Below are 57,671 nucleotides of genomic sequence, written 5' to 3' on the forward strand. Positions count from 1 at the left end.
TGCCGGGCGGCGCGATGGCGATCACCAGTGAGGTGGAGATGGGCTCGGGTCTGTCGTCCTCGGCGGCGCTGGAATGCGCGGTGCTGGGCGCGATCGCTTCGGCGGCGGGTCTGCGCATCGAGCCCCTCGAGCGGGCCCGGCTGTCTCAGCGCGCCGAAAATGACTACGTCGGCGCCCCCACCGGTTTGCTCGATCAGCTGGCCTCGCTGTGCGGTGCGCCGGCGGCGGCGCTGCTGGTCGACTTCCGCGACCTCACCGTCGCACCCGTGGCCTTCGACCCCGACGCGGCGGGTGTCGCGCTGCTGGTGATCGACTCGCGGGCCCGGCACCGGCATGCCGGCGGAGACTACGCGGCGCGGCGCGCGTCGTGCCAGCGCGCGGCCGCCGACCTCGGGGTGCCGACGCTGCGCGACGCCCAGGAACGCGGGCCTGCGACGGTGGCCGCGGTAGCCGACCCGATCGACGCGCGCCGTGCCCGGCATGTGCTGACCGAGAACCTTCGGGTGCTCGATTGCGTTGCCGCGCTTGGCGAGTCCGACTTCGCCGAGGCGGGTCGGATATTCACCGCGTCGCACGTGTCCATGCGCGACGATTTCGGGATCACCACCGGCCACATCGACCTGATCGCCGACTCCGCAGTGCGCGCGGGCGCCCTGGGGGCGCGGATGACCGGTGGCGGATTCGGCGGGTGTGTGATCGCGTTGGTGCCGACCGGGCTGGTGCAAGCGGTTTCCGACGCGGTGCGACGGGACGTGCGTGCCGCGGGGTTCGGTGAGCCGGTGATCGCCCGTACCCGCGCGGCCGCGGGCGCCGGGCCCGGTTAGGTGAGTGCCGCCGGCTTGCCGAAACGGCCACGCGACACCGCCGCCGTGGGGTAAGGAACAGCTATGCGGTCACGAAGCGCCTTCACCGCGCTGGTGGTGGTGACGGCGGTGTTCCTGACGTTCGTCGCAGCGGCACCGCCCACCGCCTACGAGGGCGAGCCCAAGCTCGTCACCAATCCCGCCGACTACGTCGACACCCTGATCGGCACGGGCACCGGTGGCGAGACAGTCGGCGAGATCAACAACTTCCCCGGCCCGGCGGTGCCGTTCGGCATGGTGCAGTACTCACCGGACACCGTCGGCAACTACGCCGGCTACAACTACGACAACCCGCGTTCCACCGGGTTCAGCATGACCCACGCCTCGGTCGGCTGCGCCGCCTTCGGCGACATCTCGATGCTGCCGACCACCACCGCGCTCGGCTCGCAGCCGTGGAACGCCTGGGAGACGATCGCCCACGACGACACCGAGGTGGGCGAGCCGGGCTATTACCGGGTGCGGTTCCCCGACACCGGGGTGAGCGCCGAACTGACCGCCACCACCCGCACCGGTGTGGCCCGGGTCCACTACCCCGACGACGGCCGGCCCGCCTTGTTCCACGTGCGCTCCGGTGCGTCGCTGGCCGGCAACTCCCGCGCGACCATCCAGATCGGCGAGGACAACACCACGATCACGGGCTGGGCGACCAGCGGCGGATTCTGCGGCAAACCCAACACCTACACGGTGTATTTCGCGATGAAATTCAACCGGCCCTTCACCTCCCACGGCACCTGGGACGGCTACTGGATCTATGCCGGCGCCCGCGACGCGGCCTCGCCCTACAGCGGGGGATACGTGGAGTTCCCGTCCGGCTCCCAGGTCGAGGTGCGCACCGCGATCTCCTACGTCAGCATCGACGGCGCCCGGGCGAATCTGGACGCCGAGAACGTGGACGGCTTCGACGGCACCCGCGCCGCCGCCTCGGCGCAATGGAATGCCACCCTGTCCCGAATCGCGGTGGCCGGCAGGGACACCGGAACACTGAAGACCTTCTACGCCGCGCTCTACCATTCGCTGCTGCATCCCAACACCTTCAACGACGCCGACGGACGCTACCTGGGCTTCGACGGCGCCATCCATACCGTGCCCGACGGGCACACCCAGTACGCGAACTTCTCCGACTGGGACACCTACCGCTGCCTGGCGGCCCTGCAGGCGCTGCTTTTCCCGCAGCAGGCCGGCGACATGGCCCAATCGCTGGTCAACGACGCCACCCAGAGCGGCGCGCTGCCCCGCTGGGCGCTGGCCAATTCCGCGACCGGGGAGATGACCGGGGACAGTGTCGTGCCGCTCATCGCGAACTTCTACGCCTACGGCGGTGCGAACTTCGACCGACGAACGGCGTTGCGCTACATGGTCGAGGCGGCGACCACCGGGGGAGTCGGGCTCAACGGCTACGTGGAACGGCCGGGCATCGCCACCTACCAGGCATTGCGCTACGCGCCGTTCAGCCTGGAATTCCGCACCGGGGGCCGCATCGCCGACGCCTCGATCACGCTGGAATGGTCGATCGACGACTTCGCCATCTCCCGATTCGCGGGCGCGCTCGGAGACACCGCAACCGCGGCCGAATTCGGACGCCGGGCGCAGTACTGGCAGAACCTGTTCAATCCCAGCACCCGCTACATCTCGCCCCGCAGCACGATGGGATTCTTCGGCTCCGGACCGGGATTCATCGACTCCGAGGGCTTCGGCCAGGACGGGTACGACGAGGGCAACGCCGAACAGTATGTCTGGTCGGTGCCACACAACATCGCCGGGCTGGTGACCGCCCTGGGTGGGCGGAACCGGGTGGCCGGCCGGCTCGACCGGTTCACCACGAAGCTCAACGAGGGTCCCAACGAGCCGTATCTGTGGGCCGGTAACGAGCCGAGCTTCGGCGTTCCGTGGCTGTACAACTACGTTGGCCAGCCGTGGAAGACCCAGCTCACGGTCGACCGGGTGCGTGGGCTGTACGGGCCGACGCCCGACGGTGAGCCGGGCAACGACGATCTCGGCGCGCTGTCCAGCTGGTACGTGTGGGCCGCACTCGGACTGTATCCGGGCATCCCGGCGGTGCCGGTCCTCAGCGTGTCAGCGCCGCTGTTCGACCGGGCCGTGATCGGGCTACCCGGAGGCAGGTCCATTCGGATGAGCGCCCCGGGCGCCTCCGGGCCCGGCCACCTGAGGTATGTCAGCGGCCTGAGGGTGGACGGCCGGCCCACCGAGCACACCTTTCTTCCGGAATCGATCGTCCGCACCGGTGGTGAGCTGAGTTTCTCGCTCGCCAAATATCCCGACAGGCACTGGGGCACCACCGAATCCAGCGCCGGACCGTCATTCGGAACGGGCGCTTCGGCGGTGACCGTCAACATCCCGCGGCCGGTTGTCAGGATCGCCCCCGGCGGGACAGGCACGGTGAAAGTCGACCTGCAGCGCATGACCGACGGCCCCGGCGACTACACCGTCACCGGGGTCTCGCCCGAGCCGGGGATCGCACCGTCACGGTCGTTCGGGGAGTTCGGCCAAGACGGTGCGGCCACCGCCGGCGTCGCGATCACCCTGACACCGTCGGTGCCCGAGGACTACTACCCGGTCTTTCTCACCACCACGGTCGGGCGCAGCGTCCGCAAATCGGTGGTGCTGGTGGTGGCGAGCGCCGCCGAATAGCTATGCGGCCCATCGGGAACCGGGCGTCAGATCAGTTGGTGTTTCGTCAGCCAGCGCATCACCGGCCAGCCGGCGAACACCGGCAGCCAGCAGGTGAGCACCCGATACAGCAGCACCGACGGCACGCCGATGGCCGCGGGCACACCGAATGCGGCCAGCCCACCGATCAGGGCGGCCTCGACGGCCCCGACGCCGCCGGGTGTGGGGGCGGCGGAGGCCAGCGTTCCACCGACCATCGTCACCACGGTGACACTGACAAGGGACGCGCCGCCGCCGAAGGCTTCGATGCTGGTCCACAGCGCCAATGCGGCCCCCAGTGTCGTTCCGGCACAGCCGAGTACGATCAAACTCAGCCGTTTGGGTTCGCGGGCGACTTCGATGAGGTCGCCGCTCAGCTCCTGCAACTTCGGGCGCACGTCGGTGGCCAGCCAGCGCCGCAGCGTCGGCACGAACAGGAACGTGCCCGCGATGCCCAGCGCCACGCCTGCGATCAGGTACAGCACGGTGGCGGTCGGGACGAAGTGGGAAAGGTCCGTCGACGCGCCGGCCAGGGTGCTGAACAAGATCAGCAGCACCAGGTGCATGATCACCTGCACCGATTGTTGCAGCGCCACGGCCGTGGTGGCTCGCACCGCCGACAGCCCTGCGCCCTTCTGCAAGTACCGTGTGCTCAGCGCCAGTCCGCCGACGCCGGCGGGCGTGGTGGTCGCGGCGAACGTGTTGGCCACCTGCGCGATCGAGAGCCTCCAGAAGTTCACCGATTCGTCGGCGCTGGCCCACAACGCGGCCGCCGCACCCACGTAGGTCGCCGCCGATATCAGCAGCCCCAGCAGGGCCCACCACCAGTTCGCGGTCCACAGCTCGGAGAAAAACGTCGGCACGGTGCTGATGAAGGGATAGGCGACATAGACGAGCGCGCCGAACAGAACCAGCTGGATCAGCTGGCCGCGGGTGAACCGGGTGATGGTTTCCGGTTGGATCTGGTCGGCGCCCGTTTGCCGCTTCACCTCGCTGCGGGCGCCGGAGATGAGGGCGCCGGAGTTCGGCAGCGACTTCCGGAGCCTTGTGGGCACAGCGATTTTCGTGAGCCGGCGCGAGGCAGTCAGGACGGCGTCCCTGCCGAACGCGTGGATCGCCGCGCCGACCGCGGGCCCCGCGCCGTACAGTCCCGTCGTCGTCACGAGCAGTTGGGCGAGGTCGGACTGGAACTGGGCGTCGGTGGCACCGAATTCGGCGACGCCGAAGCCGCCGAACAGCACCGCGCCGTCGTCGGCGGTGATCTCGTGGCCACGCAGGTCCCCGTGGGATATCTGGTGGTCGTGCAGCGTGCGCAGCGCCTCCCACACCCGGGCGACGGGGACCTCGTGGGCATACTCGTCGAGCGGCCCGCCGCGAACCGGAGTGTGGGCGTGCAGCATCCATCCCCGCGCCAACGGCGTCACGGCGATCGTGGAGGTGTTGGCGAGCCCCGCATCGCCGATGGCGATGGCCATCAGCGCGCGATGCTCCACGGCGCGGCGCATCGAGGCCACCAGGGGGGCGGTCTCGTCGTCGCGCAGGCGCACCTTTCGCCAGATCTGGCGTAGTGCCCCCCCGCTGCGTTGATGGGGCCCGTACAACTCCATCACCGCCGAGGCTGCCACCGCCGAGTCGGGATCGGACGACGCGGCCCGCAGCACCAGCGGCCCCGCGCCGGCCGGCCGGACCACGGTCAGCTGCGACACGAAGAACCCGCGGCCGGCCATCGCCCGGACTGCGCCGTCCAGCGGCACCTCGAGGGCCGGCGTGCCGACAACCAGGACCACCAGCGCACCGACCAGCCATCCCACTGCCAGCCCCAGCAGTGAGCGGGCCGGCACGATGGCACTGATGACCAGGTGGATCGGCACGAAGGCGAGCAGCAGCGCCCACCACCAGTGCCGCCAGCGCGCCGGCAGCCAGGGGCCCGACACGGTAAGGACGGCCGCCAGCATCGCGATCCACCGGGGGTCGTCGAGGAACTGGGCGGGCACCGTGGTGAGCCGGTCGGACAACTCGAAGTGCCAGCGGGGTGCCGCGATGTGGTTGCTGGTGATCGTCAACAGGACGATGGAGGCCATCCCGGCGCCCGCATAGGCGCCCAGCAGCTTCCACTGGCGCGAGACGATCAGGCCCATCAGGATCACGAACGGCAGCGCCACGATCGCCAACCCGTACACCAGGTAAACCGCGTCGGACTGCGCGGGTGACAACACGCCGACGATCTGCGAGACAGATCTCTCCAGCGAGACCCAGTCGGGCCGGGTGATCAGCGAACTGGTGATCACGGTGGCAAGGAACGCCGCGGCCAGAACCAGTCGCAGGATATCGTTGGTACGCCGGATCAGCGGTTGCAGCAAGCTGCCGGAAACGCCGATGTCGCACCCGTCGACTCGCATGCTCCCAGTGTCCCCTGAGGTCCTTCGGATCGGCGCCGCACGCGCGGCGGCCCGGCGTCACCCTAACCCGCGCCGCACAACGGCCGGCCGGGTAAGGACGCACCAGTGGTCTGGCCAGTTGACGTCTGTACAATGGGAAGCCACACTTGCCGCTCCGCGGGAACCGGGTCTTGATCGGATTCTCGTTGCCCGGCAAACGGATCGGGACGCAAAGCCGCGTGGCGGTCCGCACCGACACCTTTCTCGGACGCAAGAACATGCAGATCCAACCACGCGGCTCAGAACCGTTGCAGCCCAACGGCATCCTTCCATCGGGGCAGACCACCACGCCCTACCAGGCGCCGCCGGCGCTGGGGGGCACTCCGGATCACCCGGGGTCCGCCGTCGGGCCGGGATCGCCTTGCTCGTACGCGCCGCCGGCCGATGCGTTGCCGCGGCCCTGGAACCCGCTGCCCTGCATGGTGTCCGACCAAGACCCCCTCGGTACCGACGCGGGCGGCTTCCCCACGCCGCCCGACATCCAGGCGTCGCCGCCCCATCCGGGTGGGACGCCGCCCACACCGGGGATACCGAGTGCGGCGCGGCCCGGCGACACGCCGCCGGACGTCCCGGGCAGCGGCGTTCCCCTGGCGGCGCACGCGCCGCCGGGCGCACGGAGGGACCCGTTGACAGGCGGTGACAACCCATGAGCACTCGCCCGGGCCACGGCATCGATCCTGAACCCCAGTCTGGTGGCGTCGCGCACCATCCAGCTCTCACCGCCCTACACCGGCGGGCCGGTGCTCGAGGACGGAGCGGTGTCCCGATCGAGCGCACCCAGGTGCCCGTCGAGTGGGATCAGCTGCGCGATTCCCTCAACGGGATCCTGCGTCAACTCAGCCCGACGGCGCGGCAGCCGAAAGGTCCGTTCGGTGAGGTCGTCGACAAGGCGGCTGACAATCTGGCCGGAAAAGGCAAGCAGGTCAACGACACCCTGAACAACCTGTCGCAGGCGCTGACCGCGCTGAACGAGGGCCGGGGCGACTTCGTCGCGATCACGCGAAGCCTGGCGCAGTTCGTCAGCGCGCTGCACCAGAACGACCGACAGTTCGTCGCACTCAACGCCGACCTCGCCGAGTTCACCGGCTGGTTCACCAAATCCGACCGTGACGTGGCCGACACCGTCGGACACATCGACGACGTTTCGGCAGCCGCGCGGAAATTTCTGAGCGACAACAGATCCGTGCTGAGCCACGATGTCGGCAACCTCGCCGACGTGACGACCGCGATCCTCGGCCTCCGAGCCGCGCGACGGCCTTGAAACCGCGCTGCATGTGCTGCCCACCTTCGCGGGCAACTTCAACAACCTCTGCCACCAGCTGAGCAGCTCGCTGGTGGGCCTGTTCGCTTTTCCGAACTTCGCCAACCCACTGCAGTTCGTCTGCAGTGCCATCCAGGCGGGCCGCCGGCTGGGCTGCCAGGACTCGGCCGAGCTGTGCGCGCAGTATCTGGCCCCGGTGCTGGACGCCGTCAAGTTCAACTACTTTCCCGCCGGCGCGAACCTCTTCAACTCGCCGGCCACCTTGCCCAAGAAGGTGGCGTATTCCGAGGAGCGGCTGCGCCCCCGCCGGGCGAATGTGGTTCGCGGAGGGCGTAATTACCCGTGCGCGGACGTGCCCGGCAAGCGCGTCGCGACCCCACGACAGTGCCGCAGCTCCACACCCTACGCGCCGATGGGTACCAATCCGTGGTACGGAGATCCCGATCAGATCCTCACCTGCCCCGCGCCGGGCGCGCGTTGCGACCAGCCGGTGAAGCCGGGCAGGATGATTCCGGCTCCGTCGGTCGACAACGGCCTCAACCCGCTGCCCTCGGACCGGCTGCCCGGCACGCCCCCGCCACTCAGCGATACGCCGCAGCGGCCGGGGTTGGGGACCGTCGAGTGCAACGGCCAACAGCCCAACCCGTGTGTCTACACTCCCACCGCGGTCCCGCCCGCGTTGTACGACGTGCGCAGCGGCAAGGCCGTCGGTCCTGACGGTGTGGTTTATTCCGTGGACAACTCGAGTCATGTCGGGGATGACGGGTGGAAGGAAATGCTCGGGCGCACGTTCTGAGCGCGATCAGCGGTCGTCGTCCACCGCGGTGATGATGTCCCGAAACTTTTCCGGGTGTCTCAAAAACGGGGTGATGATGTCGACCGGCAGCGGGAAGACCACTGTCGAGTTCTGATCTGCGCCCAGCTCGAGAAGTGTCTGCAGATAGCGCAATTGCAGTGAAGCCGGGTTTTTCGACAAGGTCTCGGCGGCTGCCCGCAGCTCCTCGGACGCTTGGAGTTCGCCGTGGGCGTTGATGACTTTGGCTCGGCGTTCCCGTTCGGCTTCGGCCTCGCGGGCCATCGCGCGCTGCATCGACTCGGGTATCTCGACGTCTTTGATCTCGACCACGCGCACCTGGATACCCCATGGCTCGGTTTGCTTTTCGATGATCGTGCGCAGGTCACTGTTGAGGTCTTCGCGGTGGGCCAGCAACGTGTCCAGGTCAGCGCGCCCCAGCAGCGAACGCAGCGTCGTCTGAGCGATCTGGGAAGTCGCGACCGCATAATTCTCCACCTCCAGGATCGCTTTGAGCGGATCCATCACCTGGAACATGACGACCGCGTTGACCCGGGCCGGCACGTTGTCGCGGGTGATCACCTCCTGCGGCGGGATGGTCAGTGTCACAAGGCGTTGATCGACCCGTATCATCTTGTCCAGTAATGGAATCAGGACGCACAGGCCTGGAAGATACAGCGGGCGCACGTGACCCATGCGGAACACCACTCCGCGTTCGTATTCGCGCAGCACGGCCAGCGACAGCAGCGCAAGTCCAGCCAACACGACGATACCGGCGGCGAGCAGACCGATCACCAGTCCGGTCACGATGTTTTGTCCTCCTTGTCTTCCCAACCGCCCCAACGGGTCGAATATCGGTCGACGGCGGCGGCCACCTGATCCTCCATTGCCGTGCGGTGCGGCAGGTGGTCGGGCGCGTTGGAAGGGGTGTTCCACAGGTGACGGGCCAGCGGCAGCCCCAGCAGCACCACGATCAGCACGGTGCCCACCAAGACCAGCGCGTCACTGACCGAATGGCTGGCGATCAAGGTCGCCAGCGGCAGCACCACTCCGAACGCGGCCACACAGCACGCGATCCCCCGGTGGAATCGCCCCGCATCCGAATGTGGCCACGGGTCGATCTCGCGGCTGATCTCGCGGCCGTGATCCGATGTCGTGCAGCGGGACTTGACGGGGCAGCTGTTGCATACTATCGGCTGCGCCCGATACCGCATGACCCTGTGGTGCGGATCGAACGAGCTCGGCCACAGCCAGTGGTCCTGGGGGCATACCCAGGCGTCGTGGTCGGGCCGATAGGCGAATCGTCCCGTGCGCCAGCGGGCCGCGCGCTCCGAGGCCCGCCGCGCCATCGCGTCGAAACTCCACCCGATGGCCACCAGAGCCAGTGAATACCCGGCGATCAGCCATACCGAGGTAGCCGGCTGAGCCACCGATCAATCCTTCACGGGCACGATGTCGCTGGTCTGCGACTCGGTGTAGAGCGGGTGATCGGGCAGCTCCTGAACCGTCGAACCGGAGCGGAAGTTGCGCAGCGCAGTCCAGGCTATCCAGACAAATGGCAACACACCGCCGAGGATGAAGATCAGATCACCGGGCATTCGGAGCCATTCGATCACCGCGTTGCCGGGCCTGGTGATGTAACCCAGCGACCGCGCCTCGAAGTAGCCGTCGCTGACCGAGTGGTAGAGCTGCAGCACACCCAGCGGCAACAGGGTGACGAACACCATCCAGGCCAAGCCGATGTTGAGGCACCAGAACGAAAGTCGCGCCCATTTCTCCGGCCATTTGTCGGCCGGGATCACGTAGCGGAATGCGAACATCGCCAGGCCGACGGCCAGCATGCCGTACACGCCCATCATCGCGCCGTGCGCGTGGTTGGCCGTCAGCGCGGTGCCGATCTCGTAGTAGGACACGATCGGCAGGTTGATCAGGAATCCGAAGATGCCCGCGCCCAGGAAGTTCCAGAAACCGACGGCAACGAGGAACATGACCGCCCAGCGATGTGGGAAGGGTGCGGCGTCGCCGGATTGCTGGCGCGCGCCCAGCTGCAAGAAAGCCCAGGCCTCCACGGTCAGGAAGGTCAACGGGATGACCTCGGCGGCGGAGAAGAACGCTCCCAGCGCCATGTGTTCCACCGGGGTGCCCGAGAAGTACAGGTGGTGCATGGTGCCGATGACGCCGCCGGCGGAATACAGGATCACATCGAGGAAGATCACGCCCAGCGCTATCCGTTCGCGCACCACACCCAGCAGCACGAACATGTAGGCCACCATCACGGTGGTGAACAGTTCGAGGAAGTCCTCGACCCACAGGTGCACCACCCAGAACCGCCAGAATTCGGCGACGGTGTAGTGGGTGTCGCTGCCGGCCAGTAGCCCGACGGTGTAGAAGGCCGGGATCGCCAGGCCGGAGAAGAAGAGCAGCCACGGCATGTTCATCTTCGGCTCGCCTTTGAGCCTGGCGCGCATTCCGCGCCAGATGATGGCGATCCACACGAACATGCCGACGATCAGCAGGATCTGCCAGAGCCGCGGCAGGTCGAGATACTCCCACTGCTGGGAGAACAGCGAGCCGTGCGGGATCACTCCGTAGATGGACAGTGCCTCACAGATCAGGGAGCCGAACACCACCAGTGCCACCGCGCCCAGCAGCACGTAGGCCAGAACACCTTGGCGGCGCGGCTCGCGGCGGGCGATGAAGGGCACCAGGAAGATGCCGCCCGCCAGAAACGCCGCCGCGGTCCAGAACAGCGACAACTGCACATGCCAGGTGCGGGCCAGGTTGTAGGGCAGCACCCGGGCCAGATCCAGGCCGAAGAACGTCGACAAGTCCGCCCGGTAGTGCTCGGCGGCCGCTCCCAGCAATGTCTGCGCCAAGAACAGCACCGACACGATCGCGAAGAACCAGATGGTGGCCCGCTGCGCCGGCGTCAGGCTCACCTCGCCGGGTTGCCGGAACGACAGCGTGGACGCCTCGGCGCTGTGCCAGCCCACTTTTTGGCTCCAGCGCCCGTAGACCGCGAACATGATCCCGATGCCGCCCAGCAACGCGATCAGTGACAGCACCGACCACACGATCACCGGTGCCGTCGGACCGTTGTCCACGCGCGGCTCGGCCGGCCAGTTGTTGGTGTAGCTGTACTTGTGGCCCGGGCGCTCGGCCGCGGCTGCCCACGCCGTCCACGCGAAAAACGCTGTCAGGTCGCGGATCTGCGCCTTGTCGGTGATCATCTGCGGCAATAGTCCGTATTTGGTGGACTTCTCCCCGAAATAGGCTGCGTAATAGTTTCGGATGTGGCCGAATGCGGCCGCCTGTCGGGCGGTCAACACCAGTGTCTTGGTGGCCGGGTTGTAGCGGTTGGTCCGGAATTCGGTGACCACCCGGTCCCGGGGATCTTTCGCTCCCCGCGCGCGCAGTTGATCAGCGACGTCGTCGGTGGCCCGCCGAAGGTATTCGGCGGTGTAATCGGGTCCGAGGTAGGCGCCGTGGCCGAGCACCGACCCGTACTCCATCAGTCCGCGGGCCTGGTAGATCTCCTGGCCCCGGGTGATGTCGGCACCGGTGAACAACAGTTGGCCAGATTCGCTGACGACCTTGTCCGGCAGCGGCATGGACGCCGAGTAGGTGCGGTAGGCCAGAATGCCCATCACCAGAAAGCCGAAGATCATGACCAGGGCGACGCCCTGAATCCATCCTCTCCCGACCAACGGCTGCGGCGATGACTGATCGGTCGGTGATGACGGTGTCGACTGTGCTGCCATGGCGATGACTTCTTTCGCGAGGGGTGGTCTATCGGCAGGTATGCGGAACGCGACGACGCCACAATACGCGGCGTCGCATCTAATGAGAACCACCAGTGGCTGTCCGGGCGTCGATATCGCTGCCTCAACAGGGTTTCAGGCCGTGGTGACAAACGTTTCGGCATAGATCTGTCCGCGCGGCACACCGGCCGCGGTGAGCACGGCGTAGGCGGCCTCGATCATGGGCGGCGGTCCGCACACGTAGACGTCGGGACTTTCGCCGAGCATTTGCACCTCGGCCGCAGCGAGATCGACAGGATTGCCGGTGGTGCCCGGCCATCGGGGATCTGGGTGCCAGACCACGGTGTCGGCCCGAAAGCCGGGCATCGCGTCGGCGAGTTCGCGGAGTTCGTCTTGGGCGAAGACTTCGGTGTGGTGGGTCAGACCGAAGAACAGACGGGTGTGCTGGGGGTCGCCCCACTCGGCCATTCGGCGCAGCATCGACAGTATCGGCGATATTCCGGTGCCTCCGGCGAGGAACCAGCGGGGCCGAAGTCCGTTCTCGGTCAGCGTGAATGACCCTTGCGGACCGGAGACGGTGAGCACATCGCCCACTGCTGCTTTCTGCGTGAGATAGGTCGACATCAGCCCGCCGGGCAACAGCCGAATATAGAAGTCCAGCTCGCCGTCCCAGTTGGCGACGTTGGCCGGCGAGTAGGCGCGCCGGGCGTCGCAGCCCGGGACGGTGAGTCGCACGAACTGGCCTGAGTCGAAATCCGCCGACGATGAACCGTCGGGTCCGGCCGACAGCACGACTTTCACGTGCATCACGGCGTTGCCGACCCGTTCCAGGCCGGTGATCCGGGCCTCATGCTGTGTCGGCGGTGCGAGCACGATCTCGTCCCGGTCGTAGGGCAGATCGATCCTGCAGTCGCCACGGGGGAAGCTGCGGCACAACAGGATCCCGTTCTCGCTCTCGGGGACTTCGAGGACACCCGGGTCGTGTGTACCCATGTCCACCTGCCCGTCGGCGAGCACGGCCGAACATGCCCCACACCCGCCGGTGCGGCAGGTTGACTTCAATACCAGCCCCGCTGCCTCGGCGGCGGTGAGAACCGTGGTCTGCGAATCGCAGCGAAAAGGCGACTCTTCACCATCTGTGGTCACCAAAACAACTTTGTGGCCGGACAATCCGGTGTCAACCGTCGTGGCCATGACGTCGGTCATCACGCACCTGCCATCGCCTCGGCCAGATCCCGGGCGGGATCGCCGATGGGTTTGAGCGCGAACTGCTCGACGAGGATATCGACCACGGCGGGGCTCAGGAATGCCGGAAGTGTCGGCCCCAGACGGATGTTGCGGATTCCCAGCGACAGCAGGGTCAGCAACACCGCGGCGGCCTTCTGCTCGAACCAGGAGACGAACAGGCTCAGCGGCAGGTCGTTGACCTCGCAGTCGAAAGCGTTCGCCAATGCCAGCGCGATCTGCACAGCCGAGTAGCTGTCATTGCACTGTCCGAGATCGAGCAGCCGGGGAATACCGGCGACGTCACCGAACTCATGGGTGTTGAAACGGTACTTGGTGCAACCCAGGGTCAGCAGGACCGTGCCCTCGGGTGCTTGGTCGGCGACCTCGGTATAGTAATCGCGTCCCGGTGCGGCGCCGTCACATCCGCCGATCAGCAGGAAGCGTTTGATCGCACCGTCTTTGACGGCTCCGATTACGGTATCGACGACCGACAGGACCGCATCGCGCGCAAACCCGGTCGTGACGGTTTCCGACGGAACCTCAGTGGTGAATCCGGGCAGGGACTGTGCGGCCTTGATGACCGGGGACAGATCGGCGGTGTCGAGGTGGCGGATACCCGGCCATCCCACCGGCCCGGTGGTGAAGATCCGGTTGCGGTAGGACGGACGGGGTTCGATCAGGCAATTGGAGGTCATCACGATCGGCCCGGGAAAAGCGGTGAAGTCCCGCTGTTGATCCTGCCAGGCACCGCCGTAATTGCCGGCGAGATGGCTGTAGGCGTGCAGTCTGGGATAGCCGTGCGCGGGCAGCATTTCGCCATGGGTGTAGACGTTGATCCCGGTTCCCTCGGTGGCCTCCAGGATCTTCTGCAGGTCGTGCAGATCATGACCGGACACCAGGATGGCCTTGCCGGGCGCCGGGGTGATCCGCACTGGCGTGGGCACAGGGTTGCCGAAGCTGCCGGTATTGGCCGCATCGAGCATCTCCATCACCTGCAGGTTCACCGAACCCAGCTCCAGCGCGCGGGTGAGCAGGGCGTCGGGATCGGTGGGTGCGCCGGCCAGAAACGCCAGCGCGGATTCGATTCCCGCGTCGGTCGCGTCGTTCCGATATCCGAGAGCATGAGCGTGGTGCGCGTACGCGCAAACCCCTTTGAGGCCATACAAATTGAGATTTCGCAGGCCGACCACATCGGGACCGAGGGTGGACAGGTCGGCGTCCACACCAACGGCGGGCGCCTGGTCGATCACCTCCGAAAGCGTTGTCGCCGGTACGAACTGCGCAGGGCCGGAAAGAGGTTCAGGTTCCACGCCGGCAGCACGGGCAGCGTTTTGGTACGCCAGCTTCGCCTGGTCGCGCATGTCGGCCGCCGCGGCGATCAGTCCCATCAACCGGGTGGGGTTGAAGTTGACGTTCGTGAGCGTGGTGAACAGGTCGAAACTGGCGTGCGCGGCGAACCGCGGGTCAGCCGCTCCGAGCAGTCGGGCATGGTACGCATACTGCCCGATACCGAGATTGACGTGGACCAGCACGTCCTGCAGGGCCGCGGTGGTGGCGTCCTTGCCGCAGTTTCCCTTCGTGCTCGCGCATCCGAAGGCCAGCAGACCGGGGCGGCTGGATGAGTCGGTGCGGTCGGTTTGTTCGCACTGGTAGCAGAACATCGGGTCTCCTCCGACGGTGGTGAGCAACTGACGCGCTCACGCTACAAACCGGCGGAAGCAATGCGTTTGACCTAGATCAAGTCAGCGCGGTGGTGGTGGTCACAAAACCGAGAGACTGCATGCATACGCATCCAACGCGGGGAGGTCCGGAATCTGTATGACCGCCCCGTGCGGGCGGATCAGTCCGCGGTCGGTGAGGGCGCGCACGGCACGGGAGAAGGTCTCGGGCGTCATACCGAGCCGTGAGGCGAGAACCTGTTTGATGGCGGGCAGCTCGACGCTGGCCGACCGTGCGCCAGGGCTGGCGTCACCTGCGGTACCAGCGGCGGCACCCGGGTCATCGGTTCTCGCCCCCGCCGCTCCGAGAATGTAGGCCACGATCCGCTGCGTCGCCGATTGCAGAGACAGCATGGCGATATCTTGGATCGTGCTTTGCAGCCGGCGCGCCATCGAGGCCAGCATGATGCGCGCCATCGCGGGGTCGTCGTCGAGGACCCGGTCGACAGCGGCAGCCGGGACGAACACCAGCTGCGCGTCGGCCAGCGCGGTGGCGTCCACCGGGTAGGGCTTGTGGATGAACATGACGGCATGGCCGAAAGCGCTGCCCGGGCGCAGGATTTCCACGACTTTCACCATGCCTGCTGAATTGGACACCGACAGCTGCATGAGGCCCTCGCGCACCAGGTAGAAGCCCGTGGATGGTGTTCCTTTACGGAACAGCACCTGGCCGGAGGCCAGGAAGATCGCGCGGCTCTGCGCAGCCAGGAAGTCCACGTGGGCGGTGTCCAGCCCGTCGAACATCGGGGCAGCCCCGATAGCTCGCCGCAACTCGGCACTCATCTGACCTTGCCCTCGGATACGCCTCATGTGGCCGGTGCGCTGCCCGGCCCGGTGGTGAGCGTAGTACTCGACCACGATTCCTGTCAGCAAGCACCGTGGTCATCCGGACCGGGGCTGCGGTCTGCATGCGTCAGCCCGCCCCCCGTCTCCCAATCCGATTCCGGGACGCTGCCGCCTTCGCCCAGGTGGCGTTGACTGCGCCAATGCCGGACGCCACGGCGCGCGGCGAACACGCCGACGATCGCGGTGACACACCACACCGCTATCGCCGCGTACGCCAACGGCGACGACAGGTTGCCGATCGAGGCCCCCAGCACCGTGTAGACGAATGCCCGGGGCAGCGAACCGATGAGCGCGCCGATGCCCAGCTGCCACAACGGAACTCCGAACGCCCCGAACACATAGGAGGCGAGTGCGTCGGAGAGGCCGGGGATGAAGCGCCCTCCCATGACCGCCCACAGCCCTCGGTGTTCGATCAGTGCGTCGAGCCGGTCGGCGCGCACCGGCCCCAGCAGCGCCCGCGCACTGCTGCGGCCGGCGCGGCGGCCGACGAAGCCGGCGACGATCGCGGTGCCCACCGTGGCCCCCAGCGTCACGCAAACACCCAGAACCGGCCCGAACACCAGGCCGCTGCCCGCGGCGAGCATCGGGCCCGGCACGAACACCGCGCCGAGCACCGCCGAGACGACCACGTAGGCCAGCGGCGCGGCCGGCCCCGTCGCGGCGACCGCGTGGCGCACCTGCGCCACGTCGATGACCCGCGCGACGCTCACCAGAAAGAACAATGCCAGCACAAAGCCCGCGAACGCGACGAGCCGCGTGATGTGGCGCCGCCGGGGCGGCGCCGCGGCGCCGCCCTCATCAACCATGTCGCCCATGCTGTCCGCGATTCTCACACGTCGGGGCCGCGATGCCGAAGGTTCAGGCCCGCAGTCGTTGCCGCAGTCCGGTCGCCCGCACCGCCCGGCGACCGATCGCGGCACGCACCGACGCCTGCGAGCCCACCACCCGGACCTTGGTCTTGGCGCGTGTCACCGCCGTGTAGAACAACTCCCTGGTCAGCAGCCGCGAATCCTGCGGGGGCAGCAGCACCGTCACCTCGTCGGCCTGGCTGCCCTGGCTTTTGTGGATGGTCATGGCGTGCATGGTCTCGACGTCGTCACCGAGGCGGCCGGTGGCCAAGCTCAGGGAACCGGTCGCGCCGGCGATCACGGCACGCAGGCCGTCCGGGCCGGCCACGGTGACACCGGTGTCGCCGTTGTAGATGCGCAGGCCGTAGTCGTTGGCCGTCACCAGCAGCGGCCGTCCCGCATACCACTGCGACCAGGGCGGCTGACCCGTCTCCTCGCAGATCCAGCTGTGCACCGTCGCGTTCCAGTGCGCCACCCCGAAGGGGCCGCGCCGGTGCGCGCACAGCAACCGGTGCTCGTCGAGCCGTGCCAGCGCGACGTCGTCGGCTCCGAGCAGGGCGGCTTCGCGCAATCGCAGCGCATGCGGCACGAGCACGGCACGCAGCCGCTGCGAGGGGTCCGCGCCGTCCCCGGACTCGAGGAACTCGATGTCCGAGGCACCCGAACGCAGCACCGACAGCGCCCGGTCGGCGTCCCCGACGCGCACCGCGTCGGCCAGCGCGCCGATCGACCCGCCGAAGCGGTGCGAGGTGTGCAGCGCCGCGACACGGACGTCGTCGCGCGCGGACAGGCCGTCCACCAGGTCGGCCAGCACCGCGCCGGCCTCCACCGCCGCCAGCTGGTCGGCGTCGCCGACCAGCACCAGCCGCGCGTCCGGGCGAACCGCCTCCAGCAGCCGGGCCATCAGCGTCAGGGAGACCATCGACATCTCGTCGACGACGATCAGCTCGTGCGGCAGCCGGTTGGCGCGGTCGTGCCGGAACCGGGTCGAGCTGTCAGGCCGCGAACCGAGCAGCCGGTGCAGCGTCACCGCGCACAGGTCGGCCAGCCGCGCGCGGTCGGCGGCGCCGAGCCCGGCCAACTGGTCGGCCACCGCCTCCTGCAGCCGGGCGGCGGCCTTGCCGGTCGGCGCGGCCAGCGCGATACGGGGCCGCGGCCCGCCGGCGAGCTCGGCCCGTTCGGCGGCCAGGGCCAGCAGGCGCGCGATCGTGGTCGTCTTGCCGGTGCCGGGGCCGCCGGTGAGCACCGTGACCGGTTGGGACAGCGCGATCTCGGCGGCCTGGCGCTGTTCGGGGTACTCGGCGGGGAACAGCCGATCGGGGGCGGGCACAGCGCGCGCCGGCGCCCTGGCCAGCAGCGCGAGCAGGTCGTCGCGCACGTGCGTCTCCTCGCGCCAGTACCGGTCGAGGTAGAGCAGCCGGTCCTCATGCAGGCGCAGGACCGGCGGATCACCGAGCAGCGGGCTGCCCCGTACCGCCGACAGCCATGCCGCGGGCTCGGGCCACGGCAGCCCGTCAAAGCCCACCGCCTCGGCGGCCGTCGGCAGGTCCAGGCACACCGACCCGGCCCGCAGCGCGCGCACGGCCAGCGCCACCGCCAATGCCACCCGCTCGTCGGGCTCCCTGCCCAAAGCGCAAAGCCGTTGCGCCACATGGATATCGGAGAACTCTAGGACGCCGGCCTCGTTGAAGGCCCGCAGCGCGCCGGTGATGCCGATGGCGACCTCGACCCCGGCCTCGGCCCCGACCTCGGCCTCGGCCTCGGGGAGCGTCACGACCCCCGCCTCCCCTGGTCGAGCAGATCCGACAGCGCCACCACCAGCGCGGCGGGCGCGCGCCAGCTGAAGACGCCGCACGGGTGCCCGTCGACTACCGGGGTGCCCACCCCGCACATACCCCGCACGAACAGGTACAGCACCCCGCCCAGGTGGGTCTGCGGGTCGTAGCCGGACACGCGCCACCGCAGGAACCGGTGCGCTACGACGACATACAGCAGCGCCTGCAGCGGGTAGTCCGAATGCAGCATCGCCTCGGCCAACCGCGCGAAGCTGTAGTCGGCGGCGGTGTCGCCCAGCTTGTTGGTCTTGTAGTCGACCACCAGGTAGCCGTGCCCGGGCAGCCGCAGCATCACGTCGATCGAGCCCGCCAGGTACCCGCGCAGCGGTTGCGCCCCCCACCCCGGCGACATCAGTCGCTCGGCATACGGCGCCAGCGGGTCGGCGGCATCCAGGTGCGCGCCCAGCAGCTCACCCACGTCGCTCAGGCACACCTCGGGTACGGCGCCACGCAGGTCTCCCCCGGCCAGCGGGATCTCGAAGTCCAGCTCGCGCAGGCGGTCCCGGACACCGATGTGTCGCAACGTCGCGCCCGGGGCCAGCGGTCCCAGCGGGGTGTCGTGCATCGCCACCAGCGCGGCACCCAGCTCGGCGGCATCGGCGTCGACGGGCCACCATGGCGCCTGCCGCCGTACCTGCTCGGTCAACTCGGCGGCCAGGTCGTCCGCCGACGGATCGGCCGTCTCCAGCGCCGCGTGCACCAGCGAGCCGAACGCCGGACCGCCCGGCATCGCCGCCAGCGGCGAGGGGAGGTCCGCGGAACCGACGGTGCCGGGTTCGGTCGAGACGACCGCCTCCACTTCGTCGTCGCGCGCGCCGACCTCGGGTTCGCTTGCCACGCCGTAGGCCTGCGCCGCATGCACCAGCCCCGAGTACGACGTGCGTCGCCACCCGGTGTCGATAGTGCGGTGAAAGTGCCGAACCGCCAAGTCGCCTGCAGCGCCGGGCTTTCGGGCCGCCGCAGCGGGGACGATCACGGACTGCTCGACCGACGGGCCCCCCGCGGCCTCCCACCGCTTGAAGACCGCCCAGGCGTCCTCGTCGTCGACCCGTGGTGCGCACTGGTCGGGCACGGTCGCGTCGCCCGCGGCACGGCCGCGAAGCAGCCGCGAGAGCCCGCCGTTGACCTCGTCGCGGCTCGGCGCCCACCACGCCACCACCTGCGAGCACGCCCGGGTCAGCGCGACGTAGGTGAGCCGGATGGTGTCGCGCGCCTCCTCGGCGCGGTGCAACTCCTCGACCGCGTGGCGGTGCGGGCCGCGGCTCTTGCCGCCGACGTACAGGCAGCGGGTGTCGGCCTCGTCGTGATAGCGCAGGATGTCGCCGTTACCGACGTAGCGGTTGAACGTGAAGGGCAGGTACACGATCGGGAACTGCAGCCCCTTGGCCACGAACACCGTCATGATCTGCACGGCCGCGGCGTCGCTGTCGAGGCGGCGGTTGCGTTCGGTGACGCCCCGGCGAGCGTCGCATTGACGGCGCAGCCAGTCCCGAAGCGCCGGTAGGCCCAGGCCGTTCCGGTGCGCCGTTTCGTGCAGCAACTGCGCGATGTGCGCCAGATCGGTCATGTGCCGTTCACCGCCGCGTTCGCGCAGCACGCGACGGCCCATGCCGCCCAGCTGGGCCGCCTCCAACACCGCCGCCACCCCGCGCCGGCGGGCATGGTCGGCCCATTCGCGCAGCGTGCCGGCCACCCGATCGGTGAGTTTGTCCCCTTCGGTGGCAAGGATTTCGGCGGTTGCGCCGAAGAACATGGTGCAGGCGGCGGCGCGGACCAGCCCGCTGCGCTGCGGCGCGTCGAAGGCCTCCAGCAGGCACAGCCAGTCCCCGGCGGCCCGGGACATGAAGACATCGGTGTCGCCGGTGTAGACGGCCGGCACCCCCGCTTGGGCCAGCGCATCCCGGCACGCGCGCGCGTCGTCGTGGCGCTCGACGATCACCGCGATGTCACCCGCCCCGACGGGCCTGCCCGCATAGGTGGCGCCGCCGGCCAGCAGGGCCGCGATGTCGGCGGCCAGGTCTTGCGGAATGTGCCCGCGCAGCGTGTCGATCGGGATGGCGGTGCTGCCGGTGTAACCCAGTGACCGGCGTTTGACGACGCGCAGTCGAAACGGCGCGTTGTGCGGCGCGCCGGCCAGCCGGTGCCCGTCGTGGTGGGCGTGGATGTCGCGTACGACGATGTCCGGGTGACCCAGCGTCGCGCCACGCAGCACGGTGTGCAGGCTGTCGACGAGGGCCTTGTCGCTGCGCCAGTTGACGTCCAGGGTGAAGCGGGCCCCGGCGCTGCGGGCGGCCCTGAGGTAGGTGTAGATGTCGCCGCCGCGGAAACCGTAGATGGCTTGCTTGGGGTCGCCGATCAGGATCAGTGTCGAGTGCCCGCTGAACGCGCACTCGAGTACCCGCCACTGGATGGGGTCGGTGTCCTGGAACTCGTCGACCAGTACGATGCGCCAGCGCTGCCGCATCCGGTCGCGGGCCGGGGAGTCTTGGGCGTCAAGGGCTTTCGCGAGCCGGGTGAGCAGGTCGTCGTAGCTGAGGATGCCCAGCCGGCGCTTGCGGTGTTCGAGCTCGACCGTGACGGCCCCGGCGAAGCGCACCCGGGCCTCGGCGGCGCTGCCCGGCTCGGGATCGAGCGGGCGCAGCTGCGCGCACGGGTCGCCCACCACGGTGCGGGCCAGGTTCAGTGCGTCGGGGTAGGTGAGCACCGGCTCGTCGGCGCAGCGGCCGAACTCCGCGAGGTACAGGTCGTCGACGATCTCGCCGACGAGGTCGTCGAGGCTCTCCTGCAACCGGACGCCGACGGCGGTATCGCCGGCCACGCCAAGCGATTTCAGCACCGAGCCGCAGAACTCGTGGGTCGTGGCGATGGTGGCCGCGTCGAAGTTCGCCAGCGCGTCGCGCAGCCGCGCCCGCCGCAGGGCCCGCTCGTCGGCGTCGGCGCACAGCAGGTGGCCGACCAGATCGCTGCCGGGCGGCACCCGCCCCTCCAGCGCGTCGATCGCCTGCACGATCTGGTCGCGCACCCGTTCGCGCAGTTCCCGGCTGGCGTTGCGGTTGAAGGTGATCAGCAGCATCTCGTCGAGCGTCGCGCCGTTCTCGGCGAGGTAGCGGGTCACCAGACCGGCGAGCGCGAACGTCTTGCCGGTGCCGGCGCTGGCCTCCAGCACAGTGGTGGAGGCATCCCGCGGCAGCGGGCCCATCAGGTCGAAGCGGTCCATCACAGGTCCCTCTCGCCGTCCAGCACGGGCAGCCACACCCGCGCCGCCAGCGCGCCCAGCCGGGTGTTCTCCCCGTGGGCCTCCTCGCCCGCGCGGGGCGGGCCCAGCAACACCGACAGCGGGGCGCCCTTGCCCCACACCCGCGCGTGGGCCCGCTCGGCATCGTCGCCGGGGGCAAGCCTGTCGCCCTGCCACTTCTCTCGCGCGGCGCGAGCCGGATCCTGGCCGTCGCGGCGTGCTTGCGCCCACGCGTAGGACGTCTTCAACGGCAGCGGCAGCGGCTCCCGCCGGCCCGTGTCGTAGAGCGCCACCAAGTCGCCCAGCACCGCCACCGGGTCCGGCGGCGCCACGAACAACCGTTGCGCGATGGTGTTTTTGGTCTTGCCGCGCCCGATGCGCACGGCGGTCCACTCACGGTCGGGCTGCTGCGCCGCCAGCGCGACCAGTGCGATCCACGACGCCAGTACGTGCTTGGGCGCCAGCCTGGAGTAGGTCACCGACACCGGGCGCGCGCCGAAAACCGTTGTGACCGTTCCGGTGAGCCGGCGACCATTGCCCAGGGCGACGTCGACGTCGTGCGCCGCGGCGTCGCTGTCGCGGTGCCGCAAAGCCGCCACCGCCAGCTCGCGCGCGCGATCGCGGATCTCGGTGGCCGTGCGCATGCCGAGCCGGCCCGGCGGCAGCGTCCCGCGGCGCCACTCGGCGTGGGCGGCGTCATCCGGATGCATGCCGGCCAGCATGTCGTGCAGCATGCGCTCGCCGACCTTCCACTCCTGCAGCGCGCCGATCGCCACCGGCATCGCATCCTCGACGGTGTCGACGTCCCACGGCAGCGTCCAGTCCAGCGCGCGGAAGAATCCCTTGACCGGATCTTTGAAGAATTCCAGCAGGTCGGCTACTGAAACATCGGCGGCGGGCACCGCCGGCAGTGGCGTGCTGAGGAACGCAGCCGGCTCGCGACGCGTCCCGGTCGCGGCTTCGGCCGCTGCCAGTGCGGCGGGGTCGAACGTGAACGGCCGGCCGGGTACCAGGCCGCCCACCCTCACGTTGCGGACGTCGAAAGGTTGCAGCGGATGGCGGATCACCACCTGCTCGCGCACCGGCGCCGGTGTCGTCCGGTCCAGCGCGTCGAGCATCTCGGCCAGCGGCACCGCCGGCGGACACGGATGTCCGGCGTGCTCGTCGGCGCCGGTGTAGGTGACCACCAGGGTTTCGGCGGCCGCACCGATGGCGTCGAGCAGCAACTGACGGTCCTCCGAACCGATGTCGCGCTCGCCGGTGCGCGGGTCGCGGCCCAGCGCGTCGTCGCCGTCGGTGATGTCGTGCCGGGGGAACACCTTGTCGTCGAGCCCGACCAGGCACACCACCCGGTGCGGGACCGAGCGCATCGGCACCAGGGTGCACACGGTCAGCGTGCCGGTGCGGAAATTGGCCCGGGTGGGCCGCCCGGCCAGGTGCTGCTCGAGCAGGGCGCGGGCGTCGGCCAGCGCCAGCGGTGTCGAGCCGCGGGCACCGGCCTGCCTGAGCACCTCGGAGAACTCGCGCTGCAGCTGAGCCTCCTGCCAGGTGTCGTCGGGGCGGGTCAGCAGTGCGACCCCCTCGATCAGCGCGTCCAGCCAGCTGGTCAACGGTTGGGTGCCGCTGAGGTTGTCGGTGACGTGGTGCAGCCGTGCGACGAATTCGGCCAGCCGCCCGGCCAGTTCGACCTTGTTGCTGCCGACGTCGTCGAGCGGCAGCGCGGTGTCCAGCCACGCCCGCGAGTCGTCGGACATCGCCACCCCGGTCAGGATGCGGTCCAACCCGAAACGCCAGGTGTTGTGCACGACGTGGCCGAGCCCGTACGGCCGGCGGTGCTGCGGGTCGAATCCCCAGCGGATGTTGGATTCGCGCACCCAGTCGGTGATCGCGTCGAGGTCGTCGTCGGTGAGGTCGAACCGCGCGCGCACCGGTGCGGCCTGCGCGAGGTTGAGCACCTGGCCGGCGGTGGCCCGGGTGCCGGCGAGGGCCAGCAGTTCGGCGGCGACGCCCAGCAGCGGGTTGGTCTGGGTCAGCGCGCGGTCGGCCAGCCTGACCCGCAGCTGATGCGACGGGTGGCCCTCGCCCGCCGCCGTCTCGCCGAGCCCGAAGGCGGCGACGAACAACGGCGCGTAGTTCTCGATGTCCGGGCACATCACCACGATGTCGCGGGGCTGCAGGGTCGGATCGTCCTGCAGCAGGCCCAGCAGGACTTCGCGCAGCACGTCGACCTGACGGGCCGGGCCGTGACAGGCATGCACCTGCACCGAGCGGTCGCCGGGCCGGGCCGACCGGCCGGCGGGACGCGGCGCGTTGGCCTCGATGTCGGATTGCAGCCAACCCAGCAGCGTGTCGGGTTTGGCCGCAGCGTGGAGAAATTCGTCGGTGGCCGGGCCGCTGGGCAGGCAGCGTTGGAGTTCGCGCAGGTCGCGTCCCAACGTCTCCAGCAGCGGGTGGTGCGCCGCGCCGCGGCTGTCGTCGTCGCACCGGGGCACGATGCCGTGCCGCCCTCCCAGTGCCCGCCACAGCGCGTCGCTGGGATGCGGCAGCCACAGGTGCAGATCGTGATGGGTGGACAGCGCCTCGAGCAGTTCGATGTCGGTGCACGCCAGCCGGGTGTGCCCGAACAGCGACAACCGCGCCGGCAGGTCAACCGGTCCCTCGCGCAGCCGGGCGACCGTCTTGTCGTGCCGGATGTGCGGAGGATCGGCCGACACGACGTCCACCAGCGCCCGCCACAGGTGCGGCTGCCAGGACAGGTCGGGGTCCACGCCGGCGGGGCCGCCGTCCAGCCACCCGGCCAGCAACTGGGGACGTTGCCGGGCGTAGGAGGCGAACAGGCCGGCCAGCCGGCGCGCCACCGCGTAGCGGCGGGCCCGGCGCAGCTCGGCCTCCAGTTCGTCGGTGTCGAAGTGGCCGAGATGTGTTGCCAGCGGGCGGCACCACGGTTGGTCCAGCGAACAGTCGATCACCTGCAGCAGCGGCCATGCCATGGCGTCGGGCGACCAGGGGTCGTCGTCGGCGGAGCCGGCGTTCCCGGAAATCGCCGAGATCAGCGCCCCGGGGTTTCTGAACGTGACCCCGGCGCACACCCCGTCGTCGTGGCCGGGCCGGCGCCCGAGCGCGTGCGACAGCCGCTGGCTCAGCCAGCGCTCCACGCCGCGCGCCGCTACCAGCACCAGCTCCTGGGCGAACGGGTCCGGCAACGGGTCGGCCAGCAGGGCCGCGAGCCCGTCGGCCAGCAGGTCGGTGCGCCCGGCGCGGTGCAGGTGAAGCGCCATCGAACTGCACAGTAGCTGGCGGGACCGACAGGGCGCGGCCGTTGTCCCGCCCTGCTGCCCCATCTGCAGCGCCGGGAGAGGCTGACAAGAGCATGAAGCCTTTCGGCGCCTCGTCGAGTCGTAGGATCGTCTCCTGTGACCGAACACCGGGGTGACTACGGCATCGACGGTTCGTTTCACATCGTCTCGGCGCGCGGCCAGGCGGTGGGTATCGCCGCCCAGGTCGCGGCGCTGACGTTGTGGTCCCGGCTCAGCTGGACTCGGGGCAAGCGGACGACGGCGGCGCTGGCCGGGGCGTCGGCCGGGGCAATCGTCGCAAGTTCGGCCCTCTATCTGCATGCGACGCGGGCCGGCAAGTTCGAAGTGTGGAACCGCCTGCTCGACGACCTGCGGCTGCGTGGCGACGAAACGGTCCTCGACCTCGGCTGTGGTCGCGGCGCGGTGTTGCTGTCCGCAGCCAAGCGGCTGCCGCGGGGACGGGCGATCGGCGTCGACCTGTGGCATGCCGACCAGACCGACAACTCATCGCGGGCCACGCTGGCCAACGCGGAACGGGAAGGCGTCGCCGACCGCGTCGAGGTGCGCACCGCCGACATCACCGCGCTACCGCTGGCGGACGCCAGCGTCGACGTCGTCGTCAGCAGCCTGGCCATCCACAACATCGCCGGACACGACGGCCGCCGGCGCGCACTCACCGAAGCCGTCCGGGTGCTGCGGCCGGGGGGGCGGCTCGTCATCGCCGACCTGTGGGAAACCCGCCGGCACGCTTCGCACCTGCGGGATCTGGGCTGGCAGGACGTGCGCCGCCGCGAACTCGGGTGGCGTATGTGGTACGGCGGTCCCTGGTCGGCCACGCGTGTGGTCACCGCGACCAAGCCGGCGTGACGCGGGCATGCTGGGGCCATGAACCGACACGAACTCACCGAACAGATCGTCCTGGCCCGGCTGGCGCGGGGGCTGAGCTGGCAGCAGCTGGCCGACGCCATCGGCAGGCCGGTGGTGTGGACCACCTCCGCGTTGCTCGGCCAGCATCCGATCCCCGCCGAACTCGGCGCGGTCCTGGCCGAGATGCTCGGTCTGGACGCGTCGGCGGTGCCGGTGCTGGCCGCGCCGCCGATGCGCGGCGGGCCGGCGAGCGCGGTGCCGACCGATCCCACGATCTACCGCTTCTACGAGGCGCTTCAGGTGTACGGAGGCGCCCTCAAGGAACTGATCCACGAGCAGTTCGGCGACGGCATCATGAGCGCGATCAACTTCAGCGTCGACATCCACCGCAAGCCGCACCCGTCCGGCGACCGCGTCGTCGTGACGTTCGACGGTAAATTCCTTCCGTACGAATGGATTTCAGCCCAAGGCAACTGAAGTACGGAGGAGGTGGTTGGGGCGGTTGCCCGCCCGGCCGCCCTTGTCGCTGCGGCCGCCGCCTACAGCCCGAACTCGGCTTCGATCCCGTCGATCCCGGCGCGAATCGCCGTGAGCGCGTCGGCGCGGGCGCGCAACTTGGTCGCGGCGTGGGCGTGCTGGTGCAGGCCGGTGAATTCCCGAGCGGCTTCCTCGGCGCGGTTGAGCACCATCTCCGGCAGCACGATCTCGTCGACGAAACCCGCGGCGACGGCGGTCTCCCCGAAGAACGTCTTGGCCAGCCCGGTGGCCTGCTGGTAGGCCGCAGGCGTCAGCCGCAGCTTCATGATCTCCAGGGCGGCGTACGGGATGGTCATGCCGATCGCGACTTCGTTGGCCTGGATGTTGCAGGCGTGGGCGGCCACCCGGTGGTCGCCGGAGGTCAGCAGGAACGCCCCCATCGCGATGGCGGGGCCGGTGCAGGCCATCACGACCGGCTTCGGGTGGGACAGCAGCCGGTACGCCAGTTCGAACCCGCCCCGCAGCATGTCGATCGCCGGCCGCACCTCGCCGGAGGTCAGGATCTTCAGGTCGAACCCGCCACTGAACACCCGCTCGTTGCCGGCGATCACCACCGCACCGGCGTTCTCCTGCTCGGCCCGGTCGATCGCCTCGGCGAGCGCCTGCTGCATCGTCGGGCCCAGCGCGTTGACTTTGCCGTCGTCCATCCGGATGACGGCGACGGAATCCTTGAGGCTGTAGACGACCGGGCCGCTCATGGGTGCTCCTTCGATACGGACAGCGACGTCGATTCAATCAGATCGAGGCCGGGGCTCATGTCCGGCCGGGTGTCGGATGTCGCTCAGCCACCCATCACCATGCGCCACTGCTCCAGATCGGAGGCCCGGTACACGTAGTTGGAGCGCTTGACCTCCGACAGCGATGCGCTCGGATCGGCGGAGTACCAGTGCCCGGGGAACACCGTCGGATCTCCGGGCAGCGTGGCGAGCCGCTGCAGGCTGCGGTACATCTGGTCGGAGTCCCCACCCGGGAAGTCCGTTCGCCCGCACCCCTCCAGGAACAAGGTGTCGCCGGCGACCAGGCGGCCGTCGAGCAGGAAGCACTGGCTGCCAGGCGTGTGTCCCGGGGTGTGCAGCAACTCGATCTCGATATCCCCGACGGCGACCTTGTCGTGGTTCTCGTGGGTGGTCAACTCGCTCATGCCGATCCCGGTGACGCGGGAAACCCAGGGTGCCTCATGGGTGTTCACGTGCACCGGCACGGCTGTCCGATCCAGCAGTTCGGCCAGTCCCTTCAGTTCGAAGCCCATCATCTCCCCGCCCACGTGGTCGGGGTGATGGTGGGTGACCAGGACCCCGGACAGATGCATGCCGTCGGCTTCCAGGGCGTCGGCCAGGTCGCCGGCGGCGTAGGCCGGGTCGACCACCACGCAATCACCGGTTTCGCGGTCGCCGATCAGATAGGCGAAATTGCGCATTTGCGTCGCGACCACATCCCCGGCGGCGAAATCGCGACCGGCGAGCAGCTGGCGGAAGTAAAGACGCTGTTGAGGCACCCCCTAAGACTAGGGCTCGCGCGCGCAGCGCTGGTATCGGTTGAGATGCTGCCCGCTGGGTATCGTTAGCGCATGCACAAGAAGGTGGAGATCGTGATCGACACCGATCTGGTCGACGAGGCGATTCGTCGGTACGGCCTGGCTGACGCGCGAGAAGCCGTCCACCTCGCGCTGCGGACCCTGCTCAGCGAGGGTGCCGGCGGGGAGCGAGGCCGACCCGACGACGGGTACGACGAGTTCAGTGACCTCAGCGCATGGCAACCCCGCCGCAACGAGGATCGGGGGTGATCCTGGCGGCGGGCCGGTCCTTGCCTCATCGGCAGGATCTCGCGGCGCGGCAGTGGATCGCACACGTGGTTTGGTGAGGTCGCGAGCCGGGTTGTACCCTCTTTTAGGCCCGCGACACCACCGGTCGAATCGGGCGAACGGCCCCCTTAGCTCAGTCGGCAGAGCGTTTCCATGGTAAGGAAAAGGTCAACGGTTCGATTCCGTTAGGGGGCTCGGCGGACGCCGGGCAGGCTGGCGGCGTGCAGAGGCGATGTAGCTCAGTCGGTTAGAGCGAACGACTCATAATCGTTAGGTCGCCGGTTCGAGTCCGGCCATCGCTACAGAACACCAAGTGTGAGAGAGAATGAGACATGGCTTCCAGCACCGATGTACGGCCCAAGATCACCATGGCGTGTGAGGTGTGCAAGCACCGCAACTACATCACCAAGAAGAACCGGCGTAATGATCCCGACAGGTTGGATCTGAAGAAGTTCTGTCCGAATTGCGGCAAGCACCAGGCGCACCGCGAGACGCGCTAGTCCTGACGGCGCGAGTGGTTGTCCAGATGACCAGGTAGGTTTTACAGCCGTGTCTTTGATGGCCATCGTCGGGATGCACTATCGCTATCCCGACCATTACGAGGTGGAACGCGAGAAAATTCGCGAGTACGCGATCGCCGTGCACAACGATGACGCATCGTTCTTCGAGGAAAAAGCCGCAGCCGAGCTCGGGTATTCCGGCCTGACAGCGCCGCTGTCGTTCATCAGCGTGTTCGGCTATCGGGCGCAGTCGGCATTCTTCGACCATGCCAACATCGCGGTCACCGACCAGCAGATCGTGCAGGTCGACCAGGTTCTCACATTCGTCAAGCCGATCGTGGTGGGCGACCGGCTCTATTGCGACGTCTACGTGGATTCGGTGCGCGAGGCCCACGGCACTCAGATCATCGTGACCAGGAACGTCATCACCGACGACCACGGCGATATGGTCCAGGAGACTTACACGACCCTGGCGGGCCGTGCCAACGAAAACGGAGAAGAGGGATTTTCTGATGCCACTGCGTGAGTTCAGCACGGTAAAGGTGGGCGATCAGCTTCCTGCGAAGACCTACCCGCTGACGCGCCAGGACCTGGTGAACTATGCGGGGGTCTCCGGTGACTTGAACCCGATCCACTGGGACGACGAAATCGCCAAGGTCGTGGGGCTGGACACCGTCATCGCGCACGGAATGCTGACCATGGGCATCGGCGGGGGTTACGTCACCTCCTGGGTCGGCGACCCCGGCGCGGTCACCGAGTACAACGTGCGGTTCACCGCCGTCGTGCCGGTACCCAACGACGGCAAGGGCGCCGAACTCGTGTTCAGTGGGAAGGTCAAGTCGGTCGACCCCGAGACCAAGTCGGTGACCATCGCCCTCACGGCCACCGCCGGGGGCAAGAAGATCTTCGGTCGGGCCACCGCGTCGGCCACACTGGCGTAGCTGATGGCACTCAAGGTCGACATCCGCGGCATGGTGTGGCGCTACCCGGACCACTTCATCGTGGGCCGCGAACAGGTCCGCAGCTTCGCGCGCGCGGTCAAGTGCACCGATCCGGCCAGTTTCCACGAGGATGAGGCGGCCAGGCTGGGCTACGACAACATCCTGGCACCGCTGACGTTCCTGTCGATCGTCGGCAAGCTCGTCCAGGACGACTTCTTCCGGAACGTCGACGTGGGCATGGCAACCATGCAGATCGTCCAGGTGGATCAGAGGTTCGTCTACCTCAAGCCGGTGCGTGTCGGGGACAAGCTCTTCGCCAGGATGGACATCCATTCGGTGGACGAGCGCTTCGGCGCCGACATCGTCGTCACGAAGAACACCTGCACCAACGAGGATGGCGAGGTGGTCCTGGAGGCCTACACCACCCTCATGGGGCACGAGGGCGACAATTCGATCCAGCTGAGATGGGACGCCGAATCCGGACAGATCGTCAGAACTGCGTGATTAGTAACTGACTCCTACGCCGATGTACACTCGGACCTCGGGGTTTTCCCAGCATCAGCGCGCCTCCCAGGAATTGGACGAGCGGAAGCGCGCGCCGTGCAAGCCCCGACAGACAGGGTTGGACGGGGCCGAAGGTGGATCTGTCCTGCCAACCGCGAAGGGGCGTAGCTCAACTGGCAGAGCAGCGGTCTCCAAAACCGCAGGTTGCAGGTTCAAGTCCTGTCGCCCCTGCTGACGGCGAACGTCCGGCGACGAGGCAGGCCGGGACGGCCTGAGGAGGACCCGGACCGTAGGTAGGGTGCCATGGTGGACACTGGAAGTGTGCACCATCACAACGAGACGGCCCGCGGATCAGCTATCGGACAAAGGAGCATGCGGTGAGCGACGAGAAGGACGTTGCCGACGACGCCGCACGCGACGGCGGCGAAACCGGGGGGAGCGGCAGCCGGACGGCGGTGGCCACCCAGCCCGCGGCGCGCCCGCCACGGCCGACAGGTAAGCGGTCCCGGCGGCGGACGGAAGACGCGGGCGACACGGGAGCCCCTGCCCACGACGAGTCGCCGACCGAGCCCAAGCCGGGCAAGGACAAGGGCAAGGACAAGGGCAAGAAGAGCCCCAGGGACAAGGCCGGCAAAGCGCGGAAGGCGACGAAAGCCGGCATTTCTGCCAACCCTTTCGTGTTCGTCTACAACTACCTCAAGCAGGTCGTTGCGGAGATGCGGAAGGTGATCTGGCCGAACCGCAAGCAGATGCTGACCTATACCTCGGTGGTGCTGGCGTTTCTCGCTTTCATGGTGGCGCTGGTAGGGCTCGCGGACTTCGGCCTGACCAAGCTCGTGCTGCTGGTGTTCGGCTGAACTTTCGAGACTGACAGGAAGGACTGAAAACCGTGAGTAGCTTCGACGGTGACACGTCCGCGGGTGAAGCGGTCGACGTGGAAGAGCGCGAAGAGAGCGCCGAGGTTCCCCAGGCTCTGGAGGCCGCTGAATCCACCGACCCCTCCGACGCCCCCGAGGCCGCCGCGTCCGAGGCTGAGCCGGAGCCGGCCGAGGAGGTCGACCCTGCCGCCGCGCTCAAGGCCGAGCTGCGTAGCAAGCCCGGTGAGTGGTACGTCATCCACTCCTATGCCGGATACGAGAACAAGGTCAAGGCCAACCTGGAAACCCGGGTGCAGAACCTTGACATCGGCGACTACATCTTCCAGGTGGAGGTTCCCACCGAAGAGGTCACCGAGATCAAGAACGGCCAGCGCAAGCAGGTCAATCGCAAGGTGCTGCCCGGCTACATCCTGGTGCGCATGGATCTGACCGACGATTCGTGGGCCGCGGTGCGCAACACCCCGGGGGTGACGGGATTCGTCGGCGCCACGTCGCGGCCCTCGGCTCTCACCCTCGACGACGTCGTCAAGTTCCTGTTGCCGCGCGGGGCAGCGAAAAAACCCGCCAAGGGTGCGGGCAGCGCTGCCGCCGTTGCCGAGACAGGTGGTCTGGAACGTCCGGCCATCGAGGTCGACTACGAGGTGGGCGAATCGGTGACCGTCATGGACGGTCCGTTTGCCACGTTGCCGGCCACGATCAACGAGGTCAACGCCGAACAACACAAACTCAAGGTGCTGGTGTCGATATTCGGCCGTGAAACGCCGGTGGAATTGACGTTCGGCCAAGTCTCCAAGATCTAGCCGGCGCACCGGCTGCACAAACCCAGGAAGGAACACCCATATCCCATGGCCCCGAAGAAGAGAGTCGCCGGGCTGATCAAGCTGCAGATCCAGGCCGGGCAGGCCAACCCGGCCCCGCCGGTAGGGCCGGCGCTCGGCCAGCACGGCGTCAACATCATGGAGTTCTGCAAGGCCTACAACGCGGCCACGGAGAATCAGCGTGGGCAGGTCATCCCGGTGGAGATCACCGTCTACGAGGACCGTAGCTTCACCTTCGCGCTCAAGACGCCGCCCGCCGCCAAGCTGCTGCTCAAGGCCGCCGGTGTGGGCAAGGGCTCGGCGGAGCCGCACAAGACCAAGGTCGCCAAGGTCAGTTGGGACCAGGTCCGCGAGATCGCCGAGACCAAGAAGTCCGACCTCAACGCCAACGACATCGATGCCGCCGCCAAGATCATCGCCGGGACGGCCCGGTCGATGGGCATCACCGTCGAATAACCGTCACGACCGCGTGGGAGGGCCAGCTTCGGCCCGCTTGAAAACCACAACCAACCACGAGATTGGATATCTGATGAGCAAGAACAGCAAGGCATATCGCGCCGCTGCGGAGAAGGTGCACCGCGACCACCTGTACAGCCCGCTGGAGGCGGCCCAACTCGCCAAGGAGACGTCCTCGCGCAAGCAGGACGCGACCGTCGAGGTCGCGATCCGGCTCGGGGTCGATCCCCGCAAGGCCGACCAGATGGTCCGCGGGACAGTCAACCTGCCGCACGGCACCGGAAAGACCGCCCGGGTCGTGGTGTTCGCGGTCGGTGAAAAAGCCGAACAGGCGCAGGCCGCCGGGGCCGACGTCGTCGGCAGCGACGACCTGATCGAGAAGATCCAGGGCGGCTGGCTGGAGTTCGACGCCGCGATCGCGACTCCAGACCAGATGGCCAAGGTCGGCCGCATCGCCCGGGTGCTGGGTCCGCGCGGCCTGATGCCGAACCCCAAGACGGGCACCGTCACCCCGGACGTCGCCAAGGCGGTGGCCGACATCAAGGGCGGCAAGATCAACTTCCGCGTGGACAAGCAGGCCAATCTGCACTTCGTGATCGGCAAGGCGTCGTTCGACGAGAAGAGTCTCGCCGAGAACTACGGCGCGGCGCTCGACGAGGTACTGCGGCTCAAGCCGTCCGCATCGAAAGGCCGGTATCTGAAGAAGATCACCGTCTCGACGACGACCGGCCCGGGCATCCCCGTCGACCCGTCGATCACCCGTAACTTCGCCGAGGCGTAAGCCATTCTCGCGAGCAGACGCAGAATCGCACGGATATCGCTGCGGCGATGCGATTCTGTGTCTGCTCGGCGAACTCGCCGCTGACCGCCATGCCTAAGCGGTGGCGCCCGGCTTGAGATAGGTCACCAGGCTGCAGTCCAGCATCTCGTCGTTGAAGTAGTGCTCGCAGCCGCGCAGGTACTTGATGTAGCGGTCATAGACCTCTTCGGAGGTGACTTCGATGGCCTTGTCCCGGTTGGACTCGAGCGTGTCGCCCCAGATGCGCAGCGTCTTGACGTAGTGCGGGCGTAGTGAAAGCGGTTCGGGTACAACGAAACCCGCCTTTTCGCCGTGCTCGACCATCATCTCGGTGGACGGCAGCCGGCCGCCGGGGAAGATCTCGGTGACAATGAACTTGATGAACCGCATCGTCTCGAATGTCAGCCTTTTGCCGCGGGCCGCCATGTCATAGGGGTGGTAGCTGACACTGCTCTGGACGGTCATCCGGCCGTCGTCAGGCATGATGTCGAAGCACCGCTTGAAGAAGTCGTCGTAGTTCTCGTGCCCGAAGTGCTCGAATGCCTCGATCGACACGATCCGGTCCACCGGCTCGGTGAAGTCCTCCCAGCCGTGCAGCCGCACCTGGCGGGAGCGGTTGGTGTCCATCGCGCCGACCGCTTCTTCGCAGCGGGCGTACTGGTTCTTCGACAGCGTCAGTCCGATCACGTTGACGTCGTATCGCTCGACGGCGCGCTTCATCGTGGCGCCCCACCCGCAGCCGATGTCGAGCAGCGTCATGCCCGGCTTGAGGTCCAACTTGTCCAGGTTCAGGTCGATCTTGGCGTACTGGGCCTCTTCCAGGCTCATGTCGTCGCGCTCGAAATACGCGCAACTGTACGTCCGGGTCGCATCCTGGAACAGCGCGAAGAATTCGTCGGAGACGTCGTAGTGGGCCTGGATATCTGCGAAGCGCGTACGCGCCTTCGTCGGGCTCGTCGGGTGCTCAGCCATCGTGATTTTGTTCTCCTGGGTGATGTTCGATGCAACCATACCGACCGGGCCGTGGGCCTCCGAAACACGCTGGTCGGCGTGAAACCTTGAACCGGGTGAACCCCGCCGTCTCCATGGTCGGCGGGACGCCAGGCTCCGGGATCTGCGTGAGATGCGAGTCAAGATTGGAGTCAAAATTGCACCGCTCGAGCGTGGTCACCGGCCCACTCTCCAACATCATGGCCTCCCGACCGGACCGGCATTTTTACGCGATGCCCTGGCGGGCACCCTACTCGCAGTCGGGTGCCGGTCATGCATCCACAACGCGCCTGCGCCGGATTTCTCTCTTTCGGTTCAGCGGATCGTGTAATCGCTGAGCGGGAAGCGCGAAGCCTCCCGCGTCGCGTTGAGCACCGACGTGGGCCTCAGCAGCGACGCCCTGCCGTTGGGGTCGAAGTAGTAGGAGCGCGCGTTGGCGCAGTCGCCCGCGTGGAAGACGGTCTTGTCGAGGAGGCCGGTCATCCGGTCCATGAACCGCGCCAGCGCTTCTTCGGTCACCTCGAACTCGGTGGCGTCCCGGCGCCGGAGCTCACCGAAAAGTCGGTCCATGTGTCGCATCTGGTATTCGACGGTGTTGAAGAACGACAGGCTGGAAAACGCGAACGGACTGGCCAGGCTCAACAGGTTGGGGAAATAGGGGATGGACACGCCCTGGTAGGACTGAAACCCGGCGTCGCGCCACCATTTTCCAAGGTTGCGCTCTTTTCTCCCGATCACCTCGAACGCCGGGAAATTGGCGTCCCAGAGGTCGAAACCGGTGGCCAGCACCAACGTGTCGATGACGGTCTTGTGCCCGTCGGCGGTGACGATACCGTCGGGCTCGATGCGCTCGATGCGGTTGGTCTCCAGGTGCACGTGCGGCTTGGCGAAGGTGCGGTAATAGCTGTTCGACCAGGTGGGGCGTTTGCAGCCGAAGTCGTAATCGGGCGTCAGCTTGCGGCGCAACTGCTTGTCGCGGATCGCGATGAAGCGGTTGATCTTGGAGAGATCCGAGGCGGCGATGCTCAGCCGCCGCAAACCGCGGTAGTGCAGCGCGCCGTCGAGTATCACGTCGAAAACGGTGTCGGTCACCTGCCGGAGGACTCGCTGCACAAGCGGTATCCGGGCGAACACCCGTTGCAACCAGGGCGGGATCGCGAAGTCGATCTTGGGCACCACGTGGGTCGCGGTGCGCTGGTAGACAGTGAGCTCGGAGACCCGCTCGGCCAGTTCGGGAATCAATTGCACGGCGGTCGCCCCGGTTCCGATCATCGCGACGCGCCGCTCCCCGAAGTCGTGGCTGTGATCCCACGCCGTGGTGTGAACGATCTTCCCGGCGAAGCTTTCGATACCGGGAATCTGCGGTGTGTGCGGCTGGGACAGGAAGCCGGTCGCGGTGATCAGAAAGCGTGTCGTCAGGGTTTCGCCGCCGGTAAGCGTCACCCGCCACACGTGAGCGTCTTCGTCCCAGCGTGCACTTTCGACCGTCGTGTCGAACCGCATGTGGCGGCGCACGTCGTATTTGTCGGCGACGTCGTGGGCATAGTGCCTCAGCTCGTCACCGGGAGGGAACAGGCGAGACCAGTACGGGTTGGGCTCGAACCAGTACGAGTAGGTGGTGCCCGGAACATCGACGGCAAGCCCCGGATATCGGTTGACGTACCAGGTGCCGCCGAGGTCGTCTTCGCGGTCGAGAATGGCGATGTTGTCGTATCCGAGCCGTTTGAGCTGGATCGCGGCGCCGATGCCGCCGAAACCGGCGCCAACGATGACGACGTCGAAAAGGTGGTCCATGCTGCGAGGCCGTTCTTTCGTGAAAATCAATTCGTGACGCTTCGGCCCAAATCCGGGCGCGGGTATTCGCTACGCGGCAAAAGTGTATCGGCAAACCCGCCGCTCGCCGCGCAGGTGACGGGCGGCATGAGGTTGAGGTGCGTCACTGTTCGGGGTGTCGGGCGGCCGATCGGGCGGTGACGCACGTGCTGCCTATTTCGTCAGCGTGTACTGCGCGACGTTGGAGATGCCCTTGCGGAACAGGCCCGCGCAGCCGGTGAGATAGCGCATGAAGCGGTCGTAGACCTCTTCGGATTGGATGGCGATGGCGCGGTCGCGGTTGGCCTCGAGGTTGGCCGCCCACATGTCGAGGGTCCGAGTGTAATGGGGCTGCAGGTATTGGACCTGCTCGAGGGAGAACCCGCTGTGGTGTGCGTTGTCGACGATGTCGGCTTCGCCGCACATCTGGCCACCGGGAAAGATCTCCTTGCCGAGGAAGTGGAAGAAACGCAGATCCGTCATCGTGATCGGGATGCCGCGATCCTTCCATTCCGACTGCGGGTAGGTGAAGAGGCTGTGCATCAGCATCCGGCTGTCGTCGGGGAGCGTCTTGTAGGCCCAGTCCCAGAACACGGGCCAGCGCTCTTTCGTGAACGCGTCGAACGCCTCGAAGCTGATGATCCGATCCACGGGTTCGTCGAACTCCTCCCAACCCTGCAGCCGGGCCTCGGCCCGCCGGGTCGTCGGGATGGCGTCGAGCCTGGCTTTGGTGCGCGCGTAGTGGTTTCGGCTGAGCGTGATCCCGATGACGTCGACGTCGTATTTCTCGAGGGCTCGGACCACGGCCCCGCCCCAGCCGCATCCGACGTCGAGCAGCGTCATCCCCGGTTCGAGCTTCAGCTTGTCCAGCCCCAGGTCCAGCTTCGCGAGCTGCGCCTCTTCCAGCGTCATGTCGTCGCGCTCGAAGTAGGCGCAGGTATAGACCATGTTGGGGTCGAGGAACAACGCGAAGAAGTCGTCGGAGATGTCGTACGTCGCTTGCGACTCTTCATAATGAGGTTTCAGGTCGCTCATTGTGATCAAGCATCCTTCCAACGCAGCGTTCGTGGCCCTTTCAGCGTTCCCCACGAAAATCGCTTTCAATCCGCAAAAGCCCGATCGACCGTCCTCAGTGGGTCTCGGCGAAATTGCTCGTCAGCACGTCGATCAGCTGATCCCACAATTGGTGAGGCAGGTCGTGGCCCATACCGTCGAACAAGAATAGTCGAGCGCCACGCACGGCGCGCGCAACGGCGCGACCGCCGGAGGGGCGCATCAGTGTGTCGGCCCGGCCGTGGATCACCACGGTCGGGGCGGCGATGCGCCGGTTGTACCGCGAGAGGCTGCCGGTTCCCAGGATCGCGCTGAAGTGCCGGGCGAACCCTTGCGGGTGGTAGTTGCGGTCGTAGCCCTCGGCGGCCTCGGCGCGGACCTGCTCCTCGGCCGCGCGGTAGCGCGGGCTGCCGATGATGTTGGTGACGCGCACGGCGTTGTCGATGATCACCTCGCGCGGCGAGCCCGGCGGCGGTCCCTTGAGGAGCGCGAGCAACGCGCGCGGGGCCGGCGGCGGCAGGAACGGGCGGTTGTTGCTGGAGAACAGGATTCCCAGCGTCCTGGTCCGTCCGGGGTACCGCCCCGCGAAGACCTGGGCGATCATGCCGCCCATCGACGCGCCCACGACGTGGGCGTGCTCGATGCCGAGGTGATCGAGCACCGCGGCGGCGTCGCCGGCCATGTCCTCCAGCGTGTAGGCCGCGTCGCTGCCCAGGCCGCACCAGAATCGCGCCAACCGGACCGGAAGCGGCTGCCCGGCGCCGCGATGCCCGGTCTTGCTGGACAGGCCGACGTCGCGGTTGTCGTAGCGGATGACGCGCAGCCCGTGCCCGACGAGTTTCTCGCAGAAGGCGCTCCGCCACAGCAGCAGCTGGGCGCCCAGCCCCATGATCAGCAGCACGGGCGGATGGGTGATGTCGCCCATGTCCTCGTAGTAGAGCTTCAGGTCGCCTTCCGGAGTGGGCGAGACGGCGTACCCACTACGTATCTGCATGGACCCCTCAGACATGGACCCCTCAGACCTCGAGGTCGGAGGAGTGCTCGCGGCTGACCTCGACCATGAAGTTGGCGAAGTATCCCGTCAGCTGCGGGTCGGACATCATCTGCCATTTCGGCGCCAGCAACTTCATGTATCGCTCGACGTAGAGGAACTGCTTGCCGATCAGCACCAGCTCGCGCGGCAGCTTGACGTCGTAGGCGTCGGCCAGCGCCGAGAGTTGCCGGCCGATGTCGGCGTACGACAGGTCGCCGAGGGTCTGCATGGTCAGCGGGGTGGCGAAGCGCTCCAGGTCCTTGGCGGCCTCGGCCTCCGGCTTCATGGTGCCCACGGCGCCCATCAGTACGACGATCTTGCCGGCCGCCGCGTGGTCCTTCTTCACCAGCAGCGCGTACACCAGCTCGCGCAACAGCCAGCGGGTGCGAGGGTCGATGCGGCCCATGATCCCGAAGTCGAAGAACACGATCCGGCCTTTGCCGTCGACACAGAGGTTGCCCGCGTGCAGGTCGCCGTGGAACAGCCCGTGCCGCAGCCCACCCTCGAACAGACTGAACAGCAGTGCCTTGACCAGCTCGGTCCCGTCGAATCCGGCGTTGTCGATGGCGGCGGCGTCGTCGATGCGGATGCCTCCCACCCGCTCCATCGTCAGTACCCGGTCGGAGGTGAAGTCCCAGTACACCTCGGGCACCCGGATGCCCTGACCCAGCGGCGAGGCGTGCAGGTGTGAGACCCAGGCTTCCATCGACTGAGCCTCCAGGCGGAAGTTCAGCTCCTCGGCCAGGTTGTCGGAGAAGTCGGCGACCACGTCCTGCGCGGAGAGCCGGCGGCCCAGCTTGGCCAGCTCGACGGCCTGGGCGAAGCGTTTGAGGATCTGCAGGTCGGCCGCCACCCGGCGGCGGATGCCCGGTCGCTGGATCTTGACGACGACATCCTCACCGGTGTGCAGGGTCGCGTAGTGCACCTGCGCGATGGATGCCGACGCGAACGGCTCCTCCTCGAAGGTGGCGAACAGCTCGGCGGGCTCATGGCCGAGTTCCTCGACGAAGAGCTTGTGCACCTGCGTGCTGTCGGCGGGGGGCACGCGGTCCAGGAGGCCCCGGAACTCCCGCGACAGCGATTCGCCGAACGCGCCGGGGCTGGACGCGATGATCTGCCCGAACTTCACGTACGTCGGGCCCAGGTCGGCGAAGGTCTGCGGGAGCTGCGTGATCACCTTCTGTTGCCACGGCCCCCGGCCCGGCAGCGTGGTGAGGACACGGGCGGCGGCGCGGGTGACCTGCCAGCCGGTGGCGGCTACGCGGGCCGCTTCGGCCGGCAGCGGCACCCGGTCGAGCCTGGCGACCTCTTTGTGCTTGGTGGAGCTCATGCCAGCAGTCTGCCAAACCGGCGGTGTCACGTCCCAATCTTGACGCGGCGGCCGCTCACCGTCTCAGGGCTTCGACCACGGCGTGACCCAGCCCTGGATCTCCCGGGGCGACCGGGACGGTTGCGGCCCGAGACCGGACCTCACGATGATGTGCCGGTGACCGCTCTCGCTGACAGCGTTCTGCCACTGATCAGGACCCGCTCCGATGTCTGGCGATGGCACGTTGCCAACGCGCACGGGGCACGCATGCACGAGGCGGTGGCGATCCTGCGCCAAGCCGCCGCCGACGACGATCCCGCCGAGGTGTTTGCGGTGACGCAACGCGCCATTGCCTCGGCACTGACGGTCATCATGCGCGCCGATGACTCCAGCGGCATCATCGGCGACGCCTGCCGCGACCTTCTTGAGCTGCATCCGGTTCTGGCGGCCCAGGCCCGGCCGCCGGTAACCAAACTGGTCAACTGGCTGGTGAAGTTTCAGTTCGACAACGACTGCGACTACTTCACCATCGACCCGGTCACCTACGCGCCCGCGCTGGGCGCCGATGGCATGGCCGCATACCGCGCCAAGCTCGCCGAACACGCGGCAACGCTGGGTCCGCGCCCGTCGGAGGATCGACTGTGGTCATCGCCACATTCCCACGCCTGGTTCACCCTGGACTGGAACGCGCGGCGCCTGGCTGTTGTCGACCGCGACGTCGACGCCATCATTGCCACCCACGCCCGCGACCGGCGCGTCGCGGCGTGGCTGCAGGACACTGCTGTGGCGCTGATGGAGATCGGGGAGGTCGATGCGGCCATCGACTTCGCCAAGCAGGCCACCGATTTCGACGACGGCCATCAGGCTCGGCGGGCCGGCGACTACTGGTGCGGCCTGCTCGCACAGCATCGGCCCGACAAACTGCTCGACGCGCGGGTCGAGATGTTCCGTCGCTGGCCGTCGTCGAGCACCGCGGGATGTCTCTACCGCGACGCGGGCGCGGCCTGGCCGGGCTACCAGGACGAGGTACTCCAGCGCCTCACCTCGCAGCCGCGCGAGGCGGTGGTGTTCGCCCAGCACTGGCTGAAAGACATCCGGTTCGCCTGGGAGCTGGCGCAGAGCCTCAGCCTGGACGACGACCGCACCTGGAACGACCTGGCCAAGGCCTACGAGAAACTCGACCCGGTCGCGGTACTGCCCGTCTACACCCGTCTGGTCGAACACGAACTGGCCGAGGCGGACGCGCGCCACTATCGCGGTGCGGCGCGACGACTGAAGAAGATGCGCGGGCTCGCCGCTGGATCGTGCGAGTCCGCGCGGGTCGACGAGCTCATCGCCGGCCTGCGGGAGAAGTACCGTCGCCGCCCGCGGCTGCAGCAGGAGTTCGATCGCGCCGCGCTGCCCTGACGGTGGAGCCCCGCAGCGTCGCCTGACGACCGGATCCGGCTGGGGCACGATTGTGTGACCGCCGCCGTGTCCGGTCCAGTCGCTGCTCGAACTGCTCGCGTCTGGCATGACGATCGAGGACGTGCTCGCGGACTACCCCGATCTGCAGCGGGGCGACCTGCTTGCCGCACTGGAGTTCGGCGCCCTGACCGCGGGCGGGCAGTGCATCGTTCCGCTCGGTACCGAGTGAAATTCCTCGTCGACGTTCAACTCCCCGCGCGGCCGAGGTTGCCCACAGCGCCGACACGGAAGGTCGGGTTGTCGTAGCAAAGGACCGCGATTTCCGTGACGGATACCTCCTCACCGGTTCACCGAGGAAGCTGTTCATCGTCGCGGCTGTCAATAGCGGAAGCATCGGCAACGATGCCCTGATGAGACTGTTCGAGGTCCACCTTGGCGCAGCAACCAGCGCACTCGGCGAGGCTGACTTCGTCGAGGTGCGCGCGACGCTCGTGGTGGTCCATTCGCGGCTGGCCGGCGGGTCGGCGCCTACCGCAACCGCGACCTGGTGCTGATGCTGCGCGCCACGACCGAGCCCCTCCCCGAACTGGGCTTTCCGTTCGACCGCGACCTGCCGAGGCACGCGCAGAACCGCGCCGGTGAGCTGCGCGAGGTGCGCAACCGCTGCGCACGCAACGAGCCCTTCACCGCGGCCGAGGCTTACCGGGCTGCGGTGGTCATCTTTCGCCGCGATCGCGGTCCGATTGTCCGACGGCCCGCCTAACATTGGCCCCGAGCGGGGTATGGAAGTGATGAGGCGAGATGGGTATGGGTTCGGTCGGAGGGCCATTCCGGCCATCGACCGGGTGGCGAAGTGATGCCTGGATATGCGTTCGGGTGGTCGAACGTGCCGAACGGCGTGGTCCACCCGCTCTGCGATGCCCTGACCGCCGACGCCGAGACTACGGATCCGCCAAAGCGCTTCACGCAGTCTACGGCGCCAGACCGAAGGATGGCTCAGACACGACAAGGAGTCACGCGACTGGATTGTGACCGTCGTGCGGCCGATTCGCCACGAAGACGGAACCCTGACCAAATGTCCGGACCAGTTGACATGCCTGCGGGATCTGTCCAACGCCAAGAACCTTCGGGCTATGGACCTCGAAGCGTTCATCCCGCTGGCGAGATCGGAGCGCCCGACGATGAACCCCAACCGCCGCCGCACCCTGGAGATCACGTGACCACTACGGCAGAGACGCAGACGACTCCGCCGGAAGACCTCAACATTGCCCCCGGCTCCATCGTGGTGATCCGCGACGAGCAATGGCTGGTCACCTCCGCCGAGCGGGGCGCCGACGGCTGGCTGGTGCGGGTGCGTGGCCTGTCCGAGCTGGTCGCCGACACCACCGCGGACTTCTACTCCAGTCTGGACAAAATCGAGCCGCAGGACCCCAAACAGGCCAAGGTCATCGCCGACGGCTCCAGCGGCTACCGCGATGCCCGGCTGTGGCTGGAAGCCCTGCTGCGCAAAACCCCGGTCCCCGCGAATACCGCTCGGCGCGCACCGGGCCCGCTCCGGAGCTGATCGACTGCGACAACCAAACCGAGGAACTCGACGAAGTCGCTGCCAAGATCAAAGCCTGGCTGGACGAGGGTGACGTCGAACCGGAGAACATCGCGGTGCTCACCCGCAGCCAAGACGACCGCGACCGGTTTGTCCGCGGCCTCGGCGAGCGCGGCGTGTCGGCCCGCGCCCTGGACAAAACCGTCGCCGGTCCCGGCCACCCGCTGGTGATGACCATGCACCGCGCCAAGGGGATGGAGTTCTCCAGGGTGATTCTGTGTGGCGTCGATGACAAACACGTTCCGTCGCCGGCGGTGTTGCGCTCGGTGCCCGACGAGGAACGTGACGAAACGCTGTTGCGTGAGCGTTCATTGCTGTACGTCGCCAGCAGCCGGGCGCGCGATGCACTGGTGGTGACTTGGAGCGGGAAACGTTCGCAATTGCTGGGTTGAAGTACACGGTTCCACACCGCTTTTGAGTGGCCTCGGTCTTAAACTCAGCAGTGAGCGTCCGATGTGTCGATCTCGGAACAGACTTCTCCTCGAAGACAATCAATCCACTTCGATGACTGTCCACGAAAGCGATCGTCCTCTAGCTGTTGCCCCGCTCGGATCGGTGGGCCCGGACTTGTCGTACCCGGCTGTGATGATGTGGGCATGTCCGCAATCGCATCGACCAACGCCGTGGAGGTGAGTCCGACCGAGCGTCTTGATGCGCTGTTTGAGGAGTTGGCGGAGTTGGCCGGTCAGCGCAATGCGATTGATGGGCGCATCGTGGAGATCGTCGCGGAGGTGGACCGCGACCAGTTGTGGGGGGCCACCGGTGCGCGGTCGGTGGCGGCGTTGGTGGCCTGGAAACTCGGTGTGTCCTCGACGAATGCGCATACGATCACTGCGGTGGCGCGGCGGGTGGAGGAGTTTGCGCGCTGCGCTCGGGGTATGCGGGAGGGCCGGCTGTCGTTGGATCAGGTCGGGGTGATTGCGCAGCGGGCCGCCGACGGCTCCGATGAGCACTATGCGCAGCTGGCGGCCAGTGCGACGGTCAACCAGTTGCGCACCGCGGTCAAGCTCGAACCGCGCCCCGACCCCGACCCCGACCCCGGTCCTCGCCCGCAACCGCAGGCCTCGATCACCAAAACCACCGGCGAGGAGCTCACCTGTTGGCGGATCACACTGCCGCACGTGGATGCGGCGAAGTTCGACGCCGCGCTGCAGTCTCACCTGGATGCGCTGGTGGCCGAGTGGAAGCGCGATCACGACGAGTGCGGCGACCGCCACGGCGCATCGGATCACCGCCCCCCGTTTCCTGCCGCCGCTGATGCGTTCATGCGTCTGGTCGAGACCGGCTGGGATGTCGAGGCCACCCGCCGCCCCCACGGCCAACACACCACCGTGGTCGTGCATGTCGATGTCGCCCAGCGCGCCGCCGCGCTGCACCTGGGCCCGCTGCTGACCGCCTCTGAACGGCGTTACCTGACCTGTGATGCCACCTGCGAGGTGTGGTTCGAACGTGATGGTGAGCCCATCGGGGCCGGGCGATCAACCCGCCAGATCAGCCGGCGGTTGCGGCGTGCACTTGAGCACCGCGATCGCAGCTGCGTGGTTCCCGGATGCGGTGCCACCCGGGGTTTGCATGCCCACCACGTTCGGCACTGGGAGGACGGCGGTGCCACCGAGCTGGCCAACCTGGTGCTGGTTTGTGCCTACCACCACCGGTCGCACCATCGCGGCGTCATCACCATCACCGGAGACGCCACCGAACTTGAAGTCACCGACAGCGCTGATGCGCCGATGAGCTGCGCATCGCTGGCCCGGCCACCGACTGGGGCCCCGCCGGCGGTCCCGCCGTGCCCCGGGCCCACCGGGGAACGCGCCCAATGGTGGTGGTACCAGCCATTCCAACCCCAACCACCACCGGCAATCAACTAGCCCTGGCGCCCACACGGGTTGGGCATCACCACACGGGTTGGGCATCAAAGGAGTCGTTCGCATGCACGATTCCGCGGTGTCGGGAACGTCCACCATGCCTCGCGCATTGCCATCGACTTTGCCAAAACGCCGCAGCTTTGACTGTCACGACATGGCCGCGATACCGGCGTAAATCGGCCGCGTCGAAATCCCCGCGGCGCGGCCCCCGGTGGTCGAGGATGTCAGGTGTGGTGGCGGTGGACGGCGACACCGATCCTGGCGTAGTGGCCTACCTGGTTGACGGGCCCGCCGGTGTTATTCTTCGCGCCGGCGACAAGGTCCGGCTGGGCCCCGGGTACGAGCATCCCGGGGATCCGCGCCAACCCGACAACACCCAGCGGCACTGAGCGCCATGTACACCCTCTGCCTGGACATCGGGGGCACCAAGATCGCCGCCGGACTGGCCGATGCCACCGGCGCGCTGGTGCACACCGTGGTGCGCCCCACCCCCACCGACGGTGTCGCCGAAGGCGTGTGGGGCGCCGTCGCCGCGGCGATCGCCGACGTGCAGCGCGTGGCCGACGCTCCCGTCGGCGCCGTCGGCATCGCGTCGGCCGGCCCCGTCGACCTGGACCGCGGAACCGTCAGCCCCATCAACATCACGTGCTGGGAGCGGTTCCCGCTACGCGACAGGGTCGCGGCCCTGCTGCCCGGAATCCCTGGCGCGCGGGTGCGGTTGGGCGGCGACGGCATCTGCATGGCCCTGGGCGAGCACTGGCGGGGTGCGGGGCGTGGCGCGCGTTTCATGCTGGGCATGGTGGTTTCCACCGGCGTGGGCGGCGGACTGGTGCTCGGCGGCATGCCCTACGTCGGGCGCACCGGTAATGCCGGACACGTCGGCCACGTGGTGGTCGAACAGCACGGGCGGCCCTGCACGTGCGGCGGCCACGGCTGCGTCGAGACCGTGGCGTCAGGACCCTCGATGGTGCGCTGGGCGCGGACACACGGCTGGCCCGCGCCGCCCGGTACCGGCGCGCGGGGCCTCGCCGCCGCGGCAGCGGCCGGGGACCCGGTGGCGCAGCGGGCCTTTCGCAGGGGCGCCACCGCACTGGCTGCAGTCATCGCCTCGGTGGCCGCGGTGTGCGACCTGGACTTCGTCGTCGTCGGGGGAGGGGTCGCGAGGTCGGGTCCCCTGCTGTTCGACCCGTTGCGTGCGGCGCTGGCCGACTACACCGGGCTGGAGTTCCTGGCCCGCCTGCGGGTGGTGCCCGCGGAGCTGGATGGGGAGGCCGGCCTGGTCGGCGCTGCCAGGCTCGCCACGCTGGAACGGCCCTACGCCGCGGGGTGAGTTTCGTTGTGAACTCAGGGCGGCGGCCCTCGGCGTGTCGCCGCCCTGGCTTCACTCTCGACGCCCTGAACGCTCGACGCCCTTCGTGGCCGCGAGTCGGCTCGGCCCATCGCGCCCGTTTTGGCCGACAGTGGGTGATCAGGCTATCCTGATGGCCGATCCACCAAAGACCGTCGGTCACCGAGAAATCGGTCGAAGGCCCGGGAGCATCCCGGCGGCCCGCGCAGGGGGGACGAGGCATCATCGCCGGCGATCGCCGGTGCACACGTGACGCCCCGGCCGCTGCTGCGCCGGGGCGTTCGTTGTTCTTCTGGTGGATCACCAGGGACACGATCACACCAGGAGGCATGCATGGCCAGGGCTGACAAGGCCACCGCCGTTGCAGACATCGTCGAGCACTTCAGGGGCTCGACAGCTACCCTGATCACCGAATACCGCGGTTTGACGGTGGCCAACCTGGCCGAGCTGCGCCGGTCGCTGGGCGCGTCGAGCACCTATTCGGTCGCGAAGAACACGCTGATCAAGAGGGCTGCGTCGGAGGCTGGGATCGAGGGTCTCGACGAGCTCTTCGTAGGCCCGACGGCTATCGCGTTCGTCACCGGCGAACCTGTCGACGCCGCCAAGGCGATCAAGACTTTCGCCAAGGAACACAAGGCGCTGGTCATCAAGGGCGGCTACATGGACGGCCGCGCGCTGACGGTCGCCGAAGTCGAGCGCATCGCCGACCTCGAGTCCCGCGAGGTGTTGCTGGCCAAGCTGGCCGGCGCCATGAAGGGCAACCTCGCCAAGGCGGCCGGACTGTTCAACGCGCCGGCCTCGCAGATCGCCCGGCTCGCGGCGGCGCTGCAGGAGAAGAAGGCCTCGCAGTCGGCTGCCGAGCCGGCTGCGGCACCGGCGTCACCATCAGCTTCGGAAGCCCCCACGGAATCTTCTGAGGCTCCGGCCGAAGCCGAATAAACCCCCAAACCGAAACCAGGAAGGACCCGCACCATGGCAAAGATGTCCAGCGACGAACTGCTCGACGCGTTCAAGGAAATGACCCTGTTGGAACTCTCGGACTTCGTCAAGAAGTTCGAGGAGACCTTCGAGGTCACCGCGGCCGCCCCGGTCGCCGTCGCCGCGGGAGGCCCGGCCGGCGGTGGTGCGCCCGCCGAAGCCGCCGAGGAGCAGACCGAGTTCGACGTCATCCTCGAGGGTGCCGGCGACAAGAAGATCGGCGTGATCAAGGTCGTCCGCGAGATCGTCTCCGGTCTGGGCCTCAAGGAGGCCAAGGACCTGGTCGACGCCGCGCCCAAGCCGCTGCTGGAGAAGGTCGCCAAGGAGGCCGCCGACGAGGCCAAAGCCAAGCTCGAGGCCGCCGGCGCCACCGTCACCGTCAAGTAAGTCCCGCGCGAAAACCCCCGGAACCGCATGTTCCGGGGGTTTCGTGTGCTCAGGCACCCATCGCGGACCGTTGCGAGACCTGATGCGGGGCTGCGCAACGGCGATGCCACACCCCGGGCGTGCGCTACAGTGACTCAAACCACACGAATCGGCAGGTGGTGGGCACACCCCGAGGACGGAAGGATTTCCCATGGGCGTTGCGATCGAGGTCAACGGATTGACCAAGTCCTTCGGCGCCTCGAGGATCTGGGAAGACGTGACACTGGACGTTCCCCCCGGGGAGGTCAGCGTCCTGCTCGGGCCGTCGGGTACCGGAAAGTCCGTCTTTCTGAAGTCCCTCATCGGGCTGTTGCGCCCGGAGCGCGGCTCGATCGTCATCGACGGCACCGACATCATGCAGTGCTCGGCGCGCGAGCTGTACGAGATCCGCACGCTGTTCGGCGTGATGTTCCAGGACGGTGCGCTGTTCGGGTCGATGAACCTGTTCGACAACGCGGCGTTCCCCCTGCGCGAGCACACCAAGAAGAAAGAAAGCGAAATCCGTGACATCGTCATGGAGAAGCTGCAGCTGGTGGGCTTGGGCGGCGACGAGAAGAAGTTCCCCGGCGAGATCTCCGGCGGTATGCGCAAGCGCGCCAGCCTGGCTCGGGCACTCGTGCTCGACCCCCAGATCATCCTGTGCGACGAGCCGGACTCGGGTCTGGACCCGGTGCGAACCGCATACCTGAGCCAGCTGATCCTGGACATCAACGCCCAGATCGACGCCACCGTGCTGATCGTGACGCACAACATCAACATCGCTCGCACCGTCCCGGACAACATGGGCATGTTGTTCCGCCGCAAGCTGGTCATGTTCGGGCCTCGTGAAGTGCTGCTGACCAGCGACGAGCCGGTTGTGCGGCAGTTCCTCAACGGCCGTCGGATCGGGCCCATCGGCATGTCCGAGGAGAAGGACGAAGCCACCATGGCCGAGGAGCAGGCCGCATTCGAAGCCGGCCAGCACGCCGGTGGCGTGGAGGAGATCGAGGGCGTCCCGCCGCAGATCGTGGCGTCCCCCGGCATGCCGGAGCGCAAGGCGGTGTCACGTCGCCAGGCCCGGGTGCGCGAGATGCTGCACACGCTGCCCAAGAAGGCTCAGGCCGCGATCCTCGACGACCTGGAGGGAACCCACAGGTACCAATCGCACGAGTTCGGCGGCTGAGGGGCAGGGCACGGCCGGGTTCGCCGAGAATTCGCCGCAACTTGCCGCCTCGCCCCCTTGACGACGAGGCTCAAACGGGTCAATCTGTTGGTCAGCATGTGTCCACGGGAAAGTCGAGACAGTCAGCGCCGATGTCCCGAAGGGCTGGGATTGATGGGCAGTTGAGGAATGAGCGGCCCTGCGCTATTGTTGGACGTTGCGCTGGCTACTTCCTGCCCACCTCACCTGCCACTGACATTGTGGTTCTAGGTTGAGTCGCCCTTTGCGGCTCAACTGTCTAGTTGCGTGCGTGAGATCTGGACAGTTCGTTTGCCGGCATAACCGACACAATGTCGCGGCAAACAGTTCCGGTGGCTGCCGGTTCCACGTGAGTCGCATGAGGTGCTGGAAGGATGCATCTTGGCAGGTTTCCGCCAGAACAAGACGGATCGCCCACAAAGTTCCTCGCAGGGAAGTTCCTCGAACGGCTCCGTGCCCGGGGCGCCAGACCGAATCTCCTTTGCCAAGCTGCGCGAACCTCTTGAGGTTCCGGGGCTGCTCGACGTTCAGACAGACTCGTTCGAGTGGCTGATCGGATCGCCGCGGTGGCGGGAGTCTGCGCTCGCGCGCGGCGATGTCGCTCCCAAGGGTGGCCTCGAAGAAGCCCTCGACGAGCTGTCGCCGATCGAGGACTTCTCCGGCTCGATGTCGCTGTCGTTCTCCGACCCGCGCTTCGACGAGGTCAAGGCGCCGGTCGACGAGTGCAAAGACAAGGACATGACGTACGCGGCCCCGCTGTTCGTCACGGCCGAGTTCATCAACAACAACACCGGCGAGATCAAGAGCCAGACGGTGTTCATGGGCGACTTCCCGATGATGACCGAGAAGGGCACTTTCATCATCAACGGGACCGAGCGCGTGGTGGTCAGCCAGTTGGTGCGCTCACCCGGTGTGTATTTCGACGAGACCATCGACAAGTCGACCGAGAAGCTGCTGCACAGCGTCAAGGTGATCCCGAGCCGGGGTGCCTGGCTGGAGTTCGACGTCGACAAGCGTGACACCGTCGGGGTGCGCATCGACCGCAAGCGCCGCCAGCCCGTCACCGTGCTGCTCAAGGCGCTGGGCTGGACCAGCGAGCAAATCACCGAGCGGTTCGGGTTCTCCGAGATCATGATGTCGACGCTGGAGAAGGACAGCACCGCCGGCACCGACGAGGCGCTGCTGGACATCTACCGCAAGCTGCGTCCGGGCGAACCCCCGACCAAGGAGTCCGCGCAGAACCTGCTGGAGAACCTGTTCTTCAAGGAGAAGCGCTACGACCTGGCCCGCGTCGGCCGCTACAAGGTCAACAAGAAGCTGGGGCTCAGCGCCCAGCCGGCCCAGACGTCGTCGACCACGCTGACCCAAGAGGACGTCGTCGCCACGATCGAGTACCTGGTGCGCCTGCACCACGCCGCTCAAGATGGCCAGCCCGCGGTCATGACCGTCCCGGGCGGGGTCGAGGTGCCGGTGGAAACCGACGACATCGACCACTTCGGCAACCGCCGGTTACGCACGGTGGGCGAGCTGATCCAGAACCAGATCCGGGTCGGCATGTCCCGGATGGAGCGCGTGGTCCGCGAGCGGATGACCACCCAGGACGTCGAGGCGATCACGCCGCAGACCCTGATCAACATCCGGCCGGTGGTCGCCGCGATCAAGGAGTTCTTCGGCACCAGCCAGCTGTCGCAGTTCATGGACCAGAACAATCCGCTGTCGGGTCTGACGCACAAGCGCCGCCTGTCGGCGCTGGGACCGGGCGGTCTGTCCCGTGAGCGTGCGGGCCTCGAGGTCCGGGACGTACACCCGTCGCACTACGGCCGGATGTGCCCGATCGAGACCCCGGAAGGCCCCAACATCGGCCTGATCGGGTCGCTGTCGGTGTACGCCCGGGTCAACCCGTTCGGGTTCATCGAGACGCCGTACCGCAAGGTCGTCGATGGTGTGGTCACCGACGAGATCCACTACCTGACCGCCGACGAGGAAGACCGTCACGTGGTCGCCCAGGCCAACTCGCCGATCGCCGACGAGGGTGAGAACAAGGGCCGGTTCGTCGAGTCGCGGGTGCTGGTGCGGCGCAAGGCCGGCGAGGTGGAGTACGTCGCCTCGTCCGAGGTGGACTACATGGACGTCTCGCCGCGCCAGATGGTGTCGGTGGCGACCGCGATGATCCCGTTCCTCGAGCACGACGACGCCAACCGTGCCCTGATGGGCGCCAACATGCAGCGCCAGGCGGTTCCGCTGGTGCGCAGCGAGGCGCCGCTGGTGGGCACCGGCATGGAATTGCGCGCGGCGATCGACGCCGGCGATGTCGTCGTCGCCGAGAAGGCCGGGGTGATCGAGGAGGTTTCCGCCGACTACATCACCGTGATGGCCGATGACGGCACCCGGCACACCTACCGGATGCGCAAGTTCGCGCGATCCAACCACGGCACGTGCGCCAACCAGTCGCCGATCGTGGACGCCGGCGACCGGGTTGAGGCCGGCCAGGTGCTGGCCGACGGCCCGTGCACCGAGAACGGCGAAATGGCGCTCGGCAAGAACCTGCTGGTGGCCATCATGCCGTGGGAGGGTCACAACTACGAGGATGCGATCATCCTGTCCAACCGCCTCGTCGAGGAGGACGTGCTGACCTCGATCCACATCGAGGAGCACGAGATCGACGCCCGTGACACCAAGCTGGGCGCCGAGGAGATCACCCGGGACATCCCGAACGTCTCCGACGAGGTGCTCGCCGACCTCGACGAGCGCGGCATCGTCCGCATCGGCGCCGAGGTCCGCGACGGCGACATCCTGGTCGGCAAGGTCACCCCGAAGGGGGAGACCGAGCTGACTCCCGAGGAGCGCCTGCTGCGCGCGATCTTCGGGGAGAAGGCCCGGGAGGTCCGCGACACCTCGCTGAAGGTGCCGCACGGCGAGTCCGGCAAGGTGATCGGCATCCGGGTGTTCTCCCGGGAGGACGACGACGAGCTGGCCGCGGGTGTCAACGAGCTGGTGCGTGTCTACGTGGCCCAGAAGCGGAAGATCTCCGACGGCGACAAGCTGGCCGGACGGCATGGCAACAAGGGCGTCATCGGCAAGATCCTGGCGGCCGAGGACATGCCGTTCCTGCCCGACGGAACCCCGGTGGACATCATCCTCAACACGCACGGGGTGCCGCGACGGATGAACATCGGCCAGATCCTGGAGACCCACCTCGGGTGGGTGGCCAAGTCCGGCTGGAATATCGAGGGTTCGCCCTCCTGGGCGGTCAACCTGCCCGAGGAGTTGCTGCACGCCGAGCCCGACCAGATCGTCGCGACCCCGGTTTTCGACGGCGCCAAGGAGGAGGAGCTGCAGGGCCTGCTCTCGTCCACGCTGCCCAACCGCGACGGTGAAGTGCTGGTCGACGGTGACGGCAAGGCGAGGTTGTTCGACGGGCGCAGCGGCGAACCGTTCCCGTACCCGGTCACGGTCGGCTACATGTACATCATGAAGCTGCACCACTTGGTGGACGACAAGATCCACGCCCGCTCCACCGGCCCGTATTCGATGATCACCCAGCAGCCGTTGGGCGGTAAGGCTCAGTTCGGTGGTCAGCGGTTCGGCGAGATGGAGTGCTGGGCCATGCAGGCCTACGGCGCCGCCTACACGCTGCAGGAGCTGTTGACCATCAAGTCCGACGACACCGTCGGCCGGGTCAAGGTCTACGAGGCGATCGTCAAGGGCGAGAACATTCCCGAACCCGGCATCCCCGAGTCGTTCAAGGTGCTGCTCAAGGAGCTGCAGTCGCTGTGCCTCAACGTCGAGGTGCTGTCGTCCGACGGTGCGGCGATCGAGCTGCGCGAAGGCGAGGACGAAGACCTGGAGCGGGCCGCGGCGAATCTAGGAATCAACCTGTCGCGCAACGAATCCGCATCTGTTGAGGATTTTGCGTAACCAAGTCGGTAATTAATCCCGCAAGGGGAAAGGGAGTTACGTGCTCGACGTCAACTTCTTCGATGAACTCCGCATCGGTCTGGCCACCGCGGAGGACATCAGGCAATGGTCTTACGGCGAGGTCAAAAAGCCGGAGACGATCAACTACCGGACGCTGAAGCCGGAGAAGGACGGCCTGTTCTGCGAGAAGATCTTCGGACCGACTCGCGACTGGGAGTGCTACTGCGGCAAGTACAAACGCGTCCGGTTCAAGGGCATCATCTGTGAGCGCTGCGGCGTCGAGGTGACCCGCGCCAAGGTGCGCCGCGAGCGGATGGGCCACATCGAGTTGGCCGCGCCCGTCACGCACATCTGGTACTTCAAGGGCGTGCCGTCGCGGTTGGGTTACCTGCTCGACCTGGCCCCGAAGGATCTCGAGAAGATCATCTACTTCGCGGCCTACGTGATCACCTCGGTCGACGAAGAAATGCGGCACAACGAGTTGTCGACGCTCGAGGCCGAGATGATGGTGGAGCGCAAGGCCGTCGAGGACCAGCGTGACGCCGACCTCGAGGCGCGGGCACAGAAGCTCGAGGCCGACTTGGCCGAGCTGGAGGCCGAGGGCGCCAAAGCCGACGCGCGGCGCAAAGTGCGCGACGGGGGCGAGCGGGAGATGCGCCAGCTCCGTGACCGTACCCAGCGTGAGCTGGACCGGCTGGAGGAGATCTGGAACACCTTCACCAAGCTGGCGCCCAAGCAGCTGATCGTCGACGAGAACCTCTACCGCGAGATCGTCGACCGCTACGGCGAGTACTTCACGGGCGCGATGGGTGCGGAGTCGATCCAGAAGCTGATCGAGAACTTCGACATCGACGCCGAAGCCGAAATCCTGCGGGATGTCATCCGAAACGGTAAGGGGCAGAAGAAGCTTCGCGCCCTCAAGCGGCTCAAGGTGGTCGCCGCGTTCCAGCAGTCGGGCAACTCGCCGATGGGTATGGTGCTCGACGCGGTGCCGGTGATCCCGCCGGAGCTGCGTCCGATGGTGCAGCTCGACGGTGGCCGGTTCGCCACGTCGGACCTCAACGACCTGTACCGACGGGTGATCAACCGCAACAACCGGCTCAAGAGGCTGATCGACCTTGGTGCGCCCGAGATCATCGTCAACAACGAGAAGCGGATGCTGCAGGAGTCCGTCGACGCGCTGTTCGACAACGGCCGCCGCGGCCGCCCGGTCACCGGGCCGGGCAACCGCCCGCTGAAGTCGCTGAGCGACTTGCTCAAAGGCAAACAGGGCCGGTTCCGTCAGAACCTGCTCGGCAAGCGCGTCGACTACTCGGGCCGCAGTGTCATCGTGGTCGGCCCGCAGCTCAAGCTGCACCAGTGCGGTCTGCCCAAGCTGATGGCGCTGGAGCTGTTCAAGCCGTTCGTGATGAAGCGGCTCGTCGACCTCAACCACGCGCAGAACATCAAGAGCGCCAAACGGATGGTGGAGCGTCAGCGTCCGCAGGTGTGGGACGTGCTCGAAGAGGTCATCGCCGAGCACCCGGTGCTGCTGAACCGCGCGCCCACGCTGCACCGCCTGGGTATCCAGGCTTTTGAGCCGATGCTGGTGGAAGGCAAGGCGATTCAGCTGCACCCGTTGGTATGTGAGGCGTTCAACGCCGATTTCGACGGCGACCAGATGGCCGTACACCTGCCGCTTTCCGCGGAGGCGCAGGCCGAGGCGCGCATCCTGATGCTGTCGTCCAACAACATCCTGTCGCCGGCGTCCGGCCGCCCGCTGGCCATGCCGCGACTCGACATGGTGACCGGGCTGTACTTCTTGACCACCGAGATCGACGGCGAAGCCGGCGAATACGTTGCGGCTGCGAAGGACCGTCCGGAGGTGGGCGTGTACTGCTCGCCGGCCGAGGCCATCATGGCGTTCGACCGCGGCGTGCTGTCGGTGCGGGCCAAGATCAAGGTGCGGCTGACGCAGCTGCGTCCGCCGGCCGAGATCGAGGCCGAGTTGTTCGGCGTCAACGGCTGGCGGTCGGGCGATGCCTGGACCGCCGAGACCACATTGGGCCGCGTGCTGTTCAACGAACTGCTGCCGCACGGCTATCCGTTCGTGAACAAGCAGATGCACAAGAAGGTGCAGGCCGCAATCATCAACGACCTGGCCGAGCGCTTCCCGATGATCGTGGTCGCGCAGACCGTCGACAAGCTCAAGGACGCCGGCTTCTACTGGGCGACCCGAAGCGGCGTCACGGTCTCGATGGCCGACGTGCTGGTGCCGCCGCGCAAGAAGGAGATCCTCGACCATTACGAGGAGCGCGCCGACAAGCTCGAAAAGCAGTTCCAGCGTGGTGCTCTGAACCACGACGAGCGCAACGAGGCGCTGGTGGAGATCTGGAAGGAAGCCACCGACGAGGTCGGGCAGGCGCTTCGCGAGCACTACCCCAGCGACAACCCGATCATCACGATCGTCGACTCGGGCGCCACGGGTAACTTCACTCAGACCCGAACGCTGGCCGGCATGAAGGGTCTGGTGACCAACCCCAAGGGTGAGTTCATCCCGCGTCCGGTCAAGTCGTCCTTCCGTGAGGGGCTGACCGTGCTGGAGTACTTCATCAACACCCACGGTGCCCGAAAGGGCTTGGCAGACACCGCGTTGCGCACCGCTGACTCCGGTTACCTGACCCGTCGTCTGGTGGACGTCAGCCAGGACGTCATCGTGCGAGAGCACGACTGCCAGACCGAGCGCGGCATCGTCGTCGAACTGGCCGAGCGCCAGCCGGACGGAACGCTGATCCGCGACCCGTACATCGAAACCTCGGCGTACGCGCGGACGCTGGGCGCCGATGCCCTCGACGAGGCCGGCAACGTCGTCATCGCCCGCGGCGAGGACCTCGGCGACCCGTCGATCGACGCCCTGCTGGCGGCGGGCATCACGTCGGTCAAGGTGCGCTCGGTGCTGACGTGCACCACCGGCACCGGTGTGTGCGCGACGTGCTATGGGCGGTCCATGGCGACCGGCAAGCTGGTCGACATCGGGGAAGCTGTCGGGATCGTGGCCGCCCAGTCCATCGGCGAGCCCGGGACCCAGCTGACCATGCGCACCTTCCACCAGGGTGGGGTGGGTGAGGACATCACCGGCGGTCTGCCCCGGGTGCAGGAGTTGTTCGAGGCGCGGGTGCCGCGCGGCAAGGCGCCGATCGCCGACGTCACCGGGCGGGTCCATCTCGAGGACGGAGAGCGCTTCTACAAGATCACCCTCGTCCCCGACGACGGCGGCGAGGAGGTCGTCTACGACAAGCTCTCCAAGCGGCAGCGTCTGCGGGTGTTCAAGCACGAGGACGGTTCCGAGCGAGTGCTGTCCGACGGCGACCACGTCGAGGTGGGCCAGCAGCTCATGGAAGGCTCGGCCGACCCGCACGAGGTGCTGCGCGTGCAGGGCCCCCGCCAGGTGCAGATCCACCTGGTCCGCGAGGTCCAGGAGGTCTACCGCGCTCAGGGTGTGTCGATCCACGACAAGCACATCGAGGTGATCGTCCGGCAGATGCTGCGCCGCGTCACCATCATCGACTCGGGCGCGACGGAGTTCCTGCCCGGCTCGCTGATCGACCGTGCGGAGTTCGAGGCGGAGAACCGCCGGGTGGTGGCCGAGGGCGCCGAGCCCGCGGCCGGCCGCCCGGTGCTGATGGGTATCACGAAGGCGAGCCTGGCCACCGACTCATGGCTTTCTGCGGCGTCCTTCCAGGAAACCACGCGGGTGCTGACCGACGCGGCGATCAACTGCCGCAGCGACAAGCTGCAGGGTCTGAAGGAGAACGTGATCATCGGGAAGCTGATCCCGGCCGGTACGGGCATCAACCGCTACCGCAACATCGCGGTGCAGCCCACCGAGGAGGCCCGGGCGGCGGCGTACACCATCCCGTCCTACGAGGACCAGTACTACAGCCCGGACTTCGGCCAGGCCGCGGGCGCCGCGGTTCCGCTGGACGACTACGGGTACAGCGACTACCGGTAGTCAGGCGTTACGCCGAGCGTCACGTCAGCGTGGCCGTCGTGTCCCGACGTCACGCTGGCGTGACGTTCCGCGCCGGTGGGGCTCAATACACTGGCCGACGTGCCATCGGTTCGCATGTCAGCCCGACGGACCCGTTGGCCGCGGCAACGGCCGAGGGCGCGGACGTGGTGCAGATCTTTCTCGGCAACCCCAAGAGCTGGAAGGCGCCCAAGCCGCGCGACGACGCGGCAACGCTCAGGGCCATCACCGGTCGCATCGACCTGGTCCACTGCAACGACTCCGGGGACGCCGCCGGCTCGGGCCGTGAGCGCCACGCCAACCTGAGCAGCGGCCAGATCGACACCGAGCATCTTGTCGCGGCCGTGAAAGCCGCGGACGCGCCGGTCATCTGGGAAACCGCCGCCGAAGGCCGCAAGGGCGACATCGCTTTCCTGCGCGAATCCCTGCGCTGAACAACGCAGTCAGGGGGCCGGATCTAGCACGGGTTGGCAGCTGTCTGACAGACACGTCGGAAGTTTCTTGATGCACGTTTGACCGCCCGACGGCGGGTTATTCTGCGTTGTCGAACGCTTCTCACGCGGCCCAGCGAGCCGGTAGGGGCTGGTTCGGTGTGCGGGAGGTTGCTGACGTTGGATTTCGGGGCGCTGCCCCCGGAGGTAAATTCGGGCCGGATGTATGCCGGCCCGGGGTCGGCGCCGCTACTGGCCGCCGCAGCAGCATGGGACGGGCTGGCTGCGGAGTTGGAAGTAACGGCGGCCGGGTACATGTCCGCCGTCGGCGACCTGACCACGACCACATGGCTGGGCCCGACCTCGGCGGCGCTGGCCGCGGCGGCGGGCCGGCATATCGCCTGGATGTTGGCCACCGCGGCTCAGGCCGAGCGGACCGCTGCGGCTGCTCAGCAAGCCGGGGCTGCCTTCGAGACGGCTTTTGCGTTGACGGTGCCCCCGCCGGTGATCGCGGTCAATCGGACGACGTTGTCGGCGCTGATCACCACCAACTTCTTCGGTCAGAACACCCCCGGGATCGCCGCGACCGAGGCCCAATACGCCCAGATGTGGGCTGAGGACGCCGCCGCGATGTACGGCTACGCCGCGGCGTCGACCCGCGCGTCGGCGAACTTGCAACCCTTCGTCGCACCGCCGCGGGCCACCAACCCGGTCGAGCAGACCTTCGCAGTGGCTCACACCGTCGGCAGCGTGAGCGCGGCATGGCGAACCGCTCTGCCCGGATTCGAGATGAGTCTGCCGCAACTGCCCGAGACCGCGGCGGCTTCCGGCGCGCAGGGTGTGCCGCTGTTCGGCTTGACCCCGCTGCTGAGCTTGTCACCCGTCTTCGGCGTGGAAGGTTTGCTGGGTCCGACGCTCCTCGGGCAGAACGCGTTCTTCCTCGCCACCGCGGGATTCCGAGCAAACTCCCAGGTCAACTTGGGTACCAGGATCCAAGGGATCAAGCAAAGCGTCGAACGGCGAGACGCCGCGGCCGAGAAATTCGCCAGACACCAGGCCGAGAAGCTCGGTGCCGGGCACGAGCAGGCCTATCGGATTTCGGCGGCGATGGGTCAGGCCGCAGCAGCCGGACCGTTGTCGGTGCCGGTGAGTTGGGCCCGCGAGCCAGCGGTGTTCAGCCCAGCCGCGGCGTCGTCGTCGACGGAGTTCGTTACGGTCGCCGGAGCCGCCTCGCCCACGCCGCCGGAATCGATGTCGGGCAGCACTTTCAGCCAGGGGTTGATGGCCGCGCTGTCCAACGAATCCCGCGACCCGGTGCACCCGAAAACCAAACCGGCGCTGGTGCACAACCAGTCCTCCGAACGGGCGGGCCGCTCAGGAACCAGAAGTTGACGAAGAGAGGACCTACAGAATGGATTTT

Annotated in this window: 48 protein-coding genes, 3 tRNA genes and 4 pseudogenes (1 of these 55 running past the window's edge); 37 read left to right on the forward strand and 18 right to left on the reverse strand. The window is 67.6% G+C overall.

All coding sequences use genetic code 11. The features are described 5' to 3' along the window. Both ACOJVU_RS09420 and ACOJVU_RS09425 read left to right on the forward strand, forming a co-directional pair. Positions 1–824 (forward strand): galactokinase (locus ACOJVU_RS09420; protein WP_421529529.1); only part of this gene is annotated, 824 nt, incomplete at its 5' end. A gap of 63 nt (positions 825–887) precedes the next feature. Then, entirely contained in the window at positions 888–3,512 is a 2,625-nt protein-coding gene (locus ACOJVU_RS09425; RefSeq protein WP_421529530.1) for a GH92 family glycosyl hydrolase, read from the forward strand. 26 nt (positions 3,513–3,538) lie between these two features. Here the strand turns inward: ACOJVU_RS09425 and ACOJVU_RS09430 are convergent, their stop codons facing one another. Next, positions 3,539–5,929, reverse strand: a complete 2,391-nt coding sequence (locus tag ACOJVU_RS09430; RefSeq protein WP_421529531.1) for a lysylphosphatidylglycerol synthase domain-containing protein — start codon at positions 5,927–5,929, stop codon at positions 3,539–3,541. 293 nt (positions 5,930–6,222) lie between these two features. Between ACOJVU_RS09430 and ACOJVU_RS09435 the strand changes: the two are divergent. From ACOJVU_RS09435 to ACOJVU_RS09445, 3 genes and pseudogenes are all read left to right on the forward strand, one after another. After that, positions 6,223–6,597: pseudogene (locus ACOJVU_RS09435) on the forward strand (mammalian cell entry protein); the annotation flags it as partial. Positions 6,598–6,614: 17 nt separating this feature from the next. Continuing rightward, positions 6,615–7,229: an MCE family protein gene (locus ACOJVU_RS09440; protein ID WP_421529532.1), complete on the forward strand. Its 615-nt coding sequence runs from the start codon at positions 6,615–6,617 to the stop codon at positions 7,227–7,229. A 250-nt stretch (positions 7,230–7,479) separates the two neighbouring features. Next, positions 7,480–8,025, forward strand: a pseudogene (locus ACOJVU_RS09445) (MCE family protein); the annotation flags it as partial. A gap of 6 nt (positions 8,026–8,031) precedes the next feature. Here the strand turns inward: ACOJVU_RS09445 and ACOJVU_RS09450 are convergent. The 10 genes from ACOJVU_RS09450 to recC all read right to left on the reverse strand — a co-directional run bounded on the left by ACOJVU_RS09450 (position 8,032) and on the right by recC (position 24,770). Beyond that, the gene (locus tag ACOJVU_RS09450; protein WP_421529533.1) at positions 8,032–8,829 is read right to left on the reverse strand and encodes a slipin family protein; all 798 of its coding nucleotides are present in this window, start codon (positions 8,827–8,829) and stop codon (positions 8,032–8,034) included. Further along, complete coding sequence (locus tag ACOJVU_RS09455) at positions 8,826–9,452, reverse strand: hypothetical protein (protein WP_421529534.1); 627 nt, start codon at positions 9,450–9,452, stop codon at positions 8,826–8,828. The genes ACOJVU_RS09450 and ACOJVU_RS09455 overlap by 4 nt, the downstream gene beginning before the upstream one ends. A 3-nt stretch (positions 9,453–9,455) precedes the next feature. Further along, on the reverse strand, positions 9,456–11,783 hold the full coding sequence (locus tag ACOJVU_RS09460; protein ID WP_421529535.1) for a nitric-oxide reductase large subunit: 2,328 nt from the start codon (positions 11,781–11,783) through the stop codon (positions 9,456–9,458). A 135-nt stretch (positions 11,784–11,918) separates the two neighbouring features. Next, positions 11,919–12,929 carry an FAD-binding oxidoreductase gene (locus ACOJVU_RS09465; protein WP_421529536.1) on the reverse strand — a complete coding sequence of 337 codons (1,011 nt, stop codon included), beginning with the start codon at positions 12,927–12,929 and terminating at the stop codon, positions 11,919–11,921. Positions 12,930–12,988: 59 nt separating this feature from the next. Then, a complete protein-coding gene (gene hcp / locus ACOJVU_RS09470; RefSeq protein ID WP_421529537.1) occupies positions 12,989–14,671 on the reverse strand; it encodes a hydroxylamine reductase in 1,683 nt (560 codons plus the stop codon). A 99-nt stretch (positions 14,672–14,770) separates the two neighbouring features. Further along, entirely contained in the window at positions 14,771–15,511 is a 741-nt protein-coding gene (locus tag ACOJVU_RS09475; protein WP_421529538.1) for a Crp/Fnr family transcriptional regulator, read from the reverse strand. A gap of 83 nt (positions 15,512–15,594) precedes the next feature. After that, on the reverse strand, positions 15,595–16,380 hold the full coding sequence (locus ACOJVU_RS09480) for a TVP38/TMEM64 family protein (RefSeq protein ID WP_421529539.1): 786 nt from the start codon (positions 16,378–16,380) through the stop codon (positions 15,595–15,597). 52 nt (positions 16,381–16,432) lie between these two features. Then, complete coding sequence (gene recD, locus ACOJVU_RS09485; protein ID WP_421529594.1) at positions 16,433–18,139, reverse strand: exodeoxyribonuclease V subunit alpha; 1,707 nt, start codon at positions 18,137–18,139, stop codon at positions 16,433–16,435. A 53-nt stretch (positions 18,140–18,192) separates the two neighbouring features. Next, complete coding sequence (gene recB, locus ACOJVU_RS09490; protein ID WP_421529540.1) at positions 18,193–21,474, reverse strand: exodeoxyribonuclease V subunit beta; 3,282 nt, start codon at positions 21,472–21,474, stop codon at positions 18,193–18,195. Beyond that, positions 21,474–24,770 carry an exodeoxyribonuclease V subunit gamma gene (gene recC / locus ACOJVU_RS09495; protein WP_421529541.1) on the reverse strand — a complete coding sequence of 1,099 codons (3,297 nt, stop codon included), beginning with the start codon at positions 24,768–24,770 and terminating at the stop codon, positions 21,474–21,476. The genes recB and recC overlap by 1 nt, the downstream gene beginning before the upstream one ends. Positions 24,771–24,905: 135 nt before the next feature. On the opposite strand from recC, the gene ACOJVU_RS09500 reads away from it, so the two are divergent. Both ACOJVU_RS09500 and cynS read left to right on the forward strand, forming a co-directional pair. Continuing rightward, positions 24,906–25,655, forward strand: a complete 750-nt coding sequence (locus ACOJVU_RS09500) for a class I SAM-dependent methyltransferase (protein ID WP_421529542.1) — start codon at positions 24,906–24,908, stop codon at positions 25,653–25,655. An 18-nt stretch (positions 25,656–25,673) separates the two neighbouring features. After that, positions 25,674–26,132 carry a cyanase gene (gene cynS / locus ACOJVU_RS09505; RefSeq protein ID WP_421529543.1) on the forward strand — a complete coding sequence of 153 codons (459 nt, stop codon included), beginning with the start codon at positions 25,674–25,676 and terminating at the stop codon, positions 26,130–26,132. 62 nt (positions 26,133–26,194) lie between these two features. Here the strand turns inward: cynS and ACOJVU_RS09510 are convergent, their stop codons facing one another. Both ACOJVU_RS09510 and ACOJVU_RS09515 read right to left on the reverse strand, forming a co-directional pair. Then, on the reverse strand, positions 26,195–26,890 hold the full coding sequence (locus ACOJVU_RS09510; protein ID WP_421529544.1) for a crotonase/enoyl-CoA hydratase family protein: 696 nt from the start codon (positions 26,888–26,890) through the stop codon (positions 26,195–26,197). Positions 26,891–26,973: 83 nt separating this feature from the next. Then, positions 26,974–27,687 carry an MBL fold metallo-hydrolase gene (locus ACOJVU_RS09515; RefSeq protein WP_421529545.1) on the reverse strand — a complete coding sequence of 238 codons (714 nt, stop codon included), beginning with the start codon at positions 27,685–27,687 and terminating at the stop codon, positions 26,974–26,976. A gap of 72 nt (positions 27,688–27,759) precedes the next feature. On the opposite strand from ACOJVU_RS09515, the gene ACOJVU_RS09520 reads away from it, so the two are divergent. The 12 genes from ACOJVU_RS09520 to rplA all read left to right on the forward strand — a co-directional run bounded on the left by ACOJVU_RS09520 (position 27,760) and on the right by rplA (position 32,871). Beyond that, positions 27,760–27,975, forward strand: coding sequence for a type II toxin-antitoxin system VapB family antitoxin (locus tag ACOJVU_RS09520; protein ID WP_421529546.1), 216 nt, complete (start codon positions 27,760–27,762; stop codon positions 27,973–27,975). A gap of 140 nt (positions 27,976–28,115) precedes the next feature. Further along, positions 28,116–28,188 (forward strand) — tRNA-Thr (locus ACOJVU_RS09525). A gap of 33 nt (positions 28,189–28,221) precedes the next feature. Next, positions 28,222–28,295 (forward strand) — tRNA-Met (locus tag ACOJVU_RS09530). Between the two features lie 30 nt (positions 28,296–28,325). Then, positions 28,326–28,493 (forward strand): 50S ribosomal protein L33, encoded by a 168-nt coding sequence (gene rpmG, locus ACOJVU_RS09535; protein WP_421529547.1) that lies wholly within the window; start codon positions 28,326–28,328, stop codon positions 28,491–28,493. A 49-nt stretch (positions 28,494–28,542) separates the two neighbouring features. After that, on the forward strand, positions 28,543–29,019 hold the full coding sequence (gene hadA, locus ACOJVU_RS09540) for a (3R)-hydroxyacyl-ACP dehydratase subunit HadA (RefSeq protein WP_421529548.1): 477 nt from the start codon (positions 28,543–28,545) through the stop codon (positions 29,017–29,019). Next, positions 29,006–29,434 (forward strand): (3R)-hydroxyacyl-ACP dehydratase subunit HadB, encoded by a 429-nt coding sequence (hadB, locus tag ACOJVU_RS09545; RefSeq protein ID WP_421529549.1) that lies wholly within the window; start codon positions 29,006–29,008, stop codon positions 29,432–29,434. The genes hadA and hadB overlap by 14 nt, the downstream gene beginning before the upstream one ends. A 3-nt stretch (positions 29,435–29,437) precedes the next feature. Next, positions 29,438–29,938, forward strand: a complete 501-nt coding sequence (hadC, locus tag ACOJVU_RS09550) for a (3R)-hydroxyacyl-ACP dehydratase subunit HadC (RefSeq protein ID WP_421529550.1) — start codon at positions 29,438–29,440, stop codon at positions 29,936–29,938. A gap of 158 nt (positions 29,939–30,096) precedes the next feature. Continuing rightward, positions 30,097–30,169 (forward strand) — tRNA-Trp (locus tag ACOJVU_RS09555). Between the two features lie 146 nt (positions 30,170–30,315). Beyond that, positions 30,316–30,795, forward strand: a complete 480-nt coding sequence (secE, locus tag ACOJVU_RS09560; RefSeq protein WP_421529551.1) for a preprotein translocase subunit SecE — start codon at positions 30,316–30,318, stop codon at positions 30,793–30,795. Between the two features lie 32 nt (positions 30,796–30,827). Continuing rightward, positions 30,828–31,616 (forward strand): transcription termination/antitermination protein NusG, encoded by a 789-nt coding sequence (nusG, locus tag ACOJVU_RS09565; RefSeq protein ID WP_421529552.1) that lies wholly within the window; start codon positions 30,828–30,830, stop codon positions 31,614–31,616. Between the two features lie 45 nt (positions 31,617–31,661). Continuing rightward, a complete protein-coding gene (gene rplK / locus ACOJVU_RS09570) occupies positions 31,662–32,090 on the forward strand; it encodes a 50S ribosomal protein L11 (protein ID WP_421529553.1) in 429 nt (142 codons plus the stop codon). A 73-nt stretch (positions 32,091–32,163) separates the two neighbouring features. Beyond that, positions 32,164–32,871, forward strand: coding sequence for a 50S ribosomal protein L1 (gene rplA, locus ACOJVU_RS09575; RefSeq protein ID WP_421529554.1), 708 nt, complete (start codon positions 32,164–32,166; stop codon positions 32,869–32,871). 93 nt (positions 32,872–32,964) lie between these two features. On the opposite strand, the gene mmaA4 is transcribed toward rplA, so the two are convergent. The 5 genes from mmaA4 to ACOJVU_RS09600 form a co-directional block, all read right to left on the reverse strand. Next, positions 32,965–33,861 carry a hydroxymycolate synthase MmaA4 gene (gene mmaA4 / locus ACOJVU_RS09580; protein ID WP_421529555.1) on the reverse strand — a complete coding sequence of 299 codons (897 nt, stop codon included), beginning with the start codon at positions 33,859–33,861 and terminating at the stop codon, positions 32,965–32,967. Between the two features lie 333 nt (positions 33,862–34,194). Further along, positions 34,195–35,673 carry a flavin-containing monooxygenase gene (locus ACOJVU_RS09585; RefSeq protein WP_421529556.1) on the reverse strand — a complete coding sequence of 493 codons (1,479 nt, stop codon included), beginning with the start codon at positions 35,671–35,673 and terminating at the stop codon, positions 34,195–34,197. A gap of 192 nt (positions 35,674–35,865) precedes the next feature. Further along, positions 35,866–36,726, reverse strand: a complete 861-nt coding sequence (locus ACOJVU_RS09590) for a cyclopropane mycolic acid synthase family methyltransferase (RefSeq protein WP_421529557.1) — start codon at positions 36,724–36,726, stop codon at positions 35,866–35,868. Positions 36,727–36,820: 94 nt separating this feature from the next. Next, positions 36,821–37,738, reverse strand: coding sequence for an alpha/beta fold hydrolase (locus tag ACOJVU_RS09595; RefSeq protein ID WP_421529558.1), 918 nt, complete (start codon positions 37,736–37,738; stop codon positions 36,821–36,823). 22 nt (positions 37,739–37,760) lie between these two features. Further along, on the reverse strand, positions 37,761–39,107 hold the full coding sequence (locus ACOJVU_RS09600) for an ABC1 kinase family protein (protein ID WP_421529559.1): 1,347 nt from the start codon (positions 39,105–39,107) through the stop codon (positions 37,761–37,763). Positions 39,108–39,263: 156 nt separating this feature from the next. Here ACOJVU_RS09600 and ACOJVU_RS09605 point away from each other — a divergent pair, with 156 nt between their 5' ends. The 18 genes and pseudogenes from ACOJVU_RS09605 to ACOJVU_RS09690 form a co-directional block, all read left to right on the forward strand. Continuing rightward, positions 39,264–40,493 (forward strand): DUF6880 family protein, encoded by a 1,230-nt coding sequence (locus tag ACOJVU_RS09605; protein ID WP_421529560.1) that lies wholly within the window; start codon positions 39,264–39,266, stop codon positions 40,491–40,493. Between the two features lie 82 nt (positions 40,494–40,575). Then, complete coding sequence (locus ACOJVU_RS09610) at positions 40,576–40,722, forward strand: DUF433 domain-containing protein (protein ID WP_421529595.1); 147 nt, start codon at positions 40,576–40,578, stop codon at positions 40,720–40,722. 181 nt (positions 40,723–40,903) lie between these two features. After that, positions 40,904–41,047, forward strand: coding sequence for a hypothetical protein (locus ACOJVU_RS09615; RefSeq protein WP_421529561.1), 144 nt, complete (start codon positions 40,904–40,906; stop codon positions 41,045–41,047). Continuing rightward, positions 41,047–41,256 carry a Swt1 family HEPN domain-containing protein gene (locus tag ACOJVU_RS09620; protein ID WP_421529596.1) on the forward strand — a complete coding sequence of 70 codons (210 nt, stop codon included), beginning with the start codon at positions 41,047–41,049 and terminating at the stop codon, positions 41,254–41,256. The genes ACOJVU_RS09615 and ACOJVU_RS09620 overlap by 1 nt, the downstream gene beginning before the upstream one ends. Positions 41,257–41,530: 274 nt before the next feature. Then, positions 41,531–41,713 (forward strand): hypothetical protein, encoded by a 183-nt coding sequence (locus ACOJVU_RS09625; protein ID WP_421529562.1) that lies wholly within the window; start codon positions 41,531–41,533, stop codon positions 41,711–41,713. Next, the gene (locus ACOJVU_RS09630) at positions 41,710–42,057 is read left to right on the forward strand and encodes a hypothetical protein (RefSeq protein WP_421529563.1); all 348 of its coding nucleotides are present in this window, start codon (positions 41,710–41,712) and stop codon (positions 42,055–42,057) included. Before ACOJVU_RS09625 ends, ACOJVU_RS09630 begins: the two co-directional genes overlap by 4 nt. Beyond that, positions 42,018–42,488 (forward strand): annotated as a pseudogene (locus tag ACOJVU_RS09635) (3'-5' exonuclease); the annotation flags it as partial. The gene ACOJVU_RS09630 and the pseudogene ACOJVU_RS09635, both read left to right, overlap by 40 nt. A 204-nt stretch (positions 42,489–42,692) precedes the next feature. After that, positions 42,693–43,964, forward strand: coding sequence for an HNH endonuclease signature motif containing protein (locus tag ACOJVU_RS09640; protein ID WP_421529564.1), 1,272 nt, complete (start codon positions 42,693–42,695; stop codon positions 43,962–43,964). Between the two features lie 311 nt (positions 43,965–44,275). Next, positions 44,276–44,350 (forward strand): annotated as a pseudogene (locus ACOJVU_RS09645) (malonyl CoA-ACP transacylase); the annotation flags it as partial. 5 nt (positions 44,351–44,355) lie between these two features. Beyond that, positions 44,356–45,291 carry an ROK family protein gene (locus ACOJVU_RS09650; protein WP_421529565.1) on the forward strand — a complete coding sequence of 312 codons (936 nt, stop codon included), beginning with the start codon at positions 44,356–44,358 and terminating at the stop codon, positions 45,289–45,291. 351 nt (positions 45,292–45,642) lie between these two features. After that, on the forward strand, positions 45,643–46,248 hold the full coding sequence (gene rplJ, locus ACOJVU_RS09655; protein ID WP_421529566.1) for a 50S ribosomal protein L10: 606 nt from the start codon (positions 45,643–45,645) through the stop codon (positions 46,246–46,248). A gap of 33 nt (positions 46,249–46,281) precedes the next feature. Beyond that, positions 46,282–46,674 carry a 50S ribosomal protein L7/L12 gene (rplL, locus tag ACOJVU_RS09660; protein ID WP_421529567.1) on the forward strand — a complete coding sequence of 131 codons (393 nt, stop codon included), beginning with the start codon at positions 46,282–46,284 and terminating at the stop codon, positions 46,672–46,674. A 190-nt stretch (positions 46,675–46,864) separates the two neighbouring features. Further along, a complete protein-coding gene (locus ACOJVU_RS09665; RefSeq protein WP_421529568.1) occupies positions 46,865–47,875 on the forward strand; it encodes an ABC transporter ATP-binding protein in 1,011 nt (336 codons plus the stop codon). Positions 47,876–48,274: 399 nt separating this feature from the next. Further along, positions 48,275–51,811 (forward strand): DNA-directed RNA polymerase subunit beta, encoded by a 3,537-nt coding sequence (locus tag ACOJVU_RS09670; protein ID WP_421529569.1) that lies wholly within the window; start codon positions 48,275–48,277, stop codon positions 51,809–51,811. 40 nt (positions 51,812–51,851) lie between these two features. Further along, positions 51,852–55,802, forward strand: coding sequence for a DNA-directed RNA polymerase subunit beta' (locus ACOJVU_RS09675; protein WP_421529570.1), 3,951 nt, complete (start codon positions 51,852–51,854; stop codon positions 55,800–55,802). A 104-nt stretch (positions 55,803–55,906) separates the two neighbouring features. Beyond that, complete coding sequence (locus ACOJVU_RS09680; protein ID WP_421529597.1) at positions 55,907–56,254, forward strand: hypothetical protein; 348 nt, start codon at positions 55,907–55,909, stop codon at positions 56,252–56,254. Positions 56,255–56,431: 177 nt separating this feature from the next. Further along, on the forward strand, positions 56,432–57,643 hold the full coding sequence (locus tag ACOJVU_RS09685) for a PPE family protein (RefSeq protein ID WP_421529571.1): 1,212 nt from the start codon (positions 56,432–56,434) through the stop codon (positions 57,641–57,643). Between the two features lie 19 nt (positions 57,644–57,662). After that, positions 57,663–57,671 carry the start of a PPE family protein gene (locus ACOJVU_RS09690; RefSeq protein ID WP_421529572.1) on the forward strand. Its footprint extends 1,134 nt past the window's final position, so the window shows 9 of its 1,143 coding nt (coding positions 1–9); its start codon is at positions 57,663–57,665; the stop codon falls past the right edge of the window.

Source organism: Mycobacterium sp. THU-M104 (assembly GCF_049197365.1).
Taxonomy (GTDB): Bacteria; Actinomycetota; Actinomycetes; order Mycobacteriales; family Mycobacteriaceae; genus Mycobacterium.

Coding starts and splice junctions, on each gene's coding strand:
- ACOJVU_RS09425 (WP_421529530.1), top strand. CDS start 888: ATGCGGTCACGAAGCGCCTTCACCGCGCTGGTGGTGGTGACGGCGGTG.
- ACOJVU_RS09430 (WP_421529531.1), bottom strand. CDS start 5,929: ATGCGAGTCGACGGGTGCGACATCGGCGTTTCCGGCAGCTTGCTGCAA.
- ACOJVU_RS09440 (WP_421529532.1), top strand. CDS start 6,615: ATGAGCACTCGCCCGGGCCACGGCATCGATCCTGAACCCCAGTCTGGT.
- ACOJVU_RS09460 (WP_421529535.1), bottom strand. CDS start 11,783: ATGGCAGCACAGTCGACACCGTCATCACCGACCGATCAGTCATCGCCG.
- hcp (WP_421529537.1), bottom strand. CDS start 14,671: ATGTTCTGCTACCAGTGCGAACAAACCGACCGCACCGACTCATCCAGC.
- ACOJVU_RS09475 (WP_421529538.1), bottom strand. CDS start 15,511: ATGAGTGCCGAGTTGCGGCGAGCTATCGGGGCTGCCCCGATGTTCGAC.
- ACOJVU_RS09480 (WP_421529539.1), bottom strand. CDS start 16,380: ATGGTTGATGAGGGCGGCGCCGCGGCGCCGCCCCGGCGGCGCCACATC.
- recB (WP_421529540.1), bottom strand. CDS start 21,474: ATGGACCGCTTCGACCTGATGGGCCCGCTGCCGCGGGATGCCTCCACC.
- recC (WP_421529541.1), bottom strand. CDS start 24,770: ATGGCGCTTCACCTGCACCGCGCCGGGCGCACCGACCTGCTGGCCGAC.
- cynS (WP_421529543.1), top strand. CDS start 25,674: ATGAACCGACACGAACTCACCGAACAGATCGTCCTGGCCCGGCTGGCG.
- ACOJVU_RS09510 (WP_421529544.1), bottom strand. CDS start 26,890: ATGAGCGGCCCGGTCGTCTACAGCCTCAAGGATTCCGTCGCCGTCATC.
- ACOJVU_RS09520 (WP_421529546.1), top strand. CDS start 27,760: ATGCACAAGAAGGTGGAGATCGTGATCGACACCGATCTGGTCGACGAG.
- rpmG (WP_421529547.1), top strand. CDS start 28,326: ATGGCTTCCAGCACCGATGTACGGCCCAAGATCACCATGGCGTGTGAG.
- hadB (WP_421529549.1), top strand. CDS start 29,006: ATGCCACTGCGTGAGTTCAGCACGGTAAAGGTGGGCGATCAGCTTCCT.
- hadC (WP_421529550.1), top strand. CDS start 29,438: ATGGCACTCAAGGTCGACATCCGCGGCATGGTGTGGCGCTACCCGGAC.
- rplK (WP_421529553.1), top strand. CDS start 31,662: ATGGCCCCGAAGAAGAGAGTCGCCGGGCTGATCAAGCTGCAGATCCAG.
- rplA (WP_421529554.1), top strand. CDS start 32,164: ATGAGCAAGAACAGCAAGGCATATCGCGCCGCTGCGGAGAAGGTGCAC.
- mmaA4 (WP_421529555.1), bottom strand. CDS start 33,861: ATGGCTGAGCACCCGACGAGCCCGACGAAGGCGCGTACGCGCTTCGCA.
- ACOJVU_RS09585 (WP_421529556.1), bottom strand. CDS start 35,673: ATGGACCACCTTTTCGACGTCGTCATCGTTGGCGCCGGTTTCGGCGGC.
- ACOJVU_RS09590 (WP_421529557.1), bottom strand. CDS start 36,726: ATGAGCGACCTGAAACCTCATTATGAAGAGTCGCAAGCGACGTACGAC.
- ACOJVU_RS09595 (WP_421529558.1), bottom strand. CDS start 37,738: ATGCAGATACGTAGTGGGTACGCCGTCTCGCCCACTCCGGAAGGCGAC.
- ACOJVU_RS09600 (WP_421529559.1), bottom strand. CDS start 39,107: ATGAGCTCCACCAAGCACAAAGAGGTCGCCAGGCTCGACCGGGTGCCG.
- ACOJVU_RS09615 (WP_421529561.1), top strand. CDS start 40,904: ATGAGACTGTTCGAGGTCCACCTTGGCGCAGCAACCAGCGCACTCGGC.
- ACOJVU_RS09620 (WP_421529596.1), top strand. CDS start 41,047: ATGCTGCGCGCCACGACCGAGCCCCTCCCCGAACTGGGCTTTCCGTTC.
- ACOJVU_RS09640 (WP_421529564.1), top strand. CDS start 42,693: ATGTCCGCAATCGCATCGACCAACGCCGTGGAGGTGAGTCCGACCGAG.
- ACOJVU_RS09650 (WP_421529565.1), top strand. CDS start 44,356: ATGTACACCCTCTGCCTGGACATCGGGGGCACCAAGATCGCCGCCGGA.
- rplJ (WP_421529566.1), top strand. CDS start 45,643: ATGGCCAGGGCTGACAAGGCCACCGCCGTTGCAGACATCGTCGAGCAC.
- rplL (WP_421529567.1), top strand. CDS start 46,282: ATGGCAAAGATGTCCAGCGACGAACTGCTCGACGCGTTCAAGGAAATG.
- ACOJVU_RS09665 (WP_421529568.1), top strand. CDS start 46,865: ATGGGCGTTGCGATCGAGGTCAACGGATTGACCAAGTCCTTCGGCGCC.